Below are 54,737 nucleotides of genomic sequence, written 5' to 3'. Positions count from 1 at the left end.
CGCGAAGTCGAAGGGCAACAAGACCCGCATCATCGGCCCGAACTGCCCCGGTCTGATCACGCCGGGTCAGTCGAACGCCGGCATCATCCCGGGCGACATCACGAAGCCGGGCCGCATCGGCCTGGTCTCGAAGTCCGGCACGCTGACGTACCAGATGATGTACGAGCTCCGTGACATCGGCTTCTCGTCGGCCGTCGGCATCGGTGGCGACCCGGTCATCGGCACGACGCACATCGACGCCCTCGAGGCGTTCGAGGCCGACCCCGACACCGACCTGATCGTCATGATCGGCGAGATCGGCGGCGACGCCGAGGAGCGTGCGGCGGACTACATCAAGGCCAACGTGACGAAGCCGGTCGTCGGTTACGTCGCGGGCTTCACCGCGCCCGAGGGCAAGACCATGGGTCACGCCGGCGCGATCGTCTCCGGTTCTTCTGGCACCGCACAGGCCAAGAAGGAGGCCCTTGAGGCCGCCGGGGTCAAGGTCGGCAAGACGCCGACCGAGACGGCCAAGCTCGCGCGGGCGATCCTCGCGGGCTGAGTCTGCCTGAACCGTTGAAAAGTGGGCCCGCACCTCTTCCGGGGGTGCGGGCCCACTTGCTGTTTTGATCTGCGGGTTCGTGGGGGCTTGTCGCGCAGTTCCCCGCGCCCCATTGGGGAGCCTATTCCGCTTGGGGCGCCTATTCCGCCTGCGGGGTCAGGCGCTCTGGGCCGCTTGTCAGCTCGCCCCGGAGCTTCTTGTGCAGGGTCTCGTCCTGGTACGACAGCGGACCCGGTCCCATCCTCGGCGGTACCCCGTTGATGGCCTTGCCCGGGGACTGCGGGGGCTCGTAGTGGGTGGGGGCCGTGCGGAGGGTGAGGGCCGTCGCGCCGATGATCAGGGCGGTGAAGGCGATCGCCGCGCGGGTCCAGAAGCGGGCGCGGTGCTCGCTTCCGGTGCGGACCCGGTCGGCGCTCGGGGGCCGCAGCTTCTCGGCGGTGCAGAGTTCGCCCAGGCGCCGGTGCAGGGCGTCGGGCGTGGCCGCCGTGTCGGGCAGCTTCGCGGCGATCGCCTCGCGGGCGCGCAGCAGGCGGTTGGCGGCGGCGGGGGTGCTGGCCTCCGTCTCGGCGGCCGTCTCGGGCAGGTCGAGGCCGACGCCGTCGTAGAGCAGCAGGGTGCGGCGCTGGGCGGGCGGCAGGCTCAGGAGTACGTCGAGGAAGGCGCGGTCGGCCGGTTCGGCGGGCGGCGCCTCGGGCTGCCGGTGGGCGGGGCGCAGTCGGTGCCAGGGGGACATCGCGTACTCGTGGGCCGCCGCGCGGACCCAGCTCTCGGGGTCGCGGTCGACGGCGACCTCGGGCCAGCGCTGCCAGGCGAGCTGGAAGGCGCGCTCGACGGATTCCTGGGCGAGGGTGCGGCGGCCGGTGAGGAGATAGGTCTGCCGGACGAGGGTGGGGGCGCAGGTCGCGCAGAGGGCGTCGAAGGCCTGGGCGGGGGTCAGCTTCGTGGCGGGGGGCGCGGTCTCGGCGGGGGGCAGGGTCTCGGCGGGGCGCAGGGTCTTGGCAGGATGCACTGTCTCGGCCGGGTGCACGGTGTTGGCAAGGTGCACGGTCTCGGCCGGGCGCAGGGTCTTGGCGCGGCGCACGGTCTTGGCGCGGCGCACGGTCTTGGCGGGTGGCCGCTCCGGTGTGGTCACCGCGCCGGGGATCGGCGCTGTCGGGACCGGCTTGGACGCGGGAGGCTTCGCCGTCGCGGCCGGAGTGGCCAGCAGCTTCGCGTACGCCTCTCGTCTGCGGCCCCGTGGAGTGGTGCGGCCCGACTCCCAGGACCGGACCGTCGCGCAGGTGACGCCCACCTTCTCGGCGAGTTCGGCCTGGCTCAGGGACCGGGCCTCGCGCAGACGCCGGCGTTCCTTGGGGGACGGCAACGGGGTAGCAGGGCTGCTCTGGGTCATGTCGGACTCTCCGCGCCGGGGGCCGTGTGCCGTCGTGCGGCGGGTAGCCGGGCGCAGCTGAACCGCCGTACGAAAAAGTACATAAACGTATCTTGAGCGACACATCGGGTATTCGCCTGTTACAGGGAGAAAGCGCGTGTCGTTGGGAGCATGGCCGTGTGACGCACCTCACCGACCGCAGCTCTCCGTTGCCGCCCCTGAAGCCGCTGTTGGAGCGGGCCCGCGGCCGATCGCCCGGATTGGGGACGTGCCTGTTCGGCGGGGCCGTCGCGGCCGGGCTCGGGCTCGGTTCGTGTGCCGTCCTGGTGATGGTGCTGTGGATCAGCTCGCCCTATCCGGACAGCGGGCCCGGCGGGGCGCTGCATGTCGCGGCCGCGGTGTGGCTGACCGCCCACGGGACCGAGCTGATCAGGACGGACACGCTGTCCGGGGTGCCCGCGCCGGTCGGGGTGACGCCGTTGCTCCTGGTGGCGCTGCCGGGCTGGCTCGTGCACCGGGCGGCGCGGGACGCGGCGGATCCCGAGGGGCGGGGGATGGCGGTGCGTACCGCGTGGTGCGGGGTCGTCGGCGGCTATCTGCTGGTCGGCGCGGCGGCGACGCTGTACGCCGCCGGGGGTGAGCTGCGGCCGTCGTGGGTGAGCGCGGCGGTGTGGCTGCCGGTGGTGGCGGTGGGGGCGGGGGCATCGGGGGTGTGGGCGGCGCACGGGCGGCCGCGGGGGCCGCTGCCGTCGTGGGTGACGCGGGCGCTGGGTGTGCTTCCTTCGGGGGTACGTCCCTTCTTCGTACGCCGATGTGTCCTTGCCGTCACGCGGGCCGCGGCGGCCGGGACGCTCGTGTTGCTCGGGGGTGGTGCGCTGATCGTGGCGGTGTCGCTGGTGCTGCACGGGGGGCAGGTGCGGGAGTCGTTCGCGCAGGTCACTGACGTGTGGTCGGGGCGGTTCGCGGTGCTGCTGCTGGCTGTCGCGCTGGCGCCGAACGCGGCGGTGTGGGGGGCGGCGTATGGGCTCGGGCCCGGGTTTGTGCTGGGGGCGGGGAGTGCGGCGGGGCCGCTTTCGGTGGGGGCCGGGCCGTTGTTGCCGGCGTTTCCGTTGCTGGCCGCGGTTCCGGGGGAGGGGGCGGGGTCGCCGCTGACGTGGGCCGCGGGGGTGGTGCCGGTGGCGGCGGGGTGTGCGGTGGCGTGGTTCACCGTGCGGGTGGCCGCGCCGGCGTACGGGGCGCGGGAGGAGGCGTGGTCGCGGGGGAGGACGGCTGTTGTCGCGGGGGTGGCGGCGGTGTTGTGCGGGGTGGTGGTGGCGGGGCTCGGGGCGTTGGCGGGTGGGGCGTTGGGGGTGGCGGTGCTTGCCGAGTTCGGTCCTGTGTGGTGGCAGGTGGGGGGTGCGGCGTTGGCCTGGTGCGGGGGGATCGGGGTGCCGGGGGCGTTGGCCGTGCGGGCTTGGCGGTTGCGTACGCGGACGGCTGCGCCGGGGCTGCGGCGGCTGCGCCTGCGGTGGCCGCGGCTGCGGAGGCGTGCGGCTGCTCTTCCGGAGGTTGCGCCTCCGGAGACCTCGGCGTTCGAACCGTACGACTTCTCGCCGGGCGGCAGCAGTGAGGACTGGCACTCCGACGCTGCCCGCGAGGCCCGCTGGACTGCGCTGAGGGAAGCAGGGGAGCGGCCTCCCCCTGCCCCCTGACGCTCCGGGCACCCGGCACTGGGGCTGTGCCCACCCTTCCCCAAGCTCTCGGCTCCGCTCGACCAGGGGAGACCCCACTCGCCCTGCGGAACGCCTGCCCACAGCAAGGGGGCAGGGGGTGGGCGGGAGAAGAGCCCGGGGCACCCCGCTGCGGGGCACCCGGTTGCCTTCCGGGCGGAGTTACTCCTGCTCTCCCAGCAGCGGGCGGAGCTGCTTCGGGAGGAGGTCTTCGCAGGACTGCTTCGCCGTTGTCGTCAGTGCGTCGTTCACGCACGTGTAGTAGTCCCGGTACACCAGCTGCGCGGCGAACGTCGCCGCCACCATCGCCAGGGCCAGCGATGCCGTCACCAGGCCGCTGACCGCCGCCGTGGTCTGCGGCTTCCTGCTCTCCGGGGTGGGGGCCGGAGCCGTCGGGTCCGGCGTCTTCGGCTTGGCCCGCAGCGCGCTGATACCCCAGTTCAGCGCGAGCGCGCCCAGCAGCAGGGCGACGTAACGCCAGCCGAAGAGCGCGAAGAAGAAGGCCCACATTCCGGAGAGCAGGGCGTAGCGCGCCCGGCGCTGGGCCGGGTCGGTCGGGTCCCAGCGCATACCGGTGCCGGGCCCCTGCTGGCCGTCGGGCCCCTGCCCGCCGCCCTGCTGGCCGGGACGCTCGCCGAAGCCGCCGCCCTGGGAGCGGCCCGGCTGCCGGTCGCTCCACTGGCTGCCCCAGGGAGAGTTGCCCTGGTCGCCGGAGCCCGAGCCGGAGCCCGCGCCGTCGCCGCCGTTCCCGGGGCGCGGACGCCACGGCTGGTCCGGCGTCCCCTCCGGCGGCGGCGCGAAGGGATTGTCGTCCTTCCCGCCCGAGCCGGACGAGCCCGAGCCGGACGAGCCCGAGTCCTGGGAGTCGGAGTCCTGCGGCGGGGACGACGGGCGGCCGTCGCGCAGCAGCGTCGAGCCACGCTCCCCTCCGTGCGTCAACCCGAACGCGAAGGACAGCGGGAGGCGGAGGCTACGGTCCGGCATCAGGTGTGCGTCTTCCCCTTGGTTGAACGGCTTGGCATAGCGACTGGCACAGACGCTACCTCCCGGCCGCGCCCCCGTCCCGTGAGGGGCGCCTCCGTGTGCCGGTATCGTTGCTGACGGTCGGCCGCTTCGTAGAGTTCCCCGTATCGCGGGACACGAAGCCTTTGTATGACCGTACAAAAGCGACCGTACAAAGACGGACTTCCCGAGAAAGGGCCCCGCTGTGGCCAAGAGCCCTGTGGCCAAGCGCCTCGTCGTGCTGGTCTCCGGATCAGGCACGAACCTGCAGGCTCTGCTCGACAAGATCGCGACGGACGGGACGGCCGGCTACGGAGCCGAGATCGTCGCGGTCGGCGCCGACCGCGACGGCATCGCGGGCCTGGAGCGCGCCGAGCGCGCCGGGATCCCGACCTTCGTGTGCCGGGTGAAGGACCACGCGGGCCGCGAGGAGTGGGACGCGGCGCTCGCCGACGCCACCGCCGCGTACGAGCCCGACCTGGTCGTCTCGGCCGGGTTCATGAAGATCGTGGGGAAGCACTTCCTCGCCCGGTTCGGCGGCCGGTTCGTGAACACGCACCCCGCCCTGCTGCCCAGCTTCCCCGGGGCCCACGGTGTGCGCGACGCCCTCGCGTACGGCGCGAAGGTCACGGGATGCACCGTCCACTTCGTCGACGACGGCGTCGACACCGGCCCGATCATCGCCCAGGGCGTGGTCCCGGTCGGGGACGAGGACGACGAGAGCGCTCTGCACGAGCGCATCAAGGAAGTCGAGCGAAGGCTGCTCGTCGATGTCGTGGGGCGTCTGGCCCGTAACGGCTACCACATTGAGGGACGAAAGGTTCTTATCCCGTGACCGCCGAAGCTACGAACGCGAACGGTACGCAGCGCCCCATCAAGCGCGCGCTCGTCAGCGTCTACGACAAGACCGGCCTGGAAGAGCTCGCGCGCGGGCTGCACGCCGCCGGCGTCGAGCTCGTCTCGACCGGTTCGACCGCCGCGAAGATCGCCGCGGCCGGGGTGCCCGTCACCAAGGTCGAGGAGCTGACCGGCTTCCCCGAGTGCCTGGACGGCCGGGTCAAGACCCTGCACCCGCGCGTGCACGCCGGCATCCTCGCCGACCTGCGCCTGGAGGACCACCAGCGCCAGCTCGCCGACCTCGGCATCGAGCCGTTCCAGCTGGTCGTCGTGAACCTCTACCCCTTCAAGGCGACCGTCGCCTCGGGCGCGAGCCCCGACGAGTGCGTCGAGCAGATCGACATCGGCGGCCCCTCGATGGTCCGCGCCGCCGCCAAGAACCACCCCTCGGTGTCGGTCATCACCAGCCCTTCCCGGTACGCCGACGTGCTCGCCGCGGTCCGTGACGGCGGCTTCGACCTGACGGCGCGCAAGCGGCTCGCCGCGGAGGCGTTCCGCCACACCGCCGAGTACGACCTGGCCGTCGCGACCTGGTTCGCCGACGACTACGCGGGCGACGGCTCGGCCTTCCCCGAGTTCCTCGGCAGCGCGTACGCCCGCAAGAACGTGCTGCGCTACGGCGAGAACCCGCACCAGGGCGCCGCCCTCTTCGTCGACGGCAATGGCGGCCTCGCCGAGGCGGAGCAGCTGCACGGCAAGGAGATGTCGTACAACAACTACACGGACACGGACGCCGCGCGCCGTGCCGCGTACGACCACGCCGACCCCTGTGTCGCGATCATCAAGCACGCCAACCCGTGCGGCATCGCGATCGGCGGGAACGTCGCCGAGGCGCACCGCAAGGCGCACGCCTGCGACCCGCTCTCCGCGTTCGGCGGCGTGATCGCCGTGAACCGGCCGGTGTCGAAGGAGATGGCCGAGCAGGTCGCCGAGATCTTCACCGAGGTCATCGTCGCGCCGGAGTACGAGGACGGCGCCCTTGAGGTCCTCACCAAGAAGAAGAACATCCGCGTGCTCCGCGCCCACCAGGCGCCGGCGGGCGCCGTGGAGGTCAAGCCGATCGACGGCGGCGCGCTGCTCCAGGTCACCGACCGGTTGCAGGCCGACGGCGACAACCCCGCCAACTGGACGCTGGCCACCGGCGACGCGCTGAACCCGGGCGAGCTCGCCGAGCTCGAGTTCGCCTGGAAGGCCTGCCGCGCGGTGAAGTCCAACGCGATCCTGCTCGCCAAGGACGGCGCCTCGGTCGGCGTCGGCATGGGTCAGGTCAACCGCGTCGACTCCGCGAAGCTCGCCGTCGAGCGGGCGGGCGTGGAGCGCGCGCACGGCGCCTACGCGGCGTCCGACGCGTTCTTCCCGTTCCCCGACGGCCTGGAGATCCTGACCGCCGCGGGCGTCAAGGCCGTGGTGCAGCCGGGCGGTTCGGTCCGCGACGAGCTGGTCGTCGAGGCCGCGAAGAAGGCGGGCGTGACGATGTACTTCACGGGGACGCGGCACTTCTTCCACTGACCTCGCCACGCACCACAACGGGCCGTGCCCCCCTCTCAAGAGGGGGGCACGGCCCGTTGGTCGACTGCTCGCGTCAGTAGCGCGGGCGGGCGAACCACGCCGTACCGCTCGGCACGACCGGTGCGATCGTGATGATGACGGCGAAGGTGACCCAGATCAGCGGGAAGATGATCGCGGTCGCCAGACCCGAGTCGAGACCGACGAAGAGGCCGATCAGACCGAGGATGCCGCCGAGCGCGCCATAGACGACCGTGGTGATCCGGACGCCCTGGCCGCCGCGGCTGAACTTCACGCCGAGCGTGATGGAGAGCGCCGCGAGCCCGGCCGCGATCAGCGCGGCGATGATCGCGATGCCGGCCACCGCGTCGCCGGCCTCGCCCATGCCGGTGAGGCCCAGGTCCTCGCCGCTGTCACCGGCGTCGCTGGCGATCGCACCCACGTAGAGGTAGACGATCGCGGCGAGGATCTGCACCGCCGAGATCAGGAACAGGAAGACGCGCGCGGTGACCAGGAGGCCCGGCATCGACTGCTGCATCGCGTTGCCGCCCGGATAACCGGGGTACGCCGGCTGCTGCGGGTAGGCGCCGTAGCCCTGCTGGGGCGGAACACCCGGAGGGGCCTGCTGGGGGTAGCCGTAGCCGGGAGAGGCCGGTGGCTGCTGGGGCGGCTGCCCGTAAGGGTTGTTCGGGTCGCCGTAACTCATGGCGGTCTTCCTCCGTCGGGTAGTGCGGGGACGACGCGGCACATCACGGAGGAAGTTCTACAGATGCGGTCCGTCCCCCCGACACTGCCCGCGGCACTGTGCCGCATATCGTTCTTTAGGCCGGGCTTATTTGTCCAGCCGCATTCCCTATGTGTTGTGCAAGTGCAACAGAGCTGGTCAGGTCTTGGGACACGGCCGGGACATCGCAGGACACAGCTGGGACACAGGCGGGCTCCGGGAGGCATCCTGATTGGAACCGGGCGGGTCTCATCCGGGAAGATGGGGTCATGACCGCCCAGATTCTCGATGGCAAGGCCACCGCGGCCGCGATCAAGTCCGACCTGACCGCCCGCGTGGCGGCCCTGAAGGAGAGGGGCTTCACCCCCGGCCTCGGCACCGTCCTCGTCGGTGACGACCCGGGAAGCCAGAAGTACGTCGCCGGAAAGCACCGTGACTGCGCCCAGGTGGGCATCGCCTCCATCCAGCGTGAACTGCCCGCCACCGCGACGCAGGACGAGATCGAGGCCGTCGTCCGCGAGTTGAACGAGGACCCGGCCTGCACCGGCTACATCGTGCAGCTCCCGCTGCCCAAGGGCATCGACGAGAACCGCGTCCTCGAACTGATGGACCCGGACAAGGACGCCGACGGCCTGCACCCGATGAACCTCGGCCGCCTCGTCCTCAACGAGCCCGCGCCGCTGCCCTGCACGCCGAACGGCGTCATCACGCTGCTCCGCGAGCACGGCGTGGAGATCAACGGCGCGGAGGTCGTGGTCGTCGGCCGCGGCGTCACCATCGGCCGCTCGATGCCGCTCCTGCTCACCCGCCGCTCGGAGAACGCGACGGTCACGCAGTGCCACACCGGCACCCGCGACCTCGCCTTCCACCTGAAGAAGGCCGACATCATCGTGGCCGCCGCGGGCGTCCCGCACCTGATCAAGCCCGAGGACGTGAAGCCCGGCGCCGCGATCCTGGACGTCGGCGTCTCGCGCGACGAGACCGGCAAGATCGTCGGCGATGTGCACCCCGGCGTCGCCGAGGTCGCGGGCTGGATCTCGCCGAACCCCGGCGGTGTCGGCCCGATGACGCGCGCCCAGCTCCTCGTGAACGTCGTCGAGGCGGCCGAGCGCGCCGCCGCCGACGCGAGCTGACCGGGAAGAGGGCGAGCCCATGAGCGTAGGCGCGAAGGGCGGGAACGGAGCGGCGGCGTCGTCGCCCGAGCCGGATGCCGTCGAGGGGGCCGAGGAGAGCGGGGCCGCGGAGCCCGAGGGTCAGGAGAGCGGGCCGGCCAAGCGGACGTCCCGCCGCTTCCCCCTCTTCACCCGCGACACCGCGCGCCCCGAGGGCGGCGGCCGGGCCGCGAGCGGTGACGCGCCGGCGCCCGCGCGGCAGTGGCCGCTGCTCGCCGTGGTCGCGACGGTGGCGATCGGGCTGCTGCTCACCGCCCTCGACGTGTTCCGCGTCGGCACGATACTGATCGGCCTCGCCCTGGTCGCGGGCGCCGTCATGCGGTGGGCGCTGCCGGACGTCGGGATGCTGGCGGTGCGTTCGCGCTTCACCGACATGGTGACGTACGGGGTGCTCGGCACCGCCATCGTGTTCCTCGCGCTGATGGCGCAGCCGGACCCCTGGCTGAAGATCCCGTTCCTGAGCGAGACGCTGCACCGCACGATCACGACGTAGCGGCGGCACGGCACAGCGGGCGGCCCGTCCTCTCCCCCCGGGATGAGGACGGGCCGCAGTCGTTCAGCGAGCCGTGTCGCCTACCACCAGACGCCGGCGCGCAGCTTCTTCCACGTGTTCTTGCCGACCTGCCCGTCGTCGGAGATGTGGGCCTTCTGCTGGACCTTCACCACGGCGTTGTAGGTCTTGGTGCCGAACTTGCCGTCCTTCGCCAGGAGCGGCATGTACGAGGTGTTGATGTTGATCAGGCACTGGACTTCCTTGATGCGCTTCGCCGCGGCGCTGCCCGTCTGGCCCGCCTTGGTCAGCGCGTTGCCGTCGTAGTAGCCGCAGTAGGTGCCGGCGCGGGCCTCGGCCTGGACGCCCTGCCCGGCGGGGGCGGCGGTGGCGCCGGCGGCCGAGCCGAGGGCGAGACCGCCGCCGAGGACGGCCGTGCCGGCCGCGAGTGCGATGCGCTTGCGTACGTTCATGAGCTGATGTCCCTTCAGGTCCCGGGCCGGGTCCCCCCGTTGGGTCCCCCGATCGGCCCGTGATCCGTGCGGTCGCGGTGGTCGGCCGCGCCGCTGTGCTGCTGGTCCAAGAAGCTACGGGCGCCGCCAGGGGCGCGTCGTCACATGCCGGGTTGACGTTCGGCGAGGCCCCGCGCGGTAGCCGCGCGGTTCCTGCAACTTCCGCGGTACCGCGAAAGTTTGACGTTCCTTCGGCCATTCCGGCGTTACGCTGCGGCGATGCGGATCCGCCCAGCCGTCGCCGACGCGGCGATCGCGGTCGCCCTGACCACGGTCGCCGTGCTCCTCGGGCAGGAGTCCGTCCGCCAGGGCTGGCCCGAACTCGACGTCTTCGGCTACGTGTTGGTGGCCCTCGCCAACGTCCCCGTGGTGTTCCGCGGCCGGGCGCCGCTCGCGGTGCTGCTCCTGGTGCACGCCGTGTGGATCGTGTACGTCACCGCCGGCTACTGGCCCGTGGTGAACAGCTTCGCGCCGATGCTCACCCTCTACACCGTCGCCTCCCTGCGCCCCGCCCGCGTCTCCGTGCCCTGCGCGGTGCTGATGAGCGCGGTCTGGATCTACGCCGGGCTGGTCACCGAGGGTGCCTCGATGGCGTCCGTCGCCGGTCAGGCCGTCGGATTCGGGCTCGTCCTGTGGCGGTTCGGCCATGTCGCCCGGCGCTCCGCCGAACTGGCCCGGCAGCTGAAGCGCGAGCAGGACGAGCGTGCCCGGCGCGAGGTGGCCGAGGAACGCGGGCGCATCGCACGGGAGTTGCACGACGTCGTCGCCCACCACATGTCGGTGATCTCCGTGCAGGCGGGCCTCGCGAAGTTCGTCTTCACCTCCGACCCGGACACCGCGCACGCCGCGCTCTCCACCATCTCCGGCACCAGCGGCGAGGCACTCGAAGAGCTGCGCAGGATGCTGCGGGTGCTGCGCGCGGGCGAGGGGAGCGGGGGCGGCGACGGCGCCCCCGACGCACCGATGCCTGGACTCGCGCGGCTCGGCGAGATGGTGGAGCGGGTGCGCGCCGGGGGAGTCGAGGTGGAACTGCGCACCGAGGGCACACCCCGGCCGCTCGCCCCCGGCGTCGAACTCTGCGCGTACCGCGTGGTCCAGGAGGCCCTGACCAACGTACTGAAGCATGCGCGAGGAGCCGCCGCCGTCGTCGAACTCCGGTATCTGCGGCACCATGTGACGGTTTCGGTCACGAATGACGGGGAGGGGGTGATTCCGGACAGAGTGGGCGCGGGGAGCGGTCACGGCTTGATTGGGATGCGGGAGCGGGCCAAGCTCTACGGCGGGACGATCAGCATCGGCCCGCTGAGCGGAGGAGGGTTCGCCGTGCGCCTTACCCTGCCGACCTCCGCGCAGGCCGCATCGCAGGGGGACGACGCGACTTAAATGACCAGGGTGCTCGTCGTCGACGACCAGTTCCTCATCCGGGCCGGACTGGTCGGGCTGCTGCGCGCCGCCCCCGGCATCGACGTCGTGGGCGAGGCGGGCGACGGCGCCGAGGCCGTCGAGCTCGCCGCCGAGACCCGGCCCGACGTCATCCTCATGGACATCCGGATGCCCGGCATGAGCGGCATCGTCGCCACCGAGAAGATCCTCGCCGAGGCCCCCGAACCACCGCCGCGCGTCCTGGTGTTGACCACCTTCGACCTGGATGAGTACGTGTACGGGGCGCTGCGCGCCGGAGCGTCCGGGTTCCTGCTCAAGGACTCCGGTCCGGAACGGCTGCTCGCGGCGGTGGCCGCGGTCGGCGGTGGCGACGCGCTCTTCGCGCCCAGCGTCACCTGTCGCCTCGTCGAGGCGTTCGCCCGGCAGTCGGGCGGGAGCGAGCCGGATTCCCCGCCGCCGCCCGACCTGGGCGCGCTGACGCTGCGCGAGGTCGAGGTCCTGAAGCTGATCGCGCGCGGCCTGTCCAACGCCGACATCGCCGAACGCCTCTACATCAGCGAGGCCACCGTCAAGACCCACCTCAACCGCACGATGAGCAAACTGGACCTCGACAGCAGGGCGCAGGCCGTGGTGGTGGCGTACGAGACGGGACTCGTCACACCGGGCGCGGGCCGCTGACCCGCGACGTGTGAAGCGGCGCCCGTCCTCTCCCCCGATGAGGACGGGCGCCGCTGTGGTGCCCCCGAATGCACGGTTTCCGTAAGGGCGGCGCGGGGTGGACCGCGCCGCCCGTCGTGCATCACCGACGATGCCCGGCGGCCGGTCGGGGGCGCCAGATCCGTCGGCACGATCAGGCGCGCGCGGGACGTCCCGGGCGATGACCTGCGTATCCATCGCGCGTGGGGCGGCAACGGCGGGACGCTCCAACAGGGCGCCATGGCAAGGGAGTTCGACTTGCCGGATATGCCGGACGCCGGAACTGGCGTCCACCGTTCGGGCATCCTCTCCTTACAGGGATCTCGAGACATGGGGTGGAACATGTCGCGATGGAAGGAGCTGCCCGACTCGCTTGACCCGCGGGTGCGGCAGTTCGTCGTACGGCTGCGCAGGCTCAAGGACCACAGCGGTCTGGGTCTCGCGGCGTTGGCGTCCCGGACGGGGTACAGCCGCTCGTCCTGGGACCGGTATCTCAACGGCAGGTCGCTGCCGCCCGCCGACGCGGTCGAGGCGCTCGCGGTGGCCTGCGACAGCGAGCCGGCACCGCTGCTCGCGCTGCGCGAAGTGGCTGCGGAGGGCTGGGAGTCGGAGGCTGACGCGGGCGCGGACACCGACCCGGCCGCGGCTCCCGCGTCCGCTCCGGCCGCCGCGCGAAGGCCGGTGCCCTGGCTCGCGATCGTGCTGTCGAGCCTGTGCACGGCGCTGGTGATGCTCGCGGTCTTCGCGCTGCTCGCGCCATGGGAGGAGGAGAGTGGGGACAAGGGGGACGACCGGCCGTACACGGGGGACGCCCACCCGGAGTACGGCGAGTTCGAGTACGAGCCGGGCAAGTCCTACGAGTGCCGCGTGAAGCGGGACGACGACGGCCGGCTGTACGCGGGCTACAGCCGCACGCGTACGGAACTGATCGAGCGGCAGTCCACGCGGTGGTCCGTCGTGGAGGCGCAGTGCCTCCTGGAGTACCGCGAGGCATCGCCCGGCGTCGCCGACGGGGCGTTCGGCAACAACACCGAGCGCGCGGTGAAGCGGATCCAGGACAAGGGGAACATCGCGGTGGACGGGAAGATCGGTCCCGACACATGGAAGGTGCTGCGCAAGTGACCGGCCGGGACGCGCCGTCGGAGGGCGTGCGGCTCGCCGGGACGCTCCGCGAGCTGCGGGCCGCCGCCGGGCTGAGTCTGGCCGCGCTCGCGGCGAAGACGCCGTACAGCAAGTCGTCGTGGGAGCGCTACCTCAACGGCAAGGTGCTGCCGCCCCGGCAGGCCGTCGAGGAGCTGTGCGACCTCGCGGGGGAGCGGCGGGACCGGCCGCTCGCCCTGTGGGGGCTCGCGGAGTCCGCGTGGAGCGGCCGGGCGGGCTCCGGCGGCGTACGGGCCCCGGCCGCTCAGCCGGAGCCCGCCGACGACCCGGCGCCGGCGGAGCCCGCGGGCCGGCGCCGGCGCTGGCGCTCCACCGGCTTTCTCGCCGGGGCGCTCGGCGGGCTCGCGGCCGTCGCCGCCGGGGTGCTGCTCGTCGTCTCGGGCCTCGGGGGCGGCGGTACGGATGCGAAGGGCGCGCCCACCGGCTCCAAATCGGCGCCGGGGCCCGGCTGTTCGGGCGACTCCTGCACCGGCAAGGACGCCGAGGCCACCCGCTGCTCGGGCGCGGCGAACCCGCCGGGCACGCTGGCCGAGCACCGCTTCGGCGGCGGCACGGTGGTCAAGGTGCGGCGCTCCGTGGAGTGCGGCGTGGTGTGGGCCCGCATCGACCGGGGGCGGATCGGCGACCGGGTGGAGATCGTCGCGCCGGGCATCGGCACCCAGCAGACCGAGGTGCGGGACCGGTTCGACGAGGAGGGCTCGCTGCCGACGCCGATGGCCGCGGCGGCGCGGGACGCGCTGGCCGACGTACGGGGCTGCCTGGTGCGGGACGGCGAGCGGTGGTGCTTCGGGCCCGACGGAATGGACGACCCGGAGAACAAGGGGTAGCGGCCGGGAGAACGAGACGGCGCCCGTCCTCTCCCCCGTGGGAGGACGGGCGCCGCCGGTCTGTGGGGGCCGCTTTCAACGAGTTCCAGCGTCATGCCCGCGCCAATTCCGTTCAAGGGATGCCTTGCCCCTGTGGCACGGAGGTGACCATTCCGCAATGGTGTGCGAAGCCCGCAACAGGCGCTGACCGGGCGCGGAGGGAACCACTTCGGGCCGCCCGGCCGTCCTGTGGGCAAACTGGGCACATGCTGGGGGTGAAGCATGAGTGCTGCCTGGCAGCCGCTCCCGGAGGATCTTCCCCCGGAAGTACGGCACTTCGTGGAACAGCTGCGGCTGCTCAAGGACCGCACCGGCCTGAGCCTGGTCGCCCTCGGCAAGGAGACCGCGTACAGCAAGTCCTCCTGGCAGCGCTACCTCAACGCACAGCAGCCCCCGCCCCGTCAGGCGGTCGCGGCGCTGTGCCGGGTGGCGGGGGAGGACTGCGAACAGTTCGGGGCGCGCTGGGAGCTGGCGGTCAGGGTGTGGCCGCGGGGCGCGGGTCCCGTCGTACGGAACGGAGAGGTCCCGGTCGTCCGGGCGAAGCTCGCGCCGCCCTGGAAGGTCATCGCCTGCTTCGCGCTCGTCCTCGTGGCGGAGCTGCTCGCCGGGCTGCTGTGGGTCCTGACGCGGTAGCCGCGTGCGCGCGAGGGGCGCACGGCGTCGGGGCCGCCACGGTGTGACGGCCCCTCGGGGGTGCGGGTGAAGCCGGGGATCAGCCGCGCCAGTTGTACGCCGCCTTCTTCCAGTGGCCGTCGATCTTCACGTAGTACGTGCCGTCGAGGCGCTTGAAGCCGACGTCGTGCTTGTAGCCGCTGTAGGTGACCCGGCCCGCGTAGCCCGGTCCGTCCAGATAGTCGTCGGCGACGCCGAACGTCTCCTTGCCGACGATTCCGTCGACGTCCTCCACGTCCTCGCGCTGCTGCCAGTACTTGGTGGCCGACTCGGTCTTGCGGCCGAAGCTGCCGTCGATGTCCCACTTCTTGAACGTGTGCCGGTTGCCGTTGCTGTCCTTCCACTTGGCGCCGTCCGCGTACAGGACGGTCTGCCAGAGCCGCGTGGCGTTGCTGTTGGCGTGGCTGTGCCGGGACAGGTCGCCCTCGTCGCCCCAGTCGTTGTACGCGGCACCCTTGCCGTCGATGACATGCGGACCGCTCGCCTGCGCGAGCGAAGCCGTGCCCCCGAGCGCGATGGCGGCCCCCGCCGTCACGGCGACCGCCGAGCCGAGCAGCCGCCGTGACCTGCCCTTGCTGATGCGCATCTGATCCCCCCTAGGTGGTGCGTTGACCCCTTCGATGCTCCCTTCCGGCGGCGCTTCACAAAAGGGTCAACAATCGCATTCGGGATGCTTTGGGACGTCCCGGGCCGCTACCTGGGGTTCCGCATCGTGGAGCGGGACGGCGGTGGGACACTGGACGCCGGACCACGGGGAGTGCGACGGTGCACGCCAGTGGCCCGAATGCTCCCGTGCGCCCCCGGTCGTGGAACTGACATCCTGACTTTTGGCATCCCTCTGGGTAGTCCATGACATGGGGTAGCGGGGGCTGCCCCGTGGGCAGTGCAGGGGGCACCACGCACGGGGGCAAGTCGGCACGTACGGGGGGAATAGGGGGAGTAATGCCTCGTTGGAAGGCGCTACCGGATGAGCTTGATCCGCAGGTCAAGGAGTTTGCCAGCCAGCTGCGCAGGCTCGTGGACCGCAGTGGTCTGAGCATCGCCGCGGTGTCGGACCGCACCGGGTACAGCAAGACGTCGTGGGAGCGCTATCTGAACGGGCGGCTGCTCGCGCCGAAGGGTGCGATCGTCGCGCTGGCCGAGGTCACGGGCACCAACCCCGTGCACCTCATCACCATGTGGGAGCTCGCGGAGCGCGCCTGGAGCCGCTCCGAGATGCGGCACGACATGACCATGCAGGCGATCCGCATCTCCCAGGCGCGCGCCGCGCTCGGGGAGCTCGGCCCGAACCCGCCCAAGGGCAAGAGCGGCAAGGGCGGCACGGGCACGGCGCGCAACGGCTCGGCGGGCGGCGGCGCGGGCGCCGGCACGGACGTCGATCCGGGCGGGCGCGGCGGCCGGGGCATGACCGGGGTCGCGGGGCCCGCGGGCGTCTCGCCGACGGTGTCTCCGCAGCCGTCGCCGCCGGGTGTCGTGGCCGGGGCGTACGGACCTTCGGCTTCGTACGGGGACGACGGGCCCGGCCCGGTCGCCGCGCCGGTGGGCCCGGGCCGCGGCGGGGACTCGCCCGACGGGCAGCGGCGGCGCAGGAAGCTGACGATGTTCCTCGCGGGCATAGTCGGCGCGCTCGTCGTCATCGCGGCGGCGGTCTTCCTCACGGACTTCGGCAAGGGCGACAAGGGCGACGAGGGCGCGAAGCCGCCGGCTTCGCCGACCACGAGCGACGCGGACCTGCCGGCGGGCGTCGAGTGCAGCGGCAAGAGCTGCACCGGCAAGGATCCCGAGACCATGGGCTGCGGCGGCGAGTTCGCGAAGACGACGACGCGGGCGACGGTCGGCAAGGCGGTGATCGAGGTCCGCTACAGCAAGACGTGCGGGGCGGCGTGGGCCCGCATCACGCAGGCTGCGGTCGGCGACAAGGTGACGATCGGCGCGGGCTCCGGCGCGAAGCAGAACGGCACGGTGAACGCGGATCTCGACGCGTACACGCCGATGGTGGCCGTGCAGGACTCCGCGGCCGCGGAGGCTTGCGCGACGCTGAAGTCGGGTCAGACGGGCTGCACGAAGTAGCTCGCGAATTTGGCAGGCATGGATGGTTGCCGCCCGGGAAGGCGCACCGTACCCCCACGGGAGTGGTCACACCCCCGGGCGGCCGCCACGCTCCCCCCTCCCGAGGTGGCGGCCGCCATCATGTGCGCGGGGCCACACGGGCCCGGCACACCGGTCCGCCCCCGGCGGTATAGCCTGAGCGGCGGATCTCTCTTGATGCCAAGAGATCGATCATCGAGAGGCGATCGACGAGGGCGTCGGCAGGGGATCCAGCACAAGGGGCAGGGACCCCCACCGCCAGCTGTCTTACGGAGATCGCCATGACCCGCACTCCCGTGAATGTCACCGTCACCGGCGCGGCCGGCCAGATCGGCTACGCGCTGCTCTTCCGCATCGCGTCCGGCCACCTGCTCGGCGCGGACGTGCCGGTCAACCTTCGCCTCCTGGAGATCACTCCGGCGCTGAAGGCCGCCGAGGGCACCGCCATGGAGCTCGACGACTGCGCCTTCCCGCTGCTGAACTCGATCGAGATCAGCGACGACCCGAACGTCGCCTTCGACGGCGCGAACGTCGCCCTCCTCGTCGGCGCCCGCCCCCGCACCAAGGGCATGGAGCGCGGCGACCTGCTCGAGGCCAACGGCGGCATCTTCAAGCCGCAGGGCAAGGCCATCAACGACAACGCCGCGGACGACATCAAGGTCCTCGTCGTCGGCAACCCGGCCAACACCAACGCGCTCATCGCGCAGGCCGCCGCCCCGGACGTACCGGCGGAGCGTTTCACCGCGATGACCCGCCTGGACCACAACCGCGCGCTCTCGCAGCTCGCGAAGAAGACCGGCACGTCGGTCGCCGACATCAAGCGTCTGACCATCTGGGGCAACCACTCGGCGACCCAGTACCCGGACATCTTCCACGCGGAGATCGCCGGCAAGAACGCCGCCGAGGTCGTGAACGACCAGGCCTGGCTCGCCGACGACTTCATCCCGACCGTCGCCAAGCGCGGCGCCGCGATCATCGAGGCCCGTGGCGCGTCCTCGGCGGCCTCGGCCGCCAACGCCGCCATCGACCACGTCCACACGTGGGTGAACGGCACGGCGGACGGCGACTGGACCTCCATGGGTATCCCGTCGGACGGTTCGTACGGCGTTCCGGAGGGCCTGATCTCCTCCTTCCCCGTCACCACCAAGGACGGCAAGTACGAGATCGTCCAGGGCCTGGAGATCAACGAGTTCTCGCGTGCGCGCATCGACGCGTCCGTGCAGGAGCTCTCCGAGGAGCGCGAGGCGGTCCGCGGCCTCGGCCTCATCTAGTACGTCCTGCTCGACCAGTACGTCCTGCTCGACGCCCCCGGCAGCCGGCTACCGGCCGCCGGGGGCGTCGTGCTTTTCCCGTACGCCGATGCCGAGGGCCACGAGAACGGCCGCCGCCACGACGGTGAGCCCCACGGTCCGCAGCGCCGCCGCCATGCCCGAGGCGAAGTCCCCGGCGCCGGCGAGCACCGTCCCCGTGACGGCCACACCGAGCGCGGCGCCGACCTCGCGGGTCGCGGTGCCGAGGCCGGAGCCGAGGCCCGACTGGTGCGGGGGCAGCGAGGAGACGACGCCGAGCGTGAGGGCGGGCATGCACAGTCCGGTGCCCGCCGAGATGACGAGCAGCCAGCAGGCGTACAGCGTGTAGGGCGTGCCCGCGTCCGCCGTGGACGCACCGAGCAGGCCGAGCCCGATCAGGAGCAGCCCGCCGCCCGCGACCGCGCGGGGCTTCCCGGACCAGCGGGCCGCGAGCCGGGGGATCAGGGCCATGCCGACGGTGAGCGGCACGATGGCCAGGCCCGCGCGGGCGGCGCCGTACCCCTTCACGTACTGCAGGTACTGGGAGTTGGCGTAGAAGAGCGAGAACAGGCCGAAGAAGCTCGCCGCCGTGCCCAGGGACGCGGCCCGCAGCCGGGCCGAGCGGAAGACCCGCGGGTCGAAGAGCGGGGAGCGGGCGCGCAGCGCGTGCGCGACGAAGAGGCCGACGAGCGCCGCGCCGACGCCGAACGCGGCGAGGACCCGCGCCGAGGTCCAGCCGTGCAGCGGGCTCTCGATGATGCCGAAGAGCACGGCGAGCAGACCGCCGGTCAGCAGCAGCGTGCCGAGCGGGTCGACGGCCGCGTCCGGTGAGGTCTGCGTACGCGGAGTCGTGCGCGCGACGGCGAGCGCGAGCAGCGCGGCGAGCGGCACCATCACCCAGAACAGCGCCCGCCACGACAGATACTGGCCGATCACGCCGCCGACCGCGTTGCCCGCGAATCCGCCGAGCCCGAGGGCGAGCGTCCAGGAGGCGAGCGCGCGGGGCCGCTGCTCCGGCGGGGCCGTGCGCATCAGGACCGACAGGGTCGCGGGCATGATCAGCGCGGCGCCCGCGCCGGATATCCCGCGCCCGGCGATCAGCGCGGCGGGCGCGGTGGCGAGCGCGCTGGTGGCGGCGCCCACGGCGAACAGGCCGAGCCCGCAGAGCAGCGCGCCCTTGCGGCCGTACCGGTCGCCGAACGCGCCGGCCGGGATGAGCAGCCCCGCGAAGACGATGACGTACGCGTCGACCGTCCACAGCAACTCGGTCGCCGAGGGGTGCACGGAGGACGAACTCAGCTGCGGGATGAGGAGGTTGATGGCGGCGACCATGCTCTGCGCGACGAGCACGCAGGCGCAGAGGGCGAGGAGGGACGACCGCTTGAGCTGCTCCTGGGACTGATCCTGGGGCTGATCCTGGGAGTGATCCGGGGACTGATTTCGGGCAGGCGAGAGCAAGGCTCCTCCTGGGGAGCGTGGTGGCGTGGGATGTGCTGTCACCGTAGGCTCGCCGACCACTTGATCTCTAGTGCAACCTTTGCAAGGGATAAATGCGCGTGACGCAATCACATGACGGGGAGCTGTCCGACCCCGGCCGCGGCCTCGACCTCAACCTCCTGCTCGCCCTGGACGTGCTGCTCGACGAGGAGAGCGTCTCCGGGGCCGCCCGCCGGCTGCATCTGTCCGAGCCCGCGATGAGCCGCACGCTCGGCCGGATCCGCAAGGCGCTCGGCGACCCCGTTCTCGTACGGGCGGGTCGGCGGATGGTGCCCACCCCGCACGCGCTCGCCGTACGGGCGGAGGTGAGCGCGGTGGTGGAGCGGGCCCGCGCCTTGTTCGCCGCCCCCGGCCAGGTCGATCTGCGCACCGTCTCCCGCACGCTCACCGTCGTCGGGCACGACGCCTTCGCCGCCGCGTACGGCCCCGCCCTCTTCGCGCGCGCCGCCGCCGAGGCCCCCGGCATCCGCATCCGCTTCCTCGGCGAGAGCCATGTGGACGCGCCCGTGCTGCGCGAGGGCATCGCCGATCTGGAGGTCGGGGTGATCGACACGGTCGCGCCCGAGGTACGGATCGAACGCCTCCACGACGACCGGATGCTGGGCGTGGTACGTCCCGAACACCCCCTGCTACAGGGTGAGTTGACCCCCGAACGGTTCGCCGCCGCCGATCACCTCACGGTCTCCCGCAGGGGCAGACTGCACGGCCCGCTGGACGCGGCGCTGGCCGAACTGGGCCTGGAGCGGCGGGTGGTGGGCGGCGTGAGCACGTTCCCCGCGTCCCTGTTCATCCTGCTCCGCACCGACCTGGTGGGCCTCTCGACCGGCTGGACCCGCCCCCTGACCGACACCCTGGGCCTGACCACCTTCACCATCCCGCTCCCCCTGCCACCCCTTCCCCTGGCCCTCGCCTGGCACCCACGCCACGACGCGGACCCGGCACATGAGTGGCTGCGGGGCTGCGTGCGGGATCTGCTGTTGTCAACGTACTCGCGGATGTAGTACTTCTTATACATGAGCGAGCAGGTGCACAACAGGTTGGCGATGGTGCGCGCGGAGCGGAAAGTGTCGCGTCAGAGCCTGGCCGAGGCAGTGGGGGTCCACTACCAGACCATCGGCTATATCGAGCGGGGGCAGTACAACCCGAGTCTCGACCTGGCGCTGAAGGTCGCGGAGTTCTTCGGGCTGCCCGTCGAGGCGCTCTTCTCGCTCCGGCCCTTCCGCCCGCTCACGGACGAGGTCTACGGGAGGAGTCAGGGATGATGACGGACCAGCCGACGCGGGGGATGACCGGGTACGACCGGCGGATGTTCGCGTTGATGAACCGGCGGGAGGCGGCCCCGCTGTACGCCACCGCCGCGCGCCGGCGCCTTGCGGTGGGTGTGCATGTCGCGCTGACCGCGGTGGGCGTCGCGACCTGGCTGCTCACCGTCGTAGGGGATCAGCGGTGGGCGATGTGGACCATGGTCGCGCTGATCCTGCCGTGGTGCTTCGCCACCGGTGTCATCAACGGTGCCACCCGTGGGCTGCTCGAACTCCGTGAGCGTGCCCTCGACGAGCGGCAGCGCGCCGAGAAGGTCCGTGTCGCCGCCCGTGCGCGGGGGATCACGCAGTGGCTGCTGTTCGCGGCCGCCGCCGGTGCGGGGCTGGTGGCGCTCCAGGGGTGGGATGCCGAGGGGCTGCTCTTCCCCGCGCTGTTCACCCTGTTCGTGCTGCACTGGCTGATGCCGCTGTGGGTGGCCGGACTCGCCGTGCAGGACGAGCCCGAGGAGTAGACGGGGGCCGGGTTCAGTAGCCGCCGCTGTCCGGGACCTGGCCCTGCAGCTGCGACACGTCCACCGACTCCTCGTCGGACGGGGTGTCCTTCGGCACCGGCTTGCCGTAGTCGGAGAGCTTCAGCTTCGAGTCGGTGCCGTCGCCCTTCTCCGTCGCCTGGACCAGATACGGGGTGCCCTCGGCGGCGACGTACAGCGTGGTCGTCTTGCCGTCGTCCCTGCCGGTGACCGGGATGACGTCGGTGCCGTCGACCTTGGTCCGCTCGCCCTTGGTGAGCTTCGTCCCCTCGTCGGACTCGTCCCGGACCTCCTTCTGGATCTGCTTCAGGTCGCAGACCCCGGCCATGTCCTTGAGCAGGGCGTCATCGGTCGTGCCGTACAGGTAGCGGTCACCGATGATGTCCGCCGCGGCCTCGCCCTGGCCGCCGGGGAGCTGGGCCTTCCAGAAGGCCGCGTCGGGCTTCATCCACACCTTCTCGCCCTGCTTGATCAGTTCGAGGCTGCCACCGTTGTCCGCCATGGTCAGCGAGCCGACGCAGTTGTCGTCCTGGTCGAGGGTGAGGTTCATCCTGACCGGGTCGTCCTCGTCGACGTCCGTGCCCTTCTGCTCCAGTTCGAGGTGGACGGACTCGGCGTCGAGCAGTTCCTTCTCCGCCCTGTCGGAGATCTCCTGCGCGCTCAGGTCGTCCGTGTCGGCGACCGCGACCGCCGGGGCGAACAGCACGGCCGCCGCCGTACAGGCCGCGGCTCCCCACACTTGCTTCCTGGAAATTCCGCGCATGACGCACCTCCAGTGACAAACCCCCTTCGAGCGTACTTTTCACCCCACAGGCCTGCACGCGCAGTGACACAGCGCACTTTCAGTGATGTCTTGCGCATGGTTTCTTCACCTCAGGGCAGGTGCACCCGGCTACCGCGAGTGACAGGCGGGGCATATGACAGGAACGGAAGGCAAACGGGACGTGTCGGCACAACAGACCATCCATGTGGGCGGAGAGTGGCGTAGCGCCGTCTCCGGCGCCACGCGCGAGATCCTCGACCCGGCGGATGCCAAGCCGTTCGCGGTGATCGCCGAAGGCGGCACCGAGGACACGGACGCGGCCATCGCCGCCGCCCGCGAGGCCTTCGACCACGGCACGTGGCCGGACACGCCCGTCGCCGAGCGTGCCGCGCTGCTGCGCCGCGTCGCCGACCTCCTCGTCCGCGACCGGGAGAAGATCGGACTCCTGGAGAGCCGCGACGCCGGTAAGACCGTCGAAGAGGGCCGCGTCGACGTCGACTGCGTCGCCGACGCCTTCCGCTACTTCGCCGACCTCGTCATCGGGGAAGGCGCGGGGCGCGTCGTCGACGCGGGCAGCGACGACATCCACAGCGTCGTCGTGCACGAGCCCATCGGCGTCTGCACGATGATCACGCCCTGGAACTACCCGCTGCTCCAGGCCAGTTGGAAGATCGCCCCGGCGCTCGCCGCGGGCAACACCTTCGTCATCAAGCCGAGCGAGATCACCCCGCTGACCACGGTGGCGCTCATCGAGCTGCTGATCGAGGCCGGTCTCCCGGCCGGTGTCGCCAACATCGTGACCGGCCCCGGTCACACCGTCGGCGCCCGCCTCTCCGACCACCCCGACGTCGACCTGGTCTCCTTCACCGGCGGCCTCGTCTCCGGCACCAAGGTCGCCCAGGCCGCGGCGCTCGGCGTGAAGAAGGTCGCCCTGGAACTCGGCGGCAAGAACCCGAACGTCGTCTTCGCCGACGCCTGCGCCACCGAAGAGGGCTTCGACACCGCCGTCGACCAGGCGCTCAACGCCGCCTTCATCCACAGCGGCCAGGTCTGCTCCGCCGGTGGACGCCTCATCATCGAGGAGTCCGTCCGCGAGCGCTTCGTCGCCGAACTCGCCCGCAGGGCAGGCAAGATCAGGCTCGGGCGCGGCACCGAGGACGGCGTCGAGTGCGGCCCGCTCGTCTCGCAGCAGCAGCGCGAGAAGACCGAGGCGTACGTCGCCTCCGCCCTTGAGGAGGGCGCGGTCCTGCGCTCCGGCGGCAAGCGCCCCGAGCCGACCGAGGCCCGCCCCGCGACCGGCTACTTCTACGAGCCGACGGTGCTCGACCAGTGCCACCGCGAGATGAAGGTCGTACGCGAAGAGGTCTTCGGCCCGGTCCTGACCGTCGAGACCTTCCGCACCGAGGACGAGGCCGTCGCGCTCGCCAACGACACCGAGTACGGCCTCGCGGGCGCCGTCTGGACCACCGACCAGGGCCTGGCCCGCCGGATGGCCCGCCGGATGCGGCACGGCACGATCTGGATCAACGACTTCCACCCCTACCTGCCGCAGGCGGAGTGGGGCGGCTTCGGCAAGAGCGGCGTCGGGCGGGAACTCGGACCGGCGGGCCTCGCCGAGTACCGCGAGGCCAAGCACATCTACCAGAACCTGGCCCCCGCGCCGGTCCGCTGGTTCGCGGGCTGAGCCCCCGCCTCGTACGACCTCTCATTACGCGCAGAACGTTGGAGTAACGGCATGTCCCAGACCGAGTACGACTACGTCATCGTCGGCGGCGGCACCGCAGGGTCGGTGATCGCGTCCCGGCTCACCGAGAACCCGGACGTCACCGTCGCCGTCATCGAGGGCGGGCCCAGCGACATCGGCCGTGAGGACGTCCTCACGCTGCGCAAGTGGCTCGGCCTGCTCGGCGGCGAGCTGGACTACGAGTACACGACGACCGAGCAGCCGCGGGGCAACTCGCACATCCTGCACAGCCGCGCCAAGGTGCTCGGCGGCTGCTCCTCGCACAACACCCTGATCTCCTTCAAGCCGCTGCCCTCCGACTGGGACGAGTGGGAGGAGGCCGGGGCCGCGGGCTGGAACGCCAAGGCCATGGACCCCTACTTCGGCAAGCTGCGCAACAACATCGTGCGCGTCGCCAAGAAGGACCAGAACCAGATCGCCACCGACTGGGTCGAGGCGACCAAGACGGCGCTCGGCGTGCCGGAGGTCGTCGGCTTCAACGACAAGCCCTTCGACGAGGGCGTCGGCTTCTTCGACCTCTCGTACCACCCGGAGAACAACAAGCGCTCCTCCGCGTCCGTCGCCTACCTCCACCCCCACATGGAGGCCGGTGACCGCCCCAACCTCCACCTCTTCCTGGAGACTTGGGCCACCAAGCTGGAGCTGGACGGCAAGACCGCGCGCGGCGTCCACATCCGCGCCAAGGACGGCCGGGAGTCGCTCCTCACCGCCCGCAACGAGGTGCTGGTCTGCGCCGGTGCCGTCGACACGCCCCGACTGCTCATGCACTCGGGCATCGGTCCGGCCAAGGACCTCGAAGCCCTCGGTATCCCGGTCGTGCACGACCTGCCGGGCGTCGGCGAGAACCTCATCGACCACCCCGAGTCGGTCATCGTCTGGGAGACCAACGGACCGATCCCCGGCAACTCCGCCATGGACTCGGACGCCGGTCTGTTCGTGAAGCGGGACCCGGAGCACAAGGGCCCCGACCTGATGTTCCACTTCTACCAGATCCCGTTCACGGACAACCCGGAGCGGCTCGGCTACGAACGCCCCGAGCACGGCGTCTCGATGACCCCGAACATCCCCAAGTCCCGCTCCCGCGGCCGCCTTTACCTCACCTCGGCCGACCCCGAGGTCAAGCCCGCGCTCGACTTCAAGTACTTCGAGTACGACGAGAACGGGGTCGACTACGACGGGCAGACGCTCGTCGACGGCATCAAGCTGGCCCGCAAGGTCGCGCAGGCCGAGCCGTTCGCCAAGTGGCTCAAGCGGGAGGTCTTCCCCGGCCCCGAGGTCGTGGACGACGCAGAGATCAGCGAACTGGTGCGCAAGGCGGCGCACACCGTGTACCACCCTGCGGGCACCTGCCGCATGGGCGCCGCCACCGATGAACTTGCCGTGGTCGACCCGGAGTTGAAGATCCGGGGCCTGGCCAACATCCGTATCGCGGACGCATCCGTCTTCCCGACGATGCCCGCCGTGAACCCGATGATCGGAGTACTCATGGTCGGGGAGAAATGTGCCGAGATCCTTGGCGGTGACGCCCGATGAGCGAGGCCACCGTGAAGACGACCACGGACACCGACAAGACCGACAAGGCAGTGGGCGAGAACGGGCACGGGGACGGACCCGTCTTCGCCGTCAAGAACCTGTGGAAGGTCTTCGGCCCCAAGGCCGAACGGATACCCGGCGACACCTCGCTGCACGGGCTCAGCCCCGCCGAACTGCGCGAGCAGACCGGCTGCACCGCCGCCGTGCGCGACGTTTCCTTCGAGGTCAAGAAGGGTGAGGTCTTCGTCGTCATGGGCCTGTCGGGCTCCGGCAAGTCCACCCTCGTACGCTGCCTGACCCGGCTGATCGAACCGACGTCGGGGTCCCTCTCCATCGACGGCGAGGACGTCCTCGCCATGGACAAGGCCCGGCTGCGTGAACTGCGGCGCCACCGCGCCGCGATGGTCTTCCAGCACTTCGGCCTCCTTCCGCACCGCACCGTCCTCGACAACGTCGCGTACGGCCTGGAGATCCAGGGAGTCGGCAAGGCCGAACGCCGCGCCAAGGCCCTCGAAGTCGTCAAGAAGGTCGGCCTTGAAGGCCTCGAACGGCGCAAGCCGGGCCAGCTCTCCGGCGGTCAGCAGCAGCGCGTCGGCCTCGCCCGCGCCCTCGCCGTCGACCCCGAAGTCCTGCTCTTCGACGAGCCGTTCAGCGCCCTCGACCCGCTGATCCGCCGCGACATGCAGGAGGAAGTCGTCCGCCTGCACCGCGAAGAGGGCCGCACGATGGTCTTCATCACCCATGACCTCAGCGAGGCCCTCAAGCTCGGCGACCGCATCGCCCTGATGCGTGACGGCCGCGTCGTCCAGGTCGGCACCCCCGAAGAGATCGTCGGCTCCCCGGCCGACGACTACGTACGCGACTTCGTACGCGACGTCGTCCGCGCCGACGTGCTGAGCGTGCGCAGCGCCATGCGTCCCGCCGACGCCGACGAGGAGACCCGCGGCGCCGCCATCGCGCCCGACGCGAAGGTCTCCGAGGCCATCGAGGCCGTCGCCCGCTCCGGCTTCCCGGTCCGTGTGATGGACGGCAAGCGGTGCCTGGGCGTGGTGGACCACGCGGGGCTGCTCGCCGTGGTCGCGGGAACCACGCCCGACGTCGCGGGAACCACGCCCGACGTCGCCGGAACCACCCCCGACGCCGACGGAACCACCCCCGACAAGGCCGAGGTGGTCGCCTGATGGCCACCGCCACCGCATCGACCCCCGTACGAGATACCGGAATCGGCGCGCTGCTGCGTCACCGCGCCGTCGGCAAGCTCCTGCTGCTCGCCGTCGCCGCGGCGATCCTCGTGCCGATCGCCAACGCCAAATGGGCCTCCGGCGCCTGGCCGGACGCGCTCACCGTCGACCTGGCCGCACCGCTGGGCGACGTCTACACGTGGATCGTCGACCACCGCGACAGCCACCCGCTGTTCATCTACTTCTTCGGGCACATCTCCAACGGCATCGTCGCCGCCGTGCGCGCCGTCTACCTGGTGCTCCTCGCGGGCGGCTGGGCCGGTGTCGTCGCCGGCGCCGCCCTGGTCGCCTGGCGGGTCGCCGGGGTGCGGCTCGCCGCGCTGACGGCCGCCTCGTTCGCCCTGTGCGGACTGCTCGGCATGTGGGTGCCGACGATGCAGACCCTCGCCCTGATGGTCGTGGCCGTGGCCGCCTCCGTCGTCGTCGGCATGCTGCTCGGCCTCGCCGCCGGACTGAGCGACCGGCTCTTCCGCGTGCTGCGGCCGGTCCTGGACACCATGCAGGTGCTCCCGGCCTTCTCGTACCTGCTGCCCGTCGCCATGGTCTTCGGCATCGGCGTCCCCGCCGCGCTCATCGCGACCGTCATCTACGCGGCACCGCCGATGGCCCGGCTCACCGCGCTCGGCCTGCGCGGCGCCGACAGCGGCGTGATGGAGGCCGTGACCTCGCTCGGCACCACCGCCCGCCAGCGCCTGTTCTCGGCCCGGCTGCCGCTGGCCCGCAAGGAACTGCTGCTCGGCCTCAACCAGACGATCATGATGGCCCTCTCGATGGCCGTCATCGCGTCGGTGATCGGCGGCGCGGGTCTCGGTGACCGCGTCTACCAGGCCCTCGGTTCCGTCGACGTCGGCGCCGCCCTGGCCGGCGGTCTCCCCATCGTGCTGCTCGCCGTGGTCCTCGACCGCGTCACCGGCGCGGCGGGGGAGCGGCTGAGCGCACAGACCGACGACAGCTCGGCGCTGCGCGGCTGGCGCGGCTGGTCCCTCGCCGCCGTCGCGACGGTGGCCGTCGCCCTCGCAGCCCGCTTCGCGGACCGCGTGGACTGGCCGACCGACTGGGTCGTCAACATCGCCCCGCCGGTCAACACCGCCAAGGACTGGATGGTCGACCACCTCTACACCGGCATCCCCGTCGTCGGCGGCACCGCCGACTGGGCCGCGCACTTCACCACCGGCGTCCTCGACCCGGTCCGCGACGGACTCCAGTGGATGCCCTGGTGGTCCCTGCTGCTCGTCGTCGCCACCCTCGCCTGGCTGATCGGCACCTGGAAGACGGCGCTCACCGCCGTCCTCGCCATGGGCGGGATCGGTGTGCTCGGCGTGTGGGACAAGTCCCTCGACACGCTGTCGCAGGTCATCGCCGCGGTCGCCGTCACCATGGTCATCGGCTTCGCGATCGGCGTCGCGGCGGCCCGCAGCTCGCGCATCGAGCGGCTGCTCCGCCCGGTCCTCGACGTCCTGCAGACGATGCCGCAGTTCGTCTACCTCATCCCGGTCGTCGGCCTCTTCGCCATCGGCCGCGCCCCCGCCGCCGCGGCGGCCATCGCGTACGCGGTGCCCGCCGTCATCCGCATCACCACGCAGGGCCTGCGCGAGGTCGACCCGGCGGCGATGGAGTCCGCCAAGTCCCTCGGCGCCACGAGCTGGCAGCAACTGCGCCAGGTGCAGCTGCCGTTGGCCCGTCCGACGCTGCTGCTCGCCGTCAACCAGGCGGTCGTCCTCGTCCTCGCCGTCGTCGTCATCGGAGGCATGGTCGGCGGTGGCTCGCTCGGCTACGACGTGCTGTTCGGCATCGCCCAGAACGACCTCGGGGTGGGCATGGTCGGCGGCCTCGCCGTCGTCTGCCTCGGCCTGATGCTCGACAGGGTCACACAGCCCACGGCACGCAGAGACCGCGGCGCGAAGAAGGGAGCCTGACATGCGGACGCGTACACGAGTGGTGAGCGCCCTCACCGCGGGCGGCGCCCTCATCGCCCTCTCCGGGTGCGGTGCCGCCGACATGACCAAGCAGGCGTCCCCGTACGCCAACGCGGGCGGCGCCAAGACCGTGACGCTCTCCGTCCAGTCCTGGGTCGGCGCCCAGGCGGACGTGGCCGTCGCCGAGTATCTGCTCACCCATGAGCTGGGCTACCGGGTCGACAAGGTCCAGATCGACGAGGTCCCGGCCTGGGACGCGCTCAGCCAGGGCCGAGTCGACGCGATCATGGAGGACTGGGGCCACCCGGACCAGGAGAAGCTCTACATCGACGACAAGAAGACGGTCGCGCGCGGCGGCGACGTCGGCGTGACCGGCCACATCGGCTGGTACGTCCCGACGTACTTCGCGAAGAAGCACCCGGACGTCACGAACTGGAAGAACCTCAACAAGTACGCCGACCAGTTCCGCACGTCCGAGAGCGGCGACAAGGGCCAGCTGATGGACGGCTCCCCGTCGTTCCTCACCAACGACAAGGCCCTCGTGAAGAACCTCGGCCTGGACTACCAGGTCGTCTTCGCGGGCTCCGAGGCGGCGCAGATCACCCAGATCAAGCAGTTCGCCAAGCAGCAGAAGCCGTTCCTGACGTACTGGTACAAGCCGCAGTGGATGTTCGAGAAGGTGCCGATGACGGAGGTGAAGCTGCCCGCGTACAAGGAGGGCTGCGACGCCGATCCGGAGAAGATCAAGTGCGAGTACCCGCACACGCCGCTGCAGAAGTATTTCAACGCGGACTTCGCCAAGAACGGCGGCAAGGCGGCGAAGTTCCTGAAGAACTTCAAGTGGTCCGAGGAGGACCAGAACGAGGTCTCTCTCAACATCGCGGACAAGAAGATGTCGCCGCAGGATGCCGCGGAGAAGTGGGTGGAAGGGCATCGGTCGACTTGGAAGTCGTGGATTCCCAAGTAGGCAGTAGCCCAGTAGCCCAGTAGGGCAGGTAGGCGGTCAGGCGAAGTCCGTCGAGGACGATGGTCGCGGTGTTGTCCGTGAACACCGCGACCATGGGGCCTGATCATGCTGAGCGCAGGGCCAAATCGTGTTGACCGCCTTCGGCAGGCAGTGCTGGAGTCGGCGCGTGGACAGCATCCCCGCCAACCGGCGGCTCTGGAACCGGATCAGCGGCGCCTACCAGCACGAGCACGACCCGCGGATCGGCGCCGCACCCCGGCTGTGGGGCATGTACTCCATCCCCGACGCGCACCTGCACGCCCTGGGTGACGTCACCGGCAAGCGCGTCCTCGAACTCGGCTGCGGCGCCGGCCAGTGGTCCAGGGCGCTCGCCGCCGAGGGCGCCACCGTGGTCGGGCTCGACCTGTCCGAGGCCCAACTCGCCGCGGCCGCCGACGCGATGGGAGGGGCCCGCCACCCGCTGGTGCAGGGCGCCGCCGAACACCTCCCGTTCGCCGACGGCAGTTTCGACCTGGTGTTCTGCGATTTCGGCGGGCTCAGCTGGGCGCCCCCGCAGCTGGCCGTCCCGCAGGCCGCACGCGTCCTGCGCCCAGGCGGGCGCCTGGTGTTCAACGTCGCCAGCCCCTGGTTCGAGGCCTGCTACGACGAAGCCGCCGCCCGCGTGACCACGACGCTGCGGCAGGACTACTTCGGGCTGCACACCATCGCCGAAGGCGACGGCGCGACCAGCTATCAGCTCACCTACGGCGACTGGGTCAGGGTCCTGCGCGGCGCGGGTCTCGTCATCGACGACCTCATCGAGCCCCGGCCCGAACCCGGAACACCCAACGGCTACAACGAAACCGACCCACCCGACTGGGCACACCGCTGGCCGGCGGAACTGCTCTGGGTGACCCACAAACCGTGAATTCCGCCGCGCCGCGTCAGGCCGCGGGCGTTACTTGAGCGTGTGGCACGCCTTCTTCGCGACGCCCTTCCACTGCACGCACACCAGCGTGCCCTTGCGGAACTTCGGGCCCGCCTTGGCCCCCGGCTTGCCCCATTCGACCTCGGCGGCGCCGTGGATCGAGTGGGCCCTGCGCCAGTCCTTGCCGATGTGCGTCTTGCCGCCCGGCTGCTTGTACAGCCAGCGGGCCTTGCCCGCCTTGTACGGGGACCTGGCCGTCTGGACGTAGTTCAGGCCGCGGACCTTGGACCCCTTCTTGTTCCAGTAGAAGAAGGAGACCGAGTACGCGCAGGTCCGGCCGCTCTGTTTGACGCAGCGGACCTCCTGGTGCTTGCTGACCTTGGCCGCCGCCGCGGCGGGTTGGGTCCCGCTCTGGGCGCTCGCCGGTGCCGCCGTCGTGACGGCGAGCGCGGCGGTGGTGCCGATGAGGAGCGCTTTCCCCGTTTGCTTCAACACGTGCCGATTACCTCCGGGAATTGCCGGTACGGTCCCTCAATTCCCGCAGAGCCTAGGGCAACTGACCGCCCGTCGATATTGCACGAAAGGGCAGTGCGGGAGGGAAGTGCTCGGGAGCCGTATGGCGTCCGGCGTACTGCACTTTCGGACAATAGCGGGGCCCGAACGGCCGTATCTACGGTGGGAGTTGTTTCTTCCGGACCCGTTATCAGGAGACGCTCCATGCGACTTACCAGCCGTGCGGGCCTTTCGGTCTGCGCGTTCGCGGCCGGTGCCGCGGTCCTCACGCCCGTGGCGGTGAGCTCACCGGCCGCGGCCGCCCCTTCCACGAAAAGCGCCCCCGCTGGTGACGGTGTGGAGGCCAAGGGCGAGGGATTCCACTCCAAGAAGGGCTCCAAGCGCTGCGCCCGGAAGGGCCAGACCGCGCACATCATGGTCACGGCCCTCGGCGAGGCCCGGATCAGCTGGAAGGCTCCGGGCGGCAAACTGCACAGCCGGCTCTACAGCTTCACGCTCGACGGCCTGGAGAGTCACCCCATTCCCACGTGGCGCAAGGGCGTGAAGTGGAAGGTGACCAGCACGTACGGGGCCACCAAGGACAACGTCACCAAGGCGTACGCGTACTGCAGCAAGGACGGCCGCGCCACGAAGACGTGGAAGACGAAGATCACCGCGAAGCGGTCCGGCACCAAGAGCTGCGCCGTCGGCCGGCAGGTCATGATCAACAGCTTCTCGTCGGGGCACGTCCGGCACAAGTTCAAGTACCCGAAGAAGGGCTCGAAGCTGTACGTGCACGACCTCTCCCGGCAGGGATACCTGCTCAGCCGGCACTACACGCCGACCGGTCTGCGCAAGGTGAAGTGGGTCGTCAACGCGCATGAGGGGCCGTACCAGAACGGCGGCAAGATCAGGAAGGTCAAGCTCAGCTGCGTGAAGGCCTGAGGACGTACTGAGGACGTACTGAGGACGTACTGAAGACGTACTGAGGGCGTGTTGAGGGCGTACTGAGGACGTGACGTACCGAGGACGTGACGTACTGAGGATGTGCGGAAGGGGCCGCCCGTGATCGCGGGCGGCCCCCCTTGCTTCCAGGCGTTCGGCTAGGCCAACTTCTCCGCGATCCCCCGCAGCGCGGCCGTCGCCGCGATCTGGAGTCCGGGTCCGAACGTGATCCGCGTGGCCCCCAGCTCCCCGAGCGCCCGCAGGTCCCCGTCCGGCTTCGCCGCCGCGTTGATCGGCCCCTCGACGGACTCCCGCAGCACGGGGAGCGCCTCCGCGGGCGCGAGGATCGGATACACGCAGTCCGCGCCCGCCGCGACATAGAGCCGGGCCCGCTCGACGGCCCGCTCCGGGTCCGCGACGCCCCGCAGAAAGGTGTCCACGCGGGCGTTGACGAACAGCCGGTCCCCGGCGGCGGCCCGCACCTCGGCCAGCCAATCGGCCTGCTCCCGCGGGTCCTTGAGCCCCTCGGGGGTCGAGTCCTCCAGGTTGCAGCCGATCGCCCCCGTCTCCAGGAGCCGCTCCACCAGCTCCTTCGGGGCGAGCCCGTAGCCGCGCTCGATGTCCGCGCTGACGGGCACGTCGACCGACCTGACGATCCGGGCGACCGCCGCGAACATCTCGTCCGCGGGGACCTCCCCGTCGGCGTACCCGAGCGACGCCGCGACCCCCGCGCTCGGCGTCGCAAGGGCGGGGAAGCCCGCCTCCACGAAGACGCGCGCGCTCGCCGCGTCCCACGGTCCGGGCAGGACCAGCGGATCCCCGGCCGCCCGTCCGGTGTGCAGGGCCCTGAAGTCGTCGACCTTGCTCATGGCGTGTATCCCCCAGGTTCGATGCGGCGGCTGACCATCACGCGGTTCCAGCTGTTGATGACGGTGATCAGCGCGATGAGATGGGCGAGTTCAGTCTCTTCGAAGTGCTTCGCGGCCGTCTCGTACACGGCGTCCGGAACGAATCCGTCGGTCAGGACGGTGACCGCCTCGGTCAGCGCGAGCGCGGCACGCTCCCGCTCGCTGAACAGAGCGCCGGCCTCCTCCCAGGCATTGAGGAGAGCGATCCGCTTGGCACTCTCCCCCTCCCGCACCGCGATGTCGACATGCATGTCCAGACAGAACGCGCACGCGTTGATCTGCGAGGCCCGGATCATCACCAGCTCGGCGAGGACGGGGTCGCCGAGCCCCTTCTTCGCGGCGGCGCTCATGGTGCTCAGCGCGCTGCCGACCCGCTTGTCCAAGTGCGTCGTACGAGGGCTCACTTGGCGAGGTCTCCCGCCTTGTAGTGGCCCGGCACCTGGCGGGTCGAGACGCCGAAGCGGTTCCAGGCGTTGATGACCGTGATGGCGGCGATCAGCTGGGTCAGCTCCTCCTCGGCGAAGTGCTCGGCGGCCCTCTCGTACACCTCGTCCGGCACGAAACCGTCGGTCAGGACGGTGACCGCCTCGGTCAGCTCGATCGCGGCGACCTCCTTGGCCGTGTAGAAGTGCTGCGACTCCTCCCAGGCGCTGAGCTGGATGATCCGCTCCACGCTCTCGCCCGCGGCCAGCGCGTCCTTGGTGTGCATGTCGAGGCAGAGGGCGCAGTGGTTGATCTGCGAGGCGCGGATCTTGACCAGCTCGAAGATCACCGGGTCGAGGCCCTTACGGGCGGCCGCGTCGAGGCGGATCATCGCCTTGAAGACCTCGGGGGCGTGCCGGGCCCAGTCGAGGCGCGCGGTGTGTTCGTGGACGTACTGCCTGGCCTGCGGTTCTGCGTCGGCGGGGTGGTCGTTCGTGGTCGTCATGCCATCGACCGTACGACGGGAATAGCCCAAGGGTATGGTCCATTCCCATGGGAGATTCGTGGGCCACTTTGGGTGTCGACCTGCATCTGGAGACGGCCGGAGTCCACGGAGGTGGCGGCCACGCGGGCGTACGCAAGGGGCTGACGGACGCCCTGCGCGAGGCCGTGCGCGGCGGACGCCTGGCCCCCGGCACCCGGCTGCCGTCGTCCCGGTCGCTCGCCGTGGACCTCGGCATCGCGCGGAACACGGTCGCCGACGCCTACGCCGATCTGGTCGCCGAGGGCTGGCTCACCGCGCGGCAGGGCTCCGGCACGCGGGTCGCGGAGCGGACCGTACCGCGCCCCGCCGCGCCGGCGCGCCCCCGCAGGAGGGGTGGTTCGGCGACGTACGACCTGATGCCCGGCACCCCGGACCTCGCCTCGTTCCCGCGCGCCGAATGGCTCAAGGCGGCCCGCCGCGCGCTGGCCGCCGCCCCCAACGACGCGCTCGGATACGGCGATCCGCGCGGCCGGATCGAACTGCGCACCGCGCTCGCGGACTACCTCTCGCGGGCGCGCGGCGTCACGGCGGACCCCGACCGCATCGTGATCTGCTCCGGGTTCGCGCACGGTCTGATGGTCCTCGGCGGGGTGCTGCGTGCGCGCGGCCTGCGTGAGGTGACGGTGGAGTCGTACGGCCTCGACGTGCACTGGAACCTGCTGAAGCGGGCGGGGCTGCGCACGCGCCCGCTGCCGTTCGACGAACTGGGCACGTCCACGGACGAGTTGGGGCCGGGCTCCGCGAAGGTGGCGCTGCTGACTCCCGCGCACCAGTTCCCGATGGGGGTCCCGCTGCATCCCGACCGGCGGGCGGCCGCCGTGGACTGGGCGCGGCGCGAGGGCGGGCTGATCCTGGAGGACGACTACGACGGGGAGTTCCGCTACGACCGTCAGCCGGTGGGCGCGCTCCAGGGCCTCGACCCCGACCGCGTGGTCTACCTCGGCACGGCCAGCAAGTCCCTCGCCCCCGGCCTCCGGCTCGGCTGGATGGTGCTTCCGGCGTCGATCGCCGCGGAGGCCGTCGAGGCGAAGGGCGGCGCCGACTGGGCCTGCGGGGCGCTGGATCAGCTGACCCTGGCGGAGTTCATCACCTCGGGTGCGTACGACCGTCATGTGCGCGGGGCGCGGCTCCGGTACCGCCGCCGCCGGGACCAGCTGGTCGCCGCGCTGGCGGCCCGCGCACCGGAGGTCCGGGCGACGGGCATCGCGGCGGGCCTGCACGCGGTCCTGGAACTCCCGCCGGGCACGGAACGCTCGGTGGTGGAGGCGGCAAGCTGGCAGCGCCTGGCCCTGCAGGGCCTCTCCCAGTTCCGCCACCCGTCGGCACGGGTGCCCCGCCGGGACGCGCTGGTGGTGGGCTACGGCACACCGCCGGACCACGCTTGGGCGGGGGCGTTGGAGGCGTTGTGCGGGGTGTTGCCGTAGGGGGAGGGGGTGCTTTACCCCGGGGGGCCTCCGCCGGGGGCGGGTTCCAAGGCGAGGCCTGCGCTGGATCGGGTCCTGGGGTGGGCCGTCAGCCCGGGTGGGTTCCAAGGCGAGGCCCTACGCCGGAGCGGGTTCGGTGAGCCATACGCCGGATCGGGTCCGGTGAGCCCTACGCCGCAGACTCCTCCACCGCCCTCTCTGCCGGCGCCTCCCCGAATCGGGCCAGTGCCAGTGCCCCCGCGACCGCCACCACGAACCCCGCCACCGCCAACCACCCCATCCCCTCCCGCGTCCGGTCGCCGAGCCACACCACCCCCACCAGCGCGGGGCCCACCGTCTCCCCGATCACCATCCCCGCGGTGGCGGTCGTCACCGAGCCCCGTTGCAGCGCGGACGTCAGGAGCAGGAAGGCCGCACCGCCGCCCACCAGCAGCGCGTACGTCGCCGGATTGGTGAGCAGCGCCCCCGGCGAGACCTCGTCGATGAGGCGTACGGCCACCTCCACCACCCCGAAACCGAACCCCGCCCCCAGACCGAGCACCAGCGCCCGCCCCCGGTCCGGCAGTCGCCCCGCCACCGCGCCGAGCACCAGCACCGCCGCCGCGATCCCCAGCATCACGTACCGAAGAGCCGTCGAGCCCTCTCCGTCGCCCTCGTCCCCGGACGCGAGCCCCAGCATCGCCAGACCCGCGCACACCACGCCCACCGCGCCCCACTCCACCCCGCTCAGCCGCACCCGCAGCAGCCGTGCGGCCACCACCGCCGTGACGGCGAGGCTCGCGGCGAGCGCCGCCCCGACCGCGTAGATCGGGACGGAGCGCAGCGCCACGATCTGCAGCAGAAAACCGAGCCCGTCGAGGCCGAGCCCCACGACGTACCGCCACTGCCGCACCGCACGCAGTAGCAACGCCGGATCGACTCCGGAGCCCGTCCCCGGCGCGGTCGCGCGCGCGGCGATCGCCTGGAGAACGGAGGCCGTGCCGAAACAGACCGCGGAACCGAGCGCGCAAATCATCCCAAGAGACACGAAGTGACTGTAGAGGAAGGGGATTCGGCGGAGCCGATTGGCGGGGCGGGCGACCGCTTCCCTACGCTGAACGCCGGTCATCACGTACACGACAACGGGGAGAGACACGGGACATGGCGGCGACGCAGCACGCAGAGCAGGCAGAGCACGCGGAGCACACGGAGCAGGCGAGGCACCCGCAGGGCGCGGAGCAGCCAGGCAAGCGCGAGAAGCAGCGCCGCAAACTTCGCTCCAGCACAGTCGTACTCGGCGGAATGGGCGTCCTCGCCGCCGCCCTCAGCGCCTGCAGCTCGGAGCCGGACCGGCGGTGCGTGGACCGCGACAGCTACGACCTCATGAACGGCTACAAAATCGTCGCCGACAAGAACTGCACGAGCGGCGGCGGCAGCTCGTACTCCTCGGGCAAGGGCCGCACGTCGGGCGGCAGTTCGTACGGCACCGGCACCGGCAAGACCGGCGGCCGCATGGACGCCGACTGGTACTACGACGCCGACGTCGAGGGCCGCTACGCCGACTACGGCACCTTCAGCCGCAGCGAGGCCGTCGACCGCGACGGCTTCGGCTGCAGCGGCAGCAGCGGCGGCTGAGCGGCCCGGCAGCGACCGACCCAGTACCCGACACCGAGGCCGAGACCACCATGGAACGCCGCACCATCACCCCCCGCCCCGGCTGGCAGCAGACCGTCGAGGACCAGGGGCTCATCTACCCCCTCACCCGCTACCCCGACGGCTCCCTGCGCCCCTACTGGGACGAGTCGGCGCACTATGTCTTCTCGCTCCCCGAGGTCGAGGCCCTGGAGGAGGTCGTCGAGGAACTGCACGCCATGTGCCTCGCCGCGGCCGAGCACATCGTCGCGCACGACCGCCTCGCCGACCTCGGCATCACGGACCCCCGGATCGCCGACGCGGTCACCGAGGCCTGGCGCCGCCGCGCGGAACTCCCCTCCCTCTACGGCAGGTTCGACCTGCACTACGACGGACGTGACGGCGCGCCCGCCAAGCTCCTCGAGTACAACGCGGACACCCCCACCTCCCTCGTCGAGGCCGCGAGCCCGCAGTGGTTCTGGATGGAGGAGTGCTTCCCCGGCGCCGACCAGTGGAACTCCCTGCACGAGCGCCTCGTCGACGCCTGGAAGAAGCAGGCCGCCCTGCTGCCGCCCGGCGCCCCGCTCTACTTCGCGCACTCCGCGGGCGACGAGCTCGGTGAGGACCTGATGACGGTCGCGTATCTGCGCGAGACCGCCCAGCAGGCCGGCCTCGACACCGAGGCCATCTCCATGGAGGACATCGGCTGGGACCGGCTCTCCCGCCGCTTCGTCGACAAGAAGCTCCGCTTCATGCGCAGTTGCTTCAAGCTCTACCCGTGGGAGTGGCTGACCACCGACCGGTTCGCCCCGCACGTCCTGGACACCCTCGACAACGGCGGCGGCACGGGTTCGACGCTCTGGATCGAGCCCGCCTGGAAGATGCTGCTCTCCAACAAGGCGCTGCTCGCGATCCTCTGGGAGCTGTATCCCGGCCACCCGAACCTTCTCCCCGCCTACCTGGACGGCCCCCGCGAGCTGGCGACGGAACGCGGTTACGTCGCCAAGCCGCTACTCGGCCGCGAGGGCGCCGGCGTCACCGTGCACCCGCCGGGCGCCGAGCCGGTCGTACGCGAAGAGGCCTGCTGCTACCAGGAGTTGGCACCGCTGCCGGACTTCGACGGCAACCGTGTCGTGCTCGGCGCGTGGGTCGTGGAGGACGAGGCGGCGGGGCTGGGCATCCGCGAGTCGTCGGGACTGATCACGGACGAGTACGCGCGTTTCCTGCCGCACGTGATTCTCTGAATGCTCGGAATGTTCTGTCTGAATGTTCTGTCTGAATGCCCTGAGTGATTCAGCCGCATGTGATTCACCGAGGGCTCAGCCGCATGTGATTCGTCGGGGGTTCATGGGGGAGCCGAGGTGCGTCAACTCCTCCGAGTACGCTGCCGATTGATCGAAACGTACCGGAGGCGAACCGCATCATGGCCGACAGCAGGATCAACACCACCCAGCCGCACACGGCCCGCATCTGGAACTACTGGCTCGGCGGCAAGGACAACTACCCCGTCGACCAGGTGGCCGGCGACCAGATCCGCACGCTGCACCCCGGCATCGGCGAATACGCCCGCGCCGACCGCCTGTTCCTCGGCCGGGCGGTGCGGCACCTCGTCCAGGACTGCGGCATCCGGCAGTTCCTCGACATAGGCACCGGACTGCCGACCGCCGACAACACCCACGAGGTGGCCCAGGGCCTCGCCCCCGAATCGCGCGTCGTCTACGTCGACAACGACCCGCTGGTGCTCACCCACGCGCGCGCCCTGCTCACCAGTACCCCCGAGGGCCGCACGGACTACCTCGACGAGGACCTGCGCAACGTCGACACGATCCTCGAACACGCCGCGAGGACCCTGGACTTCGACCAGCCGATCGCGCTGATGCTCCTCGGGGTCGTCATCTTCATCGAGGACGACCCCGAGGCGTACGGCATCGTGCGACGGCTGCTCGACGCCCTGCCGGCCGGCAGCCACCTCGTCCTCTCCCACACCATCACCAGCCCCCAGATGCCCGACGTGGACGACGCGGTGGCGTTCTGGAACGAGAACGGCACTCCGAAGCTGACCCAGCGCACTCCCGAGCGGGTCGCGGACTTCTTCGAGGGGCTGGAGCTGCTGGAGCCGGGTGTGCTGTCCTGCAACCGCTGGCGACCGGAGCCCGGCACGGAGTCGGGCCTGGAGGACGTGGCCATGTTCGGCGGGGTGGGCGTCAAGCGCTGAGGCTGCTGGGGCCGCTGAGTCCGCTGGGGCTGCTGGGGCTGCTGGGGCCGTTGAGCCTGACCAGCATCTTCCCGGTGTTGGCCCCGCGCAGCACTCCGAGGAAGGCCTCGGGCGCCCGCTCGATGCCCTCGACGACGGTCTCCTCGGTGCGCAGCGTGCCGTCGGCCAGCAGCCCCGCCGCCTTGCCGATCCACTCGGGGAACAGATCGAAGTGGCTGCTGACGAGCATGCCGCGCAGCGTCGCCTCGTGAGTGGCGGCACGGAAGAGGTTGCTCGGACCCGGTGCCGGTTCGGTGGTGTTGTAACCGCTGATGGCGCCGACCAGGGCGATCCGGCCGCCCGTGCGGATGGCACCGATCGCCGCTTCCAGATGGTCTCCGCCGACCGAGTCCAGGTATACGTCGATGCCGTCGGGCGCGGCCTGGGCGAGCTGCTCGGCTATGCCGCCCTGCCGGTAGTCGATGGCGGCGTCATAGCCGAACGTGTCGAGCAGCTTCCTCGTCTTGGCGGGTCCGCCCGCCGAGCCGATCACGCGGGACGCCCCGAGCTCGCGGGCCAACTGCCCGGCGACGCTGCCGACCGCGCCCGCCGCCGCGGAGACGAACACGACGTCGCCCTCGCGGACCGGGGCGGTGCGGGTGAGCGCCGCGTACGCGGTGAGGCCGGTCGTGCCGAGCGGGCCGAGGTAGGCGCTCGCGGGGGCGAGCGCGGTGTCGACGACGGTGGCCGCCGCCGCGTCCAGCACGGCGTACTCCCGCCAGCCCAGGAAGTGCGAGACGGTCGCGCCCACCGGAATGCCGTCCGCCCGCGAGGCGACGACCTCGCCGACCGCACTGCCTTCGAGCGCGGCCCCGATCTCGAAGGGCGGGATGTAGGAGGGGGCGTCGTCCATGCGGCCGCGCATGTACGGGTCCACCGACATCCAGGTGTTCCGCACGAGGATCTGCCCGTCGGCCGGTTCGGGGACGGGGGTGGTGGCCAACTCGAAGTCGGAGGCGGAGGGTTCGCCGGTGGGCCGGGCGGCGAGGCGGATCTCGCGGGAGGTGGCGGTGGGGGTGGGGGTGCCGGTCGCGTTCGCCTTCGCGTTCGTGGTCGGGTTCGTGTTCGGGTTCGTGTTCGCGCTCATGGTGGTGGGGCTCCTTCTGGAGGGGTTCGGTTGCGGTGTCGGGACTACCGTGCCGGGGGCCGCGCACGGAACGCTGACGGATCACGCACGGCGGCTGATGAACGCCCTCTGACCGGCCCGCATTACCGTTGCCGCATGCGATTCGAGGTGCTGGGCCCACTGGTGGTGCGCACGGAGGGCGGGGCGGTCGTCCCGGTCCCGGAGCCCAAGGTGCGTGCGCTGCTCGCGAATCTCCTGCTGCACGAGGGGCGGCCCGTCCCGGCGGACGTACTGATCGACGACCTCTGGGGCGACCGACTGCCGGGCAACCCCGCCAACAGCCTCCAGACCAAGGTCTCCCAGCTGCGCCGCGCCCTGGAGAAGGCGGAGTCGGGCGCACGGGAACTCGTGGAGTTCGGACCGTCCGGCTATCTGCTGCGAGCGGCGCCGGAATCGACGGACGCGGGCCGGTTCACCGCGCTGACATCTCTGGCGTACGGCGGTGGAGCGGGGGATGGTGTCGCCGGCGGGGGTGGCAGGGGCGAGGGTGACGGTGGGGGCGCCGAGGGCGATCGGCGTACGAAGGTGAAATGGCTCTCGGAGGCCTTGGCCTTGTGGCGCGGGCCCGCATACGTGGACTTCCGCGACGCCGCTTTCGCGCGGGCGGGAGCGGCCCGGCTGGAGGAGCAGCGGCTCACGGCCCAGGAGGTACGGGCCGAACTCCGTCTGGAGCTCGCCGGTGCGGGCGAACATGCCGCGCTCACAGACGAGTTGTCCGAGCTGGTGGCGGAACAGCCGCTGCGGGAACGCCTGCGCGCCGTGCACATGCGCGCCCTCTACCGCGCCGGCCGCCCGACCGAGGCCCTCGCCACCTACCGTGACCTGCGCGAACGACTGGCCGAAGACCTGGGCACGGACCCCGGAGCCGAACTCTCCGCCCTCCACGAAGCGATACTCCGCCAGGCCCCGGAACTCTCCGCGAGCACATCCACGCCCTCCGAACCATCTCCGCCCGCCCCGCCCACACACCCCCGCACGAACCTTCCCGCACCTGTAACCCCCCTCATCGGCCGCGAGGACGCGGTGGCGCACGTACGCGAACTGCTCCGCACCACACGCCTCGTGACCCTCACCGGCCCCGGCGGCGTGGGCAAGACACGGCTCGCGCTGGAAGCGGCGGCGGGCCTGACGGACACCTTCGGCGAGGGCGTCTGGCTGGTGGAACTGGCGGGCACCAAGACGGACGTCGCCGAAACGGTGGCCGCGGCCCTGGGCATCCGCGACGACGCCTCGCTGATCCGGGACGAGGCGGCGGGGGGCCGGGCCGAGGGTGGGCCGCCCGGCGTTGGCTCCGGGGCCGGGTCGATGGCGCCCCTCCCCATCCTCCTGTCCAGGGCCCTCGCCCCGCGGCGGCTTCTCCTCGTCCTCGACAACTGCGAGCACGTCCTCGACGAGACGGCCGCCCTGGTCGGCCAACTCCTGCGGCATGCACCCGGATTGAGGGTCCTGGCCACCAGCCAGGAGCCCCTCGCCCTGTCCGCCGAGACCCTGGAGTCCGTCGCCCCGCTCGGCGAGTCGGATGCCCTGGAGCTGTTCGCGGCACGAGCCGCCGCCACGGCCCCCGGCTTCGCCCTGAACGCGGAGAACACCGCCGACGCCGCCCTCATCTGCCGCCGCCTCGACGGCATCCCGCTCGCCGTCGAACTGGCCGCCACTCGCGTACGCGCCCTCGGCGTACACGCACTCGCCGACCGGCTGCACGACCGCTTCCGCCTCCTGAACCAGGCCCGACGCGACGCCCCCGCCCGACAGCGCACCCTGCGCGCGATGATCGACTGGAGCTGGGAACTGCTGACCCCGGACGAGCAGTCCGTACTCCGCCGACTCGCGGTCTTCAGCGGCGGCTTCACCCTGGAGTCCGCCGAAGCGGTGTGCGGCACCCCGGCTGCCGAGGACCTGGACGTCCTCGACCTGATCACTCGCCTCGTGGACCGCTCCCTCCTCACCACGACCCACGGCACGGACGACGGATCCGGATCCGGATCCGGATCCGGATCCGGAACCGGAACCGGAACCAGCGGACCCCACACCTTCCACGGTGTCCGCTACCGCATGCTCGAATCCGTCACCGCCTACAGCCTCGAACGCCTCGCCGAGGCGAACGGAACCCACGACGCCCGCCACCGCCACGCCCACCACTACACCCGCCTCGCCGAACAATCCGCCCCCCACCTCCACGGCCCCGACCAACACCACTGGCTGCACCGCCTCGACACCGAAACGCCCAACCTCCGCGCGGCGCTTGCCTGGGCGACAGCCACCCCCACCACCCTCGGCGACACGGCATCCCCCGACACCGGGCCCGAGGACCACCCCTCGAACACCCCCCTCGCCCTACGCCTCACCAACTCCCTGACCTGGTACTGGTTCCTCCGCGGACGCCTGGGCGAAGCCACCCGCTCCCTGACCCAGTCCCTGACCACCGACCCGCACCCAGAACCGCACCCACACGTGGCGGCAGCCGCCGCCTCGGCCCGCACCTCCCGCGCTGCCTTCGCCCTGCTGACCGGTGACGCGTCCCGCTCCATCCCCGCCGCCGATGACGATGCCGACGCCGACATCCGCTCCCGCTGGCTCCTCGCCTTCGCCCGCAGCGGATTCCGTAAGCCGCACGAGGAGGACGGACTCGACGCGCTCCTGGCGGAGTTCCGCGCGGCGGACGACCCCTGGGGCGTGGCGGCGGCCCTCAGCACCCGCGCCACCCGGGCCCTCTACCGAGGCGACCTCGCCGCCCTCCGCCGCGACGCCGAGGCCAGCGGCGCCCGGTTCGCCGAACTAGGCGACCGCTGGGGCCAGTTGCAGGCCTCCGAGCAGCTCGGCGTCCTGGCCGAGATCGCCGCCGACTACGAGACCGCCGCCCGACTCCACCACGACGGCATGCGCGACGCCGAGCAATTGCGCCTGTGGACCGATGTCTCCTTCCGCCTCTCCCGCCTCGGCCGCATCGCCCTGCTCACCGGCGACGACACCGCCGCGACGGACTTCCACCACCGCGCCGCCCGCCTCGCCGAGCAGCACTCGCACCTCCCCGCCCAACAGTTCGCCGAGACGGGCCTGGCCCTCGGCGCCCGCCGCCGCGGCGACCTGGACGAGGCCGAGCGGCACCTGCTGCCCTGGCTGGCCTGGAACCGACGCCTGGGCGTCGACTCCGGCACCGCCCTGATCCTGGCCCAGCTCGGCTACGTCGCCGAACAGCGGGGCGACGCCGAACGCGCCGAGCAACTCCACCGCGAAGGCCTCGCCACGGCCCGCGCCACGGGTGACGAACGCGCCGTCGCCCTCGCCCTGGAAGGCCTCGCCGGAGCCGGCTCCCTGGCAGGCGACCACCTCCGCGCCGCCCGACTCCTCGGCACCGCGGCCGCCCTGCGCGCATCCACCGGCAGCCCGCTGCCACCCGCCGAACGCGCCGACACTGACCGCGCCGCCCACCGCTCCCGCTCAGCCCTGGGCGAGACGCCCTACGAAGCGGCCTTCACCCACGGCCACCAAACCCCACCCGAAACCTGGTGACGCCTCACAGCGCCGCCACTCCCCAAGTGCCGATTCCCCGAAGCCCCGCACCTCCCCGTCCTCGTCCTCGTCCCCGTCCCCGCCCCGTCCCTAGCTCAACACCGCCCGAAGCTGATCAAGCCCCCAGTCCAGGTCCTCCTTGCTGATCACCAGCGGGGGAGCGATCCGGATCGTCGAGCCGTGGGTGTCCTTCACCAGCACCCCCCGGTCCATCAACTTCTCCGAGATCTCCCGCCCCGTACCGTGCGAAGGGTCGATGTCGACCCCCGCCCACAACCCGCGCCCCCGCACCTGCGTCACCGCCCCCGTGCCGGTCAGCAGCCCCAGCTCCGCGTGCAGATGCTCGCCCAACTCGGTGGCCCGCTGCTGGAACTCACCCGTGCGGAGCATGGCGACGACCTCCAGCGCCACCGCGCAGGCCAGCGGATTCCCGCCGAACGTCGAGCCGTGCTCACCCGGCTTGAACACCCCCAGCACATCCGCGTCCGCCACCACCGCCGACACCGGCACGACACCCCCGCCGAGCGCCTTGCCCAGGATGTACACGTCCGGCACCACGCCCTCGTGCTCGCACGCGAACGTCCTGCCCGTCCTGCCGAGCCCCGACTGGATCTCGTCCGCCATGAACAGCACGTTCCGCTCGCGGGTCAACTCCCGGACCCCCGCCAGATATCCGGCCGGCGGCACCAGCACCCCCGCCTCGCCCTGGATCGGCTCGAGCAGCACCGCCACGGTGTTCTCCGTGACGGCGGCCCGCATCGCGGTCAGATCGCCGTACGGCACGATCTCGAAACCGGGCGTGTAGGGGCCGAAGTCCGCCCGCGCCTCCGGGTCCGTGGAGAAGCTGACGATGGTCGTGGTCCGCCCGTGGAAGTTGTCGCGGGCGACGACGATCTTCGCCCGCCCGTCCGGCACCCCCTTGACCTGGTACCCCCACTTCCGGGCGGTCTTCACGGCGGTCTCCACCGCCTCCGCGCCCGTGTTCATCGGCAGCACCATCTCCTTGCCGCACAGCTCCGCGAGCCGCGTACAGAACTCGGCGAACCGGTCGTGGTGGAAGGCCCGCGAGGTGAGCGTCACCCGCTCCAGCTGCGCCTTGGCGGCATCGATGAGCCGGCGGTTGCCGTGCCCGAAGTTGAGGGCCGAGTACCCGGCGAGCATGTCGAGATAGCGGCGCCCCTCGATGTCCGTCATCCACGCACCCTCCGCCGAAGCGACCACGACGGGCAGCGGGTGATAGTTGTGCGCACTGTGCGATTCGGCCGAGGTGATGAACTCTTCGGTCGTCGAGGTAGTCGACACGGGGTCTCCGTTCGTCCTGCGGCATGGGGCGGGTGTGGCGCCCAATTTCTATCGTCGCTCGGATCGTGGACGAAGAAACCTGGCGTCCCGGCGCGCCAGCTAGGCTGCCTCTGACAGCACGGCGACTGGCGCGCGGGGAACCGACCCCGAGGAAGCCGTGCGAGGCAGAACCTTCGAGGTGCCGTTCGCCTGGGCACCCCGGGACCACGACCGGACCCTTACCGCTCGCCCCGGAGGACGCCATGACTCACCCCTCTCCTTCTTCTTCCTCTTCGCCCAACACCCTCAGCCACCCCGCGCTCGCCGCGCAGGACCCCGAACTGGCCGCCCTCGTCGGCGCCGAGGAACAGCTCCAGGCCGACACGCTGCGCCTGATCCCCAGTGAGAACTACGTCTCCACCGCCGTCCTCGAGGCCTCCGGCACCGTCCTGCAGAACAAGTACAGCGAGGGCTATCCGGGCCGCCGCTACTACGAGGGCCAGCAGAACATCGACCCTGTCGAACGACTCGCCGTCGCCCGCGCGAAGTCCGTCTTCGGCGTCGAGCACGCCAACGTCCAGCCCTACTCCGGCTCCCCGGCCAACCTCGCCGTCTACCTCGCCTTCGCCGAGCCCGGCGACACCGTGATGGGCATGGCCCTCCCCATGGGCGGCCACCTCACCCATGGCTGGGGCGTGTCCGCCACCGGCAAGTGGTTCCGCGGCGTGCAGTACGGCGTACGCCACGACACCGGCCTCATCGACTTCGACGAAGTGCGCGACCTCGCCCTCAAGGAACGCCCCAAGCTGATCTTCTGCGGTGGCACCGCCCTCCCCCGCACCATCGACTTCGCCGCCTTCTCGGAGATCGCCCGCGAGGCCGGCTCCGTCCTCGTCGCCGACATCGCGCACATCGCCGGACTCATCGCGGGCGGCGCCCACCCCTCACCGGTGCCGCACGCCGACGTGATCTCCACGACCACCCACAAGACCCTGCGCGGCCCGCGCGGCGCGATGCTGATGTCCCGCGAGGAACACGCCAAGGCCATCGACAAGGCCGTCTTCCCCGGCCTTCAGGGCGGCCCGCACAACCAGACCACCGCGGCGATCGCCGTCGCCCTCCACGAGGCGTCCGGGCCTGCCTTCCGCGACTACGCCCACGCGGTCGTCGCCAACGCCAAGGCCCTCGCCGAAGCCCTGCTCGCCCGCGGCTTCGACCTGGTCTCCGGCGGCACCGACAACCACCTGATCCTGATGGACCTCACCCCCAAGGACGTCCCGGGCAAGGTCGCCGCCAAGGCCCTCGACCGGGCCGGGATCGTCGTCAACTACAACACCGTCCCCTACGACCCGAGGAAGCCGTTCGACCCCTCCGGCGTCCGCATCGGCACCCCTTCGCTCACCTCCCGCGGCCTCGGCACCCAGCACATGCCGACCGTCGCCGACTGGATTGACCGAGGCGTCGCCGCGGCCCGCACCGGTGACGAGGACGCCCTGACGAAGATCCGCGCCGAGGTGGCCGACCTGATGGCGGCCCACCCCGCACCGGGCCTCCCGACCCACTGATCGGTGGCCACCGGAGTATCCGGCCGCGGACCCGTCGACCGGCAGCCACCCCACTGACCATCCGCTGACCAGCCGCCGCTCTCCGGGGCCAGGCATTCCGCCCCGTCTCCCTCTCCCGGCCCCCGCACCGGCCGGGGGAGGGGGCCGGACCCCGTCACACGTCCCGCAGCTCCTGACGCGGCCCCTCCTCACGGGGCCGCCCCCGCAGCGACGCGAGCAGCGTCCGGCGCTCGGCTATCGGCCCCCGCAGCAGCAGCGCCCCCGCAGCCCCCGCCGCGGCGCCCGGTATCGCCCACCACCAGTCCGTCCCGCCGTCCGCCGCGCCGCCGCCCGAGGCCGCCGCCTGCTCCGACCCGGCGCCCGCGGTGGGCGACGCCGGTGGGGCCGACACCGCGCCCGGAGGTATCGGATGGATCCCCTTGTCCGACGGCGGACCCAGCACCCCGACCTTCTTGAACAGCGCCCTCAGAGCTTCCGGGTCCTTGGCCTTGTGCCATAGGCCCGTCATGGAATCGACGTCCGTCGACGTGTGCACCCACACCTCCTCGGCGCCCTTGTCCCCCTTGGAATCCTTGTCGCCCTTGGAGTCGAACCCCACCGGATAGGCCCGGTCCACCCGCCACGGCTGCACGTCATGGACCATCCACGTCACATTGATCTGCATGCTGCCGTCGCCCACCGTCAGCCCCGGCGGCTGCTCGCGCTGACCTTTGTCCGGGGTGCCCAGTGAACGCTGCAGCTGGCTGTACTCCTTGGAGGTGACATAGAGCGCCGCGCTCTGCCCGCTCTCCGGCGAGACCAGCAGGACGCTCGTCGGCCCGCCCGCCACCGCCTGCGGAGCCCCCAGCGCCACCAGAGCCAGCGCCGCCGCAAGGCCCGCCGCCGACCCGCACACTCCCTTTGCCGTCCGCATGTCCGATCCCCCAGCCGCTCGCCGGCACGACCCGTCCGCACCGCGTCACTTCTGGTACACCGCCCGAGCCGTTCAGGTTCCCGATCCGGGCCCATCAATCGGGACCGAATCTCCGATCTCCAGCGCCCGCTCCTTCGACGCCACACCTTCGAGCCGCAGCGTCAGATCCGCCCCGCGCGTCCACAGCAGCGTCGGCCCCGCCGTCCGCTCCGACCGCTCCCACCGGTCGCCCTCGCCGTCGATCATCCAGAACTGGAGCCGATGGGGACGCGGGAACCACAGCCCCGTCTCCCGGCCCACCTGAACCCAGTCCGGCCGCTCCCGCACCGTCTTGCCGAAGCCGGGGTCGAGGCTCGCGCCGAACTCGTCGAGCCGTATCGTCCGGCCGCCGTCCCGCCAGCACAGGCTGACCAGGACGCGCGCGCCCGGCTCACGCGTCACCGCCACCGCGTCCGGCGCGCCCAGCGCCGCTGGCACCGCGGGCGCGAACCCCGCCCGCCGCTCGGCCTCGGTCAACGTCATCGCACCGCCACACCCCGGCACACCGCCGCTCACCGGGGGAGACGCCGACGGGTCGTACCGCACCTCGACCCCGCCGAAGTCGAACCACTCGAAGACCGCCGCCCGCACCGGCGGTGTCAGCACCGCCGCCGTCAGCAGGCCGCACAGCGCCGCCACCAGGACCCGCCCGCGTATCCGCAGCCACCGCCTTAGCCGGGCCAAGGGCCCCGGCGGCTCGGCCACCGGCACGGGCACCGACTCCGCGATGACCTGGGCGATCACCCGCTCGGCCATCGTCGCCCCGCCGACCGGCGGCGTGTCGAGGGACCGGCCGAGCGCCCGCAGCTCCTCGGGAAGCCTCCGGGCCCGCGACTCGTCCCGCCCGCCCTGCTTCCGCGGCGCGTCACGCTCGCCGTGCTCGTCCCGCTCACTCATGCCCGTCACCTCCTTCCGGTCCCTGCGGCAGCAGCCGCTCCAGCTTCCGCAGCGCGCGGTTCAGCCGGGACTTGACCGTGCCCCGCGGCCAGCCGAGGGCCTCGGCCGTCTCCGCCTCGTCCATCTCCAGGAGATAGCGGTAGGTGACGACCAGACGGTGCTCCTCGCTCAGCTGCTCCAGCGCGGCCAGCAGCGCCGCCCTGCGCTCCACCTCCACCGCCGCGACCGCCGGGTCCGCCGATTCCGGTATCAGCGGCTCCGCCTCCGCCAGTGCGGCTTCCCGGCCGGCGAGCGAGCGCTGCCGGACCGCCGAACGCACTGTGTTCCTCGTCTCATTGGCGACGATCGACAGCAGCCACGGCTTGAACGCCGCGTCCTCCCTGAACCGCCCCAAGGAGCAGTACGCCTTGAAGAAGGCCTGCTGCACCACGTCTTCCGCGTCCGCTCCCGCCCCGAGTGCCACGGCCGCCCTGAGCGCGAGGCCGGTGAAGGCGCGGACCAACTCCGCGTACGCCTCCGCCTCCCCGGCGCGCACACGTGCGATCACCGCACCCTCGTCGACGACGCGGCCCCCCTCCAGGACCTCCCCCTGTGCCCTCACACTCTTGATACACCGGCCGAACATGATCGGTTCCCGAATCCGCACGACCGGATCGAGCGATCACGCACGACCGAATTCGATCGATCACGCACACCGGATCGGGCCTCGAATCAAGCCGATCGGGTCACACCCGTCACACGCCTGTTTCCGAGCTATGAGAGTCACCTGAGAGAATGTGGCCCATGGCCTCTGATCGCCCGCCCGTCACCCACCACCACCCTCAAGGGAATGGCTTCGCCATGCCGCCTCGTCCCCGTGTGCTCTCCGGAATCCAGCCCACCGCGGGCTCGTTCCACCTCGGCAACTACCTCGGCGCGGTCCGCCAGTGGGTGGCGCTGCAGGAGTCCCACGACGCCTTCTACATGGTGGTGGACCTGCACGCGATCACGGTCCCGCAGGACCCGGCCGAGCTGCGGGCCAACACCCGTCTCGCCGCCGCCCAGCTCCTCGCCGCCGGTCTCGACCCGGAGCGCTGCACCCTCTTCGTCCAGAGCCATGTCCCCGAGCACGCCCAGCTCGCCTGGATCATGAACTGCCTCACCGGCTTCGGCGAGGCCTCGCGCATGACGCAGTTCAAGGACAAGTCCGCCAAGCAGGGCGCCGACCGCGCCTCCGTGGGCCTCTTCACGTACCCGGTCCTCCAGGTCGCGGACATCCTGCTGTACCAGGCCAACCAGGTCCCGGTCGGCGAGGACCAGCGCCAGCACATCGAACTCACCCGCGACCTGGCCGAGCGTTTCAACGGCCGGTTCGGCGAGACGTTCACCGTCCCGGCGGCGTACATCCTCAAGGAGACGGCGAAGATCTACGACCTTCAGGACCCGTCGATCAAGATGAGCAAGTCGGCGTCCACCCCCAAGGGCCTGATCAACCTCCTCGACGAGCCCAAGGCCACCGCCAAGAAGGTCAAGAGCGCGGTCACCGACACTGACACGGTTGTGCGATACGACACCGAGAACAAGCCCGGGGTCAGCAACCTTCTCACCATCTACTCGACGCTCACGGGCACCGGTATTCCGGAACTGGAGCAGAAGTACGCCGGCAAGGGCTACGGTGCGCTGAAGACGGACCTCGCCGAGGTCATGGTCGAGTTCGTGACCCCCTTCCGGGACCGCACCCAGGCGTACCTGGACGACCCGGAGACACTGGACTCGATCCTGGCCAAGGGCGCGGAGAAGGCGCGCGCCGTGGCCGCCGAGACCCTCGCCCAGGCGTACGACAAGGTGGGCTTCCTGCCCGCCAAGCACTGAGCCACACCCGCCCCTGTACCGAGCCAGGTACAGCAGCGCCCTCTGCCCGCCACCCGACCGACAGGAGTACGACGTGGGGACCGTAACGATCGGTGTTTCGATCGCGGTCCCGGAGCCACACGGCAGCCTGCTCCAGGAGCGGCGCGCGGGCTTCGGGGACCCCGCGGCGCACGGCATTCCCACGCACGTCACGCTGCTTCCGCCGACCGAGGTGGAGGCTTCGGCGCTGCCCGCCGTGGAGGCGCACCTGGGGGCCGTCGCGGCCGCCGGGCGCCCCTTCCCGATGCGCCTGTCCGGTACGGGTACGTTCCGTCCGCTGTCGCCGGTCGTCTTCGTCCAGGTGGTGGCGGGCGGCTCGGCGTGCGGCTGGCTCCAGGAGCGGGTCAGGGACGCATCCGGGCCGATGGCGCGCGAGCTGCAGTTCCCGTACCACCCGCATGTCACGGTGGCGCACGGCATCTCCGAAGAGGCCATGGACAGGGCGTACGCGGAGCTCGCCGAGTACGAGGCCGAGTGGCCCTGCACCGGATTCGCGCTCTACGAACAGGGTGCCGACGGGGTGTGGCGCAAGCTGCGCGAGTTCGTCTTCGGAGGCGGCGGCCCGATCGTGCCCCCGCAGGCGGCGGCCCCCGCCGCGCACGGCGCGCTGCCGACCCACTGAGACGCAGGGCTCACACGCGAAACCGCGTCACACCGGGAGCGACCTCACACCGGGCGTGACCTCACACCGGTAGTCGCCGGAACACCGTCCGCGGAACATGCCGCAGCGCCGACATGACCACCCGCAGCGCGCCGGGAACCCACACCGTCTCCGAGCGCCTGCGCAGCCCCGTCTCGATGGCCTCGGCGACTGCCTCCGGAGTGGTCGCCATCGGGGCCTCCTCCAGGCCGGCCGTCATCTTCGAGCGTACGAAGCCGGGGCGTACGACCATCACGTGTACGCCCGTGCCGTGCAGCGCGTCGCCCAGGCCCTGGGCGAAGGCGTCGAGACCCGCCTTGCTCGACCCGTAGATGAAGTTGGAGCGCCGGGCCCGCTCGCCCGCGACGGACGAGAGGACCACCAGGGAGCCGTGCCCCTGGGACTGCAGGGCACGCGCGCACACCAGGCCCGCGGAGACCGCCCCGGTGTAGTTGGTCTGCGCGACGCGCACCGCGGACAGCGGCTCGTCCTCGTCGCGTGCCTGGTCGCCGAGGATGCCGAACGCGAGCAGGACCATGTCGATGTCGCCCTCGGCGAAGATCTTGCCGAGAGTGTGCTCGTGGGACTCGGAGTCGAGCGCGTCGAAGGCGACGGTGCGCACGTCCGCACCCATGTCGCGCAGGCCTGCCGCGGCCTTCTCCAGGCCCGGCGACAGCCGTCCCGCGAGCCACACCGTGCGGGTGCGGCGGGCGACCAGGCGGCGTGCCGTGGCGAGGCCGATCTCGGAGGTGCCGCCGAGCACGAGCAGCGACTGGGGGGTGCCGAAAGCGTCCTTCATGGGACCAACTCCTAGAGGGGCTAGAGGGCGAGGCGGCGCGAGAGGTCCGAGCGGAACAGCCCACGCGGGTCGAGCCGCGCCCGCAGCGCGCGGAAGTCGTCGAGCCGCGGATACATGGCGGCGAGCATCTCCGGCCGCAGGCGGGAGTCCTTGGCCAGGTAGACGCGGCCTTCGGAGGCGGCCACTTCCTCGTCGAGGCCGTCGAGGAAGGCGCCGAGGCCGGGCAGGTTCGCGGGGATGTCCAGGGCGAGGGTCCAGCCCGGCATCGGGAAGGAGAGCCAGCCCGGATCGCCCTCTCCGAAGCGCTTGAGCACGGCGAGGAAGGACGGGCATCGGTGCTCCGAGATACGCCGCACGATGCGCCGCAGGGCCTCCTCCTGGCCGTATCCGACGACGAATTGGTACTGCACGAAACCGCTGCGTCCGTAGACGCGGTTCCAGTGCGGGACGCCGTCCAGGGGGTGGAAGAACGTCGAGATCTTCTGGAGTTCGCCCATGCGGGAGAGGGGCGCCTTGCGGTACCAGAGCTCGTTGAACAGGCCCACCGACCTCCGGCCGAGGAGTCCTTCGGGCAGGAAGCGCGGGGCGGGCGGAAGCTGCCCGGGCCGGAAGGCGAGCGGGGCCCTACGGGCGCGTGCCGGAAGGGCGTCCAGGGGAGCGTGGTCGCCGCGGGTGAGGACCGAGCGCCCCATCGCCCTGCCGCGCGCGAGGAGGTCGATCCAGGCGACCGAGTAGCGGTAGCGGTGGTCGGTGGCGGTGAGCCGGGCCATCAAGTCATCCAGGTCGGCGGCACGTTCGGTGTCCACCGTCATCAAGGAGGTCTCCACCGGCTGCAGTTGGATGGTCGCCGCGAGGATCACGCCCGTCAGGCCCATCCCGCCGGCCGTCGCGTCGAACAGCTCGGTGCCGCGCTCGACCGCCTGCACGGTGCCGTCGGCGGTGAGCAGCTCGACGGCGTTCACATGGCGCGAGAAGGATCCGGAGCCGTGGTGGTTCTTGCCGTGGATGTCGGCGCCGATCGCGCCGCCGACCGTCACATAGCGCGTCCCCGGAGTCACCGGCACGAACCAGCCGAGCGGCAGCAGGACTTCCATCAGGTGGTGCAGCGAGACACCCGCGTCGCACAGGACGGTGCCCGCGTCGGCGTCGATGGCGTGCACGCGGTCCATGCCGGTCATGTCGAGGACCGCGCCGCCCGCGTTCTGTGCCGCGTCCCCGTAGGCCCGTCCCAGGCCTCTGGCGATGCCGCCGCGCTCGCCACACGCACGGAGGGCCGCCACGGCCTCCTCGGGCGAGCGGGGGCGGATCAGGCGGGCGGTGGTCGGGGCGGTGCGCCCCCAGCCGGACACTGACACAGCCTCGGACGTCGTCACGGAGGGAGATGAGGAGTCGGCAGGCATGAGATCGACCGTATCGCCCGTGCACGAATAGTTTGTCCTGAATCGTCTGAACTCTCACCGAAATGGGTGATTGATGGAGTGTCGTCCGATATTGACGTAAATATTGAGATGTTGCCTAGAAGAGTCGTGAGGCCAAGTCCTTGAAGTCCCCGGGAGAAGAGGCCACATGCACGACATGGACCACCGGCTGCTGTCGGCCCTGCGCGACTGCGGCGCCGACGCGCGCGTGGCCGCCGCCGCCCGCACCCTGTCCTGGACCGGCGAGCATGGCGCGCTCTGGCTCGTCGCGGGCCTCGCGGGCGCCGCGCTCGACCGCGAGCGGCGCGGCGCCTGGCTGCGCGGCACGGCGCTCACGGCGGCCGCGCACCTGACCAGCATGGGCGTCAAGCGGCTCGTGCGACGGCCACGGCCCGGCGTCGAGCCCCTGGTAAGAACCGCGGGGCGGCACTCCTTCCCCAGCTCGCACGCCACTTCGGCCGCCGCCGCGACCGTCGCGTACGGAGCGCTGAGCCCCACGGGCGCCCGCATCGCCGCGCCGGTCGCCGCCGCGATGTGCGTCTCCCGGATGGTCGTCGGCGTCCACTACCCGAGCGACGTGGCCGCAGGAGCCGCCCTGGGCGCCCTCACCGCGCGCGTAGGCGCCTCCTGGGTGAACGGGGGCCGCACCGATGGCTGAACGCGCCGCCGCCCTGCTCGAACGCCCCAGGCCGCCCCAGCCGCCGGGCCCCCGGCCGCTCGCCCTGCCGCTCGGCCTCCTGAAGACCGCGCGCCCCCGCCAGTGGGTGAAGAACGTCCTGGTCGTCGCGGCCCCCGCAGCCGCCGGCGAGCTCTTCTCGCGCCACTCGCTCACCCAACTCGCCCTCGTCTTCGCGCTCTTCACGGCAGCGGCGTCCGCCGTCTACCTCATCAACGACGCCCGAGACGCCGAAGCGGACCGCGCCCACCCCACCAAATGCCGCAGACCCGTTGCCGCGGGACAGGTCCCGGTTTCCGTCGCCTACGTGGTCGGCGGACTGCTCGCGGTCCTGGCCCCGGCCGTCGCCTTCGCGCTGTGCACCCCGCTGACCGCGGGCCTGCTCGCCGCCTACGTAGTCATGCAACTCGCCTACTGCGTCAGCCTCAAGCACGTACTCGTCGTCGATCTCGCCGTCGTCACCACGGGCTTCCTGATGCGCGCCATGATCGGCGGACTCGCCCTCGGCATCCCGCTCTCCCGCTGGTTCCTCATCACGACCGGCTTCGGGGCGCTCTTCATGGTCTCCGCCAAGCGCTACTCCGAAGCCGTCCAGATGTCCGCGACCTCCGGGGAACCGGGCGCCACGCGCGCGTTGCTGACCGAATACACCACCGGGTACCTCCGGTTCGTGTGGCAGCTGGCCGCCGGAGTCGCCGTCCTCGCGTACTGCCTGTGGGCCATGGAGAGCGGCGGTACCGCCAACGGCGGCCTGCTGCCCTGGCGGCAGCTGTCGATGGCCGCCTTCGTCCTCGCGGTCCTGCGGTACGCCGTGTTCGCCGACCGGGGCACCGCGGGCGAGCCCGAGGACGTCGTCCTGCGCGACCGTGCGCTCGCCGTCATCGGCCTGGTGTGGCTGGCGATGTACGGACTCGCGGTCGCCGACTGGTGAGCGCCCTCAGGGAG

General features: G+C 71.5%; 53 protein-coding genes and 1 riboswitch (2 of these 54 only partly in view). Of the genes, 34 read left to right on the top strand and 19 right to left on the bottom strand.

Annotated features, from left to right (window positions below; all coding sequences use genetic code 11):
* A protein-coding gene (gene sucD, locus ACIBKX_RS12295; protein WP_360768732.1) for a succinate--CoA ligase subunit alpha crosses the window boundary here: on the top strand, positions 1-541 show its 3' portion. The gene continues 344 nt to the left of window position 1, outside the view; only the last 541 of its 885 coding nucleotides appear in the window; its start codon lies beyond the left edge, outside the window; the stop codon is at positions 539-541.
* Positions 542-680: 139 nt separating this feature from the next.
* On the opposite strand, the gene ACIBKX_RS12290 is transcribed toward sucD, so the two are convergent.
* Positions 681-1,931, bottom strand: a complete 1,251-nt coding sequence (locus ACIBKX_RS12290; RefSeq protein ID WP_363273020.1) for a sigma factor-like helix-turn-helix DNA-binding protein — start codon at positions 1,929-1,931, stop codon at positions 681-683.
* Between the two features lie 158 nt (positions 1,932-2,089).
* Between ACIBKX_RS12290 and ACIBKX_RS12285 the strand changes: the two genes are divergently transcribed.
* Positions 2,090-3,601, top strand: coding sequence for a DUF6350 family protein (locus ACIBKX_RS12285; RefSeq protein WP_363273021.1), 1,512 nt, complete (start codon positions 2,090-2,092; stop codon positions 3,599-3,601).
* 180 nt (positions 3,602-3,781) lie between these two features.
* Here ACIBKX_RS12285 and ACIBKX_RS12280 read toward each other — a convergent pair whose 3' ends face one another.
* Positions 3,782-4,603 (bottom strand): hypothetical protein, encoded by an 822-nt coding sequence (locus ACIBKX_RS12280; protein ID WP_363273022.1) that lies wholly within the window; start codon positions 4,601-4,603, stop codon positions 3,782-3,784.
* 223 nt (positions 4,604-4,826) lie between these two features.
* On the opposite strand from ACIBKX_RS12280, the gene purN reads away from it, so the two are divergent.
* On the top strand, positions 4,827-5,456 hold the full coding sequence (purN, locus tag ACIBKX_RS12275) for a phosphoribosylglycinamide formyltransferase (RefSeq protein ID WP_363273023.1): 630 nt from the start codon (positions 4,827-4,829) through the stop codon (positions 5,454-5,456).
* Positions 5,453-7,027, top strand: a complete 1,575-nt coding sequence (gene purH / locus ACIBKX_RS12270; protein ID WP_363273024.1) for a bifunctional phosphoribosylaminoimidazolecarboxamide formyltransferase/IMP cyclohydrolase — start codon at positions 5,453-5,455, stop codon at positions 7,025-7,027. The genes purN and purH overlap by 4 nt, the downstream gene beginning before the upstream one ends.
* 73 nt (positions 7,028-7,100) lie before the next feature.
* Here the strand turns inward: purH and ACIBKX_RS12265 are convergent, their stop codons facing one another.
* Positions 7,101-7,730, bottom strand: coding sequence for a hypothetical protein (locus ACIBKX_RS12265; RefSeq protein ID WP_363273025.1), 630 nt, complete (start codon positions 7,728-7,730; stop codon positions 7,101-7,103).
* A gap of 287 nt (positions 7,731-8,017) precedes the next feature.
* Here ACIBKX_RS12265 and ACIBKX_RS12260 point away from each other — a divergent pair, with 287 nt between their 5' ends.
* On the top strand, positions 8,018-8,881 hold the full coding sequence (locus ACIBKX_RS12260) for a bifunctional methylenetetrahydrofolate dehydrogenase/methenyltetrahydrofolate cyclohydrolase (protein ID WP_363273026.1): 864 nt from the start codon (positions 8,018-8,020) through the stop codon (positions 8,879-8,881).
* Positions 8,882-8,900: 19 nt separating this feature from the next.
* The gene (locus tag ACIBKX_RS12255; protein WP_363273028.1) at positions 8,901-9,413 is read left to right on the top strand and encodes a DUF3017 domain-containing protein; all 513 of its coding nucleotides are present in this window, start codon (positions 8,901-8,903) and stop codon (positions 9,411-9,413) included.
* An 80-nt stretch (positions 9,414-9,493) separates the two neighbouring features.
* On the opposite strand, the gene ACIBKX_RS12250 is transcribed toward ACIBKX_RS12255, so the two are convergent.
* On the bottom strand, positions 9,494-9,883 hold the full coding sequence (locus ACIBKX_RS12250; protein ID WP_363273029.1) for a peptidoglycan-binding domain-containing protein: 390 nt from the start codon (positions 9,881-9,883) through the stop codon (positions 9,494-9,496).
* 258 nt (positions 9,884-10,141) lie between these two features.
* Here ACIBKX_RS12250 and ACIBKX_RS12245 point away from each other — a divergent pair, with 258 nt between their 5' ends.
* From ACIBKX_RS12245 to ACIBKX_RS12225, 5 genes are all read left to right on the top strand, one after another.
* The gene (locus ACIBKX_RS12245; protein ID WP_363273030.1) at positions 10,142-11,305 is read left to right on the top strand and encodes a sensor histidine kinase; all 1,164 of its coding nucleotides are present in this window, start codon (positions 10,142-10,144) and stop codon (positions 11,303-11,305) included.
* Positions 11,306-11,983, top strand: a complete 678-nt coding sequence (locus ACIBKX_RS12240; protein ID WP_363273032.1) for a response regulator transcription factor — start codon at positions 11,306-11,308, stop codon at positions 11,981-11,983. It abuts the gene before it with no gap.
* Between the two features lie 360 nt (positions 11,984-12,343).
* On the top strand, positions 12,344-13,123 hold the full coding sequence (locus tag ACIBKX_RS12235) for a helix-turn-helix domain-containing protein (RefSeq protein ID WP_363273033.1): 780 nt from the start codon (positions 12,344-12,346) through the stop codon (positions 13,121-13,123).
* Entirely contained in the window at positions 13,120-13,989 is an 870-nt protein-coding gene (locus ACIBKX_RS12230; protein WP_363273034.1) for a helix-turn-helix domain-containing protein, read from the top strand. Before ACIBKX_RS12235 ends, ACIBKX_RS12230 begins: the two co-directional genes overlap by 4 nt.
* 261 nt (positions 13,990-14,250) lie before the next feature.
* Positions 14,251-14,661, top strand: a complete 411-nt coding sequence (locus tag ACIBKX_RS12225) for a helix-turn-helix transcriptional regulator (protein ID WP_363273035.1) — start codon at positions 14,251-14,253, stop codon at positions 14,659-14,661.
* Between the two features lie 79 nt (positions 14,662-14,740).
* On the opposite strand, the gene ACIBKX_RS12220 is transcribed toward ACIBKX_RS12225, so the two are convergent.
* Positions 14,741-15,286, bottom strand: coding sequence for a peptidoglycan-binding domain-containing protein (locus tag ACIBKX_RS12220; protein WP_363273036.1), 546 nt, complete (start codon positions 15,284-15,286; stop codon positions 14,741-14,743).
* Between the two features lie 356 nt (positions 15,287-15,642).
* Here ACIBKX_RS12220 and ACIBKX_RS12215 point away from each other — a divergent pair, with 356 nt between their 5' ends.
* Entirely contained in the window at positions 15,643-16,770 is a 1,128-nt protein-coding gene (locus tag ACIBKX_RS12215) for an XRE family transcriptional regulator (protein WP_363273037.1), read from the top strand.
* Positions 16,771-17,069: 299 nt separating this feature from the next.
* Positions 17,070-18,059 (top strand): malate dehydrogenase, encoded by a 990-nt coding sequence (locus ACIBKX_RS12210; RefSeq protein WP_363273038.1) that lies wholly within the window; start codon positions 17,070-17,072, stop codon positions 18,057-18,059.
* 48 nt (positions 18,060-18,107) lie between these two features.
* Here ACIBKX_RS12210 and ACIBKX_RS12205 read toward each other — a convergent pair whose 3' ends face one another.
* Entirely contained in the window at positions 18,108-19,427 is a 1,320-nt protein-coding gene (locus tag ACIBKX_RS12205; RefSeq protein WP_363273052.1) for an MFS transporter, read from the bottom strand.
* 200 nt (positions 19,428-19,627) lie between these two features.
* Between ACIBKX_RS12205 and ACIBKX_RS12200 the strand changes: the two genes are divergently transcribed.
* Genes ACIBKX_RS12200 through ACIBKX_RS12190 form a run of 3 tightly spaced genes read left to right on the top strand, consistent with a single transcriptional unit; the run spans position 19,628 to position 21,348 of the window.
* Positions 19,628-20,575: a LysR family transcriptional regulator gene (locus ACIBKX_RS12200; RefSeq protein WP_363273039.1), complete on the top strand. Its 948-nt coding sequence runs from the start codon at positions 19,628-19,630 to the stop codon at positions 20,573-20,575.
* A gap of 12 nt (positions 20,576-20,587) precedes the next feature.
* Complete coding sequence (locus tag ACIBKX_RS12195; protein ID WP_363273040.1) at positions 20,588-20,836, top strand: helix-turn-helix transcriptional regulator; 249 nt, start codon at positions 20,588-20,590, stop codon at positions 20,834-20,836.
* The gene (locus tag ACIBKX_RS12190; protein WP_363273041.1) at positions 20,833-21,348 is read left to right on the top strand and encodes a hypothetical protein; all 516 of its coding nucleotides are present in this window, start codon (positions 20,833-20,835) and stop codon (positions 21,346-21,348) included. Before ACIBKX_RS12195 ends, ACIBKX_RS12190 begins: the two co-directional genes overlap by 4 nt.
* A 13-nt stretch (positions 21,349-21,361) precedes the next feature.
* On the opposite strand, the gene ACIBKX_RS12185 is transcribed toward ACIBKX_RS12190, so the two are convergent.
* Positions 21,362-22,129, bottom strand: coding sequence for a hypothetical protein (locus ACIBKX_RS12185; RefSeq protein WP_363273042.1), 768 nt, complete (start codon positions 22,127-22,129; stop codon positions 21,362-21,364).
* Positions 22,130-22,283: 154 nt separating this feature from the next.
* Here ACIBKX_RS12185 and ACIBKX_RS12180 point away from each other — a divergent pair, with 154 nt between their 5' ends.
* The 6 genes from ACIBKX_RS12180 to ACIBKX_RS12155 all read left to right on the top strand — a co-directional run bounded on the left by ACIBKX_RS12180 (position 22,284) and on the right by ACIBKX_RS12155 (position 30,437).
* Complete coding sequence (locus ACIBKX_RS12180; protein ID WP_363273043.1) at positions 22,284-23,813, top strand: aldehyde dehydrogenase family protein; 1,530 nt, start codon at positions 22,284-22,286, stop codon at positions 23,811-23,813.
* A gap of 51 nt (positions 23,814-23,864) precedes the next feature.
* On the top strand, positions 23,865-25,406 hold the full coding sequence (locus ACIBKX_RS12175; RefSeq protein ID WP_363273045.1) for a GMC oxidoreductase: 1,542 nt from the start codon (positions 23,865-23,867) through the stop codon (positions 25,404-25,406).
* A complete protein-coding gene (locus ACIBKX_RS12170) occupies positions 25,403-26,587 on the top strand; it encodes a glycine betaine/L-proline ABC transporter ATP-binding protein (protein ID WP_363273046.1) in 1,185 nt (394 codons plus the stop codon). Before ACIBKX_RS12175 ends, ACIBKX_RS12170 begins: the two co-directional genes overlap by 4 nt.
* Complete coding sequence (locus ACIBKX_RS12165) at positions 26,587-28,563, top strand: ABC transporter permease subunit (RefSeq protein ID WP_363273047.1); 1,977 nt, start codon at positions 26,587-26,589, stop codon at positions 28,561-28,563. Before ACIBKX_RS12170 ends, ACIBKX_RS12165 begins: the two co-directional genes overlap by 1 nt.
* Before the next feature lies 1 nt (position 28,564).
* Positions 28,565-29,530 (top strand): glycine betaine ABC transporter substrate-binding protein, encoded by a 966-nt coding sequence (locus ACIBKX_RS12160; RefSeq protein ID WP_363273049.1) that lies wholly within the window; start codon positions 28,565-28,567, stop codon positions 29,528-29,530.
* Between the two features lie 166 nt (positions 29,531-29,696).
* Positions 29,697-30,437, top strand: a complete 741-nt coding sequence (locus tag ACIBKX_RS12155; protein ID WP_399375742.1) for a class I SAM-dependent methyltransferase — start codon at positions 29,697-29,699, stop codon at positions 30,435-30,437.
* Between the two features lie 30 nt (positions 30,438-30,467).
* On the opposite strand, the gene ACIBKX_RS12150 is transcribed toward ACIBKX_RS12155, so the two are convergent.
* Positions 30,468-30,932, bottom strand: a complete 465-nt coding sequence (locus ACIBKX_RS12150; protein WP_363276497.1) for a hypothetical protein — start codon at positions 30,930-30,932, stop codon at positions 30,468-30,470.
* 222 nt (positions 30,933-31,154) lie between these two features.
* Between ACIBKX_RS12150 and ACIBKX_RS12145 the strand changes: the two genes are divergently transcribed.
* Positions 31,155-31,874, top strand: coding sequence for a hypothetical protein (locus ACIBKX_RS12145; RefSeq protein WP_363276498.1), 720 nt, complete (start codon positions 31,155-31,157; stop codon positions 31,872-31,874).
* 158 nt (positions 31,875-32,032) lie between these two features.
* Here ACIBKX_RS12145 and ACIBKX_RS12140 read toward each other — a convergent pair whose 3' ends face one another.
* Genes ACIBKX_RS12140 through ACIBKX_RS12130 form a run of 3 tightly spaced genes read right to left on the bottom strand, consistent with a single transcriptional unit; the run spans position 32,033 to position 33,710 of the window.
* On the bottom strand, positions 32,033-32,743 hold the full coding sequence (locus tag ACIBKX_RS12140; protein WP_363276499.1) for an isocitrate lyase/phosphoenolpyruvate mutase family protein: 711 nt from the start codon (positions 32,741-32,743) through the stop codon (positions 32,033-32,035).
* Positions 32,740-33,186, bottom strand: a complete 447-nt coding sequence (locus ACIBKX_RS12135) for a carboxymuconolactone decarboxylase family protein (protein WP_363276500.1) — start codon at positions 33,184-33,186, stop codon at positions 32,740-32,742. The genes ACIBKX_RS12140 and ACIBKX_RS12135 overlap by 4 nt, the downstream gene beginning before the upstream one ends.
* Complete coding sequence (locus ACIBKX_RS12130) at positions 33,183-33,710, bottom strand: carboxymuconolactone decarboxylase family protein (RefSeq protein ID WP_363276501.1); 528 nt, start codon at positions 33,708-33,710, stop codon at positions 33,183-33,185. Before ACIBKX_RS12130 ends, ACIBKX_RS12135 begins: the two co-directional genes overlap by 4 nt.
* A 47-nt stretch (positions 33,711-33,757) precedes the next feature.
* Between ACIBKX_RS12130 and ACIBKX_RS12125 the strand changes: the two genes are divergently transcribed.
* Positions 33,758-35,173 carry a PLP-dependent aminotransferase family protein gene (locus ACIBKX_RS12125; protein WP_363276502.1) on the top strand — a complete coding sequence of 472 codons (1,416 nt, stop codon included), beginning with the start codon at positions 33,758-33,760 and terminating at the stop codon, positions 35,171-35,173.
* 169 nt (positions 35,174-35,342) lie between these two features.
* On the opposite strand, the gene ACIBKX_RS12120 is transcribed toward ACIBKX_RS12125, so the two are convergent.
* Positions 35,343-36,188, bottom strand: coding sequence for a hypothetical protein (locus ACIBKX_RS12120; protein WP_363276566.1), 846 nt, complete (start codon positions 36,186-36,188; stop codon positions 35,343-35,345).
* Positions 36,189-36,454: 266 nt separating this feature from the next.
* On the opposite strand from ACIBKX_RS12120, the gene ACIBKX_RS12115 reads away from it, so the two are divergent.
* The 3 genes from ACIBKX_RS12115 (at position 36,455) to ACIBKX_RS12105 (ending at position 38,999) form a co-directional block, all read left to right on the top strand.
* Positions 36,455-36,787, top strand: a complete 333-nt coding sequence (locus ACIBKX_RS12115; RefSeq protein WP_363276567.1) for a hypothetical protein — start codon at positions 36,455-36,457, stop codon at positions 36,785-36,787.
* 50 nt (positions 36,788-36,837) lie between these two features.
* The gene (locus tag ACIBKX_RS12110) at positions 36,838-38,028 is read left to right on the top strand and encodes a glutathionylspermidine synthase family protein (protein WP_363276503.1); all 1,191 of its coding nucleotides are present in this window, start codon (positions 36,838-36,840) and stop codon (positions 38,026-38,028) included.
* A 179-nt stretch (positions 38,029-38,207) separates the two neighbouring features.
* A complete protein-coding gene (locus tag ACIBKX_RS12105) occupies positions 38,208-38,999 on the top strand; it encodes an SAM-dependent methyltransferase (protein WP_363276504.1) in 792 nt (263 codons plus the stop codon).
* On the opposite strand, the gene ACIBKX_RS12100 is transcribed toward ACIBKX_RS12105, so the two are convergent.
* Positions 38,989-40,125, bottom strand: a complete 1,137-nt coding sequence (locus tag ACIBKX_RS12100; RefSeq protein WP_363276505.1) for an NADP-dependent oxidoreductase — start codon at positions 40,123-40,125, stop codon at positions 38,989-38,991. The genes ACIBKX_RS12105 and ACIBKX_RS12100 overlap by 11 nt on opposite strands.
* A 135-nt stretch (positions 40,126-40,260) precedes the next feature.
* Between ACIBKX_RS12100 and ACIBKX_RS12095 the strand changes: the two genes are divergently transcribed.
* Positions 40,261-43,674 carry a BTAD domain-containing putative transcriptional regulator gene (locus ACIBKX_RS12095; protein WP_363276506.1) on the top strand — a complete coding sequence of 1,138 codons (3,414 nt, stop codon included), beginning with the start codon at positions 40,261-40,263 and terminating at the stop codon, positions 43,672-43,674.
* A 90-nt stretch (positions 43,675-43,764) separates the two neighbouring features.
* Here the strand turns inward: ACIBKX_RS12095 and rocD are convergent, their stop codons facing one another.
* Entirely contained in the window at positions 43,765-44,976 is a 1,212-nt protein-coding gene (rocD, locus tag ACIBKX_RS12090; protein ID WP_363276507.1) for an ornithine--oxo-acid transaminase, read from the bottom strand.
* A 111-nt stretch (positions 44,977-45,087) separates the two neighbouring features.
* A riboswitch (ZMP/ZTP riboswitch) is annotated at positions 45,088-45,178 on the top strand.
* Positions 45,179-45,218: 40 nt separating this feature from the next.
* Here rocD and glyA point away from each other — a divergent pair.
* Complete coding sequence (gene glyA, locus ACIBKX_RS12085; protein ID WP_363276508.1) at positions 45,219-46,520, top strand: serine hydroxymethyltransferase; 1,302 nt, start codon at positions 45,219-45,221, stop codon at positions 46,518-46,520.
* 154 nt (positions 46,521-46,674) lie between these two features.
* On the opposite strand, the gene ACIBKX_RS12080 is transcribed toward glyA, so the two are convergent.
* From ACIBKX_RS12080 to ACIBKX_RS12070, 3 genes are all read right to left on the bottom strand, one after another.
* Positions 46,675-47,433: a hypothetical protein gene (locus tag ACIBKX_RS12080; RefSeq protein WP_363276509.1), complete on the bottom strand. Its 759-nt coding sequence runs from the start codon at positions 47,431-47,433 to the stop codon at positions 46,675-46,677.
* A gap of 72 nt (positions 47,434-47,505) precedes the next feature.
* Positions 47,506-48,369: a hypothetical protein gene (locus tag ACIBKX_RS12075; protein WP_363276510.1), complete on the bottom strand. Its 864-nt coding sequence runs from the start codon at positions 48,367-48,369 to the stop codon at positions 47,506-47,508.
* Positions 48,362-48,916 carry a sigma-70 family RNA polymerase sigma factor gene (locus ACIBKX_RS12070; protein ID WP_363276568.1) on the bottom strand — a complete coding sequence of 185 codons (555 nt, stop codon included), beginning with the start codon at positions 48,914-48,916 and terminating at the stop codon, positions 48,362-48,364. Before ACIBKX_RS12070 ends, ACIBKX_RS12075 begins: the two co-directional genes overlap by 8 nt.
* 293 nt (positions 48,917-49,209) lie before the next feature.
* Here ACIBKX_RS12070 and trpS point away from each other — a divergent pair, with 293 nt between their 5' ends.
* The gene (gene trpS / locus ACIBKX_RS12065) at positions 49,210-50,220 is read left to right on the top strand and encodes a tryptophan--tRNA ligase (protein ID WP_363276511.1); all 1,011 of its coding nucleotides are present in this window, start codon (positions 49,210-49,212) and stop codon (positions 50,218-50,220) included.
* Positions 50,221-50,293: 73 nt separating this feature from the next.
* Complete coding sequence (locus tag ACIBKX_RS12060; RefSeq protein ID WP_363276512.1) at positions 50,294-50,881, top strand: 2'-5' RNA ligase family protein; 588 nt, start codon at positions 50,294-50,296, stop codon at positions 50,879-50,881.
* 61 nt (positions 50,882-50,942) lie between these two features.
* On the opposite strand, the gene ACIBKX_RS12055 is transcribed toward ACIBKX_RS12060, so the two are convergent.
* On the bottom strand, positions 50,943-51,698 hold the full coding sequence (locus ACIBKX_RS12055; RefSeq protein WP_363276513.1) for a decaprenylphospho-beta-D-erythro-pentofuranosid-2-ulose 2-reductase: 756 nt from the start codon (positions 51,696-51,698) through the stop codon (positions 50,943-50,945).
* A gap of 20 nt (positions 51,699-51,718) precedes the next feature.
* The gene (locus ACIBKX_RS12050) at positions 51,719-53,098 is read right to left on the bottom strand and encodes an FAD-binding oxidoreductase (protein ID WP_363276514.1); all 1,380 of its coding nucleotides are present in this window, start codon (positions 53,096-53,098) and stop codon (positions 51,719-51,721) included.
* 166 nt (positions 53,099-53,264) lie between these two features.
* Here ACIBKX_RS12050 and ACIBKX_RS12045 point away from each other — a divergent pair, with 166 nt between their 5' ends.
* The 3 genes in view from ACIBKX_RS12045 to ACIBKX_RS12035 are tightly spaced (each overlapping or abutting the next) and all read left to right on the top strand, a layout consistent with a single transcriptional unit that may run on beyond the window.
* Entirely contained in the window at positions 53,265-53,774 is a 510-nt protein-coding gene (locus tag ACIBKX_RS12045) for a phosphatase PAP2 family protein (RefSeq protein ID WP_363276515.1), read from the top strand.
* A complete protein-coding gene (locus ACIBKX_RS12040) occupies positions 53,767-54,723 on the top strand; it encodes a decaprenyl-phosphate phosphoribosyltransferase (protein ID WP_363276516.1) in 957 nt (318 codons plus the stop codon). The genes ACIBKX_RS12045 and ACIBKX_RS12040 overlap by 8 nt, the downstream gene beginning before the upstream one ends.
* Positions 54,720-54,737, top strand: the 5' end (the start) of a protein-coding gene (locus ACIBKX_RS12035; RefSeq protein WP_363276517.1) for a GtrA family protein. It continues 435 nt past the right edge of the window; only the first 18 of its 453 coding nucleotides appear in the window; its start codon is at positions 54,720-54,722; its stop codon lies off the right edge, out of view. The genes ACIBKX_RS12040 and ACIBKX_RS12035 overlap by 4 nt, the downstream gene beginning before the upstream one ends.

The organism is Streptomyces sp. NPDC050658 (assembly GCF_044457025.1).
Taxonomy (GTDB): Bacteria; Actinomycetota; Actinomycetes; order Streptomycetales; family Streptomycetaceae; genus Streptomyces.
The sequence above is the reverse complement of the archived record's forward strand: the minus strand, read 5'-3'. Positions and strand labels throughout refer to the sequence as shown.

What these genes read in the sequence shown, in the direction of transcription:
- ACIBKX_RS12200 (WP_363273039.1), top strand. Translation starts at nt 19,628, where the DNA reads ATGCGCGTGACGCAATCACATGACGGGGAGCTGTCCGACCCCGGCCGC.
- ACIBKX_RS12100 (WP_363276505.1), bottom strand. Translation starts at nt 40,125, where the DNA reads ATGAGCGCGAACACGAACCCGAACACGAACCCGACCACGAACGCGAAG.
- ACIBKX_RS12160 (WP_363273049.1), top strand. Translation starts at nt 28,565, where the DNA reads ATGCGGACGCGTACACGAGTGGTGAGCGCCCTCACCGCGGGCGGCGCC.
- ACIBKX_RS12290 (WP_363273020.1), bottom strand. Translation starts at nt 1,931, where the DNA reads ATGACCCAGAGCAGCCCTGCTACCCCGTTGCCGTCCCCCAAGGAACGC.
- ACIBKX_RS12175 (WP_363273045.1), top strand. Translation starts at nt 23,865, where the DNA reads ATGTCCCAGACCGAGTACGACTACGTCATCGTCGGCGGCGGCACCGCA.
- ACIBKX_RS12075 (WP_363276510.1), bottom strand. Translation starts at nt 48,369, where the DNA reads ATGAGTGAGCGGGACGAGCACGGCGAGCGTGACGCGCCGCGGAAGCAG.
- ACIBKX_RS12170 (WP_363273046.1), top strand. Translation starts at nt 25,403, where the DNA reads ATGAGCGAGGCCACCGTGAAGACGACCACGGACACCGACAAGACCGAC.
- ACIBKX_RS12115 (WP_363276567.1), top strand. Translation starts at nt 36,455, where the DNA reads ATGGGCGTCCTCGCCGCCGCCCTCAGCGCCTGCAGCTCGGAGCCGGAC.
- ACIBKX_RS12050 (WP_363276514.1), bottom strand. Translation starts at nt 53,098, where the DNA reads ATGCCTGCCGACTCCTCATCTCCCTCCGTGACGACGTCCGAGGCTGTG.
- ACIBKX_RS12180 (WP_363273043.1), top strand. Translation starts at nt 22,284, where the DNA reads ATGACAGGAACGGAAGGCAAACGGGACGTGTCGGCACAACAGACCATC.
- ACIBKX_RS12095 (WP_363276506.1), top strand. Translation starts at nt 40,261, where the DNA reads ATGCGATTCGAGGTGCTGGGCCCACTGGTGGTGCGCACGGAGGGCGGG.
- ACIBKX_RS12040 (WP_363276516.1), top strand. Translation starts at nt 53,767, where the DNA reads ATGGCTGAACGCGCCGCCGCCCTGCTCGAACGCCCCAGGCCGCCCCAG.
- trpS (WP_363276511.1), top strand. Translation starts at nt 49,210, where the DNA reads ATGCCGCCTCGTCCCCGTGTGCTCTCCGGAATCCAGCCCACCGCGGGC.
- ACIBKX_RS12235 (WP_363273033.1), top strand. Translation starts at nt 12,344, where the DNA reads ATGTCGCGATGGAAGGAGCTGCCCGACTCGCTTGACCCGCGGGTGCGG.
- ACIBKX_RS12190 (WP_363273041.1), top strand. Translation starts at nt 20,833, where the DNA reads ATGATGACGGACCAGCCGACGCGGGGGATGACCGGGTACGACCGGCGG.
- ACIBKX_RS12120 (WP_363276566.1), bottom strand. Translation starts at nt 36,188, where the DNA reads ATGATTTGCGCGCTCGGTTCCGCGGTCTGTTTCGGCACGGCCTCCGTT.
- ACIBKX_RS12210 (WP_363273038.1), top strand. Translation starts at nt 17,070, where the DNA reads ATGACCCGCACTCCCGTGAATGTCACCGTCACCGGCGCGGCCGGCCAG.
- ACIBKX_RS12080 (WP_363276509.1), bottom strand. Translation starts at nt 47,433, where the DNA reads ATGCGGACGGCAAAGGGAGTGTGCGGGTCGGCGGCGGGCCTTGCGGCG.
- ACIBKX_RS12225 (WP_363273035.1), top strand. Translation starts at nt 14,251, where the DNA reads ATGAGTGCTGCCTGGCAGCCGCTCCCGGAGGATCTTCCCCCGGAAGTA.
- ACIBKX_RS12145 (WP_363276498.1), top strand. Translation starts at nt 31,155, where the DNA reads ATGCGACTTACCAGCCGTGCGGGCCTTTCGGTCTGCGCGTTCGCGGCC.
- ACIBKX_RS12215 (WP_363273037.1), top strand. Translation starts at nt 15,643, where the DNA reads ATGCCTCGTTGGAAGGCGCTACCGGATGAGCTTGATCCGCAGGTCAAG.
- ACIBKX_RS12105 (WP_363276504.1), top strand. Translation starts at nt 38,208, where the DNA reads ATGGCCGACAGCAGGATCAACACCACCCAGCCGCACACGGCCCGCATC.
- ACIBKX_RS12280 (WP_363273022.1), bottom strand. Translation starts at nt 4,603, where the DNA reads ATGCCGGACCGTAGCCTCCGCCTCCCGCTGTCCTTCGCGTTCGGGTTG.
- ACIBKX_RS12250 (WP_363273029.1), bottom strand. Translation starts at nt 9,883, where the DNA reads ATGAACGTACGCAAGCGCATCGCACTCGCGGCCGGCACGGCCGTCCTC.
- glyA (WP_363276508.1), top strand. Translation starts at nt 45,219, where the DNA reads ATGACTCACCCCTCTCCTTCTTCTTCCTCTTCGCCCAACACCCTCAGC.
- ACIBKX_RS12185 (WP_363273042.1), bottom strand. Translation starts at nt 22,129, where the DNA reads ATGCGCGGAATTTCCAGGAAGCAAGTGTGGGGAGCCGCGGCCTGTACG.
- ACIBKX_RS12260 (WP_363273026.1), top strand. Translation starts at nt 8,018, where the DNA reads ATGACCGCCCAGATTCTCGATGGCAAGGCCACCGCGGCCGCGATCAAG.
- ACIBKX_RS12245 (WP_363273030.1), top strand. Translation starts at nt 10,142, where the DNA reads ATGCGGATCCGCCCAGCCGTCGCCGACGCGGCGATCGCGGTCGCCCTG.
- ACIBKX_RS12265 (WP_363273025.1), bottom strand. Translation starts at nt 7,730, where the DNA reads ATGAGTTACGGCGACCCGAACAACCCTTACGGGCAGCCGCCCCAGCAG.
- ACIBKX_RS12045 (WP_363276515.1), top strand. Translation starts at nt 53,265, where the DNA reads ATGCACGACATGGACCACCGGCTGCTGTCGGCCCTGCGCGACTGCGGC.
- ACIBKX_RS12110 (WP_363276503.1), top strand. Translation starts at nt 36,838, where the DNA reads ATGGAACGCCGCACCATCACCCCCCGCCCCGGCTGGCAGCAGACCGTC.
- ACIBKX_RS12125 (WP_363276502.1), top strand. Translation starts at nt 33,758, where the DNA reads ATGGGAGATTCGTGGGCCACTTTGGGTGTCGACCTGCATCTGGAGACG.
- ACIBKX_RS12220 (WP_363273036.1), bottom strand. Translation starts at nt 15,286, where the DNA reads ATGCGCATCAGCAAGGGCAGGTCACGGCGGCTGCTCGGCTCGGCGGTC.
- ACIBKX_RS12130 (WP_363276501.1), bottom strand. Translation starts at nt 33,710, where the DNA reads ATGACGACCACGAACGACCACCCCGCCGACGCAGAACCGCAGGCCAGG.
- ACIBKX_RS12055 (WP_363276513.1), bottom strand. Translation starts at nt 51,698, where the DNA reads ATGAAGGACGCTTTCGGCACCCCCCAGTCGCTGCTCGTGCTCGGCGGC.
- ACIBKX_RS12195 (WP_363273040.1), top strand. Translation starts at nt 20,588, where the DNA reads ATGAGCGAGCAGGTGCACAACAGGTTGGCGATGGTGCGCGCGGAGCGG.
- ACIBKX_RS12240 (WP_363273032.1), top strand. Translation starts at nt 11,306, where the DNA reads ATGACCAGGGTGCTCGTCGTCGACGACCAGTTCCTCATCCGGGCCGGA.
- ACIBKX_RS12255 (WP_363273028.1), top strand. Translation starts at nt 8,901, where the DNA reads ATGAGCGTAGGCGCGAAGGGCGGGAACGGAGCGGCGGCGTCGTCGCCC.
- ACIBKX_RS12165 (WP_363273047.1), top strand. Translation starts at nt 26,587, where the DNA reads ATGGCCACCGCCACCGCATCGACCCCCGTACGAGATACCGGAATCGGC.
- ACIBKX_RS12140 (WP_363276499.1), bottom strand. Translation starts at nt 32,743, where the DNA reads ATGAGCAAGGTCGACGACTTCAGGGCCCTGCACACCGGACGGGCGGCC.